This is a genomic window from Lysobacter sp. 05T417 (assembly GCF_056396405.1).
Genome location: NZ_JBFTLK010000001.1, coordinates 1 through 57671, shown reverse-complemented (window position 1 = coordinate 57671; position 57671 = coordinate 1). Strand labels below are relative to the sequence as shown.

Below are 57671 nucleotides of genomic sequence, written 5' to 3'. Positions count from 1 at the left end.
AAGGCCAACGGCATCAAGCTGGGCTTCATGAGTTTCTTCGCCAAGGCCGCCGCCAACGCGCTGCAGAAGTACCCGGTGGTCAATGCCTCGGTCGACGGCAATGACGTGATCTACCACGGCTACGCCGACATCTCGATCGCGGTCTCGACCGAGAAGGGCCTGGTCACGCCGGTGCTGCGCAATGTCGAGCGCATGGGCTTTGCCGACATCGAGAAGGGCATCGCCGATTACGCCAAGAAGGCGCGCGACGGCAAGCTCGGCCTCGATGACCTGCAAGGCGGCACGTTCACGATCACCAACGGTGGCACCTTCGGTTCGCTGATGTCGACGCCAATCGTCAACCCGCCGCAGTCGGCGATCCTGGGCATGCATGCCATCAAGGAACGCGCGATCGTCGAGAACGGCCAGGTCATTGCTGCGCCGATGATGTACATCGCGCTCTCGTACGACCACCGCATCATCGACGGCAAGGAAGCGGTGCTGTTCCTGGTCGACATCAAAAACCAGCTCGAGAATCCGCACCGCATGCTGCTGGGCATGTGATTTGGTGAATGAAAAGCAAAGGATCAAAATCGTGAGCGAACAGCAGACCTTCGACGTTGTCGTCATCGGCGCCGGCCCGGCCGGCTACCACGCCGCCATCCGCGCCGCCCAGCTCGGCCTGAAGACCGCGTGCATCGACGCCGCGCTCGGCAAGGACGGCAAGCCCGCCCTCGGCGGCACCTGCCTGCGCGTGGGCTGCATTCCGTCCAAGGCGCTGCTCGACAGCTCGCGCCAGTTCTACAACCTGCAGCACCTGTTCGGTGAGCACGGCATCACCACCAAGGACGCCAAGATCGACGTCGGCACCATGATCGCCCGCAAGGACAAGATCGTGAAGCAGTTCACCGGCGGCATCGCGATGCTGTTCAAGGCCAACAAGATCACGCCGTTCTATGGTTTTGGCCAGCTGCAGCCGGGCAACGTGGTGAAGGTCAAGCAGCACGACGGTTCCGAGGTCGAGCTCAAGGGCACCAACGTGATCCTGGCTGCCGGTTCGGATTCGATCGAGCTGCCGTTCGCCAAGTTCGACAACGACACCATCGTCGACAACGTCGGCGCGCTCGACTTCACCGCCGTGCCCAAGCGCCTTGGCGTGATCGGCGCCGGCGTGATCGGCCTTGAGCTGGGCAGCGTGTGGAAGCGCCTGGGCGCCGAGGTCACCATCCTCGAAGCCCTGCCCGACTTCCTTGCCGCCGCCGATGCCGAGGTCGCAAAGACCGCCGCCCGCGAGTTCAAGAAGCAGGGCCTGGACATCAAGCTCGGCGCGAAGGTGAGCAAGGCCGAAGTGAAGACCAAGGGCAAGTCGAAGGAAGTCGAAGTCACCTACACCGACGCCGAAGGCGAGAAGACGATCGTAGTCGACAAGCTGCTGGTTTCGGTCGGCCGTCGCGCCGCCAGCAAGGGCCTGCTGGCCGATGGCACCGGCGTCAAGCTCGATGCCCGCGGCATGATCGAAGTCGACGAGCATTGCCACACCGGCGTCAACGGTGTCTGGGCGGTCGGTGACTGCGTGCGCGGGCCGATGCTGGCGCACAAGGGCTTCGAGGAAGGCATCGCCGTGGCCGAGCTGATCGCCGGCCTGCCGGGCCACGTCAACCTCGACACGGTACCGTGGGTGATCTACACCGAGCCGGAGATTGCCTGGGTCGGCAAGACCGAGCAGCAGCTCAAGGCCGAAGGCACGCCGTTCAAGACGGGCAGCTTCCCGTTCGCCGCCATCGGCCGCGCCGTGGCGATGGGCGAGCCGGCCGGCTTCGTCAAGGTGATCGCGCATGCCGAGACGGACCTGGTCCTGGGCCTGCACCTGGTCGGCGTCGGTGTTTCCGAGCTCGTCCACGAAGGCGTGCTGACGATGGAGTTCAAGGGCTCGGCCGACGACCTGGCGCGCATCTGCCACGCCCACCCGACGCTGTCGGAGGCGATCCACGACGCCGCCATGGCGGTCGACAAGCGCTCGATCCACAAGGCGAACTGATCGTCTCGCAGATCTCGTCGCCGATCATCGAGCCGGAAGGCCGCCATCACGCAGGTGCTGGCGGCCTTTTGCGTTCACGACAGGAGCACAACGATGGCTGACGCCAACCCGATCCGTAACGTCTCCGACACCGCCGCCTGGGTGGCGGTCTATCGCGCGATGGAGAGCGACCGCCCGGACGCGATCTTCCGCGACCCGTATGCGCGCCGTCTCGCCGGGGAACGCGGCCAGGCCATCGTCGATGCGATGCCGCAGGGCGCGTCGATGAGCTGGCCGATGGTGGTGCGCACGGCGGTCATGGACGAGATCATCCTGCGCTGCGTGCAGCAGGGCGCGACCACGGTGCTCAACCTGGCTGCGGGACTGGATGCGCGCGCCTACCGCTTGCCGCTGCCCTCGACGCTGCGCTGGTTGCATGTCGACCTCCCCGACATGGTCGACCACTTCCGCCGGCACATGGCCAGCGAAACGCCGAACTGCGCGGTCGAGTTCATCCCTGCCGATCTGCGCGAACGCGCGGTGCGCCATGAAGTCTTCGCCCATGCCGCCGGCCACGGCCCCATGCTGGTGATCACCGAGGGCCTGCTGGTTTACCTGGAGGCCGAGAACGTCGCCGAACTTGCCGCCGACCTGCACGACGTGGCACAGGCACAGTGGTGGTTGACCGACCTGGCCTCGCCGAGATTGCTGAAGTTCCTCGAGAAGCGCTGGTCGCCGAAGCTGCGTGAAGGCAATGCGCCATTCCGGTTTGGCCCGGCCGAGGGCACCGCCTTCTTCGCGCCCTTCGGCTGGGACGAGGTCGAGTTCCGCTCGAGCTGGACCGAATCGCTGCGCCTCAATCGCACCGCGCCGCACGCCTGGCTGTGGAAACTGCTGCGCCTGCTGCAGCCCAGGCGCCTGCGTGAGGAGATGGTGCGCATGTCCGGCATCGTCCTGTTCCGCGCACGATGAACGTCCGCCCCGTCCTGCCTGTCCATCCCGGTCAATGAAATGAAGAATGTCTGCGTCTATTGCGGCTCCAATGCCGGCGCCAAGCCCATCTACACCGAGCGCGCGATCGCCCTGGGCACGGAACTGGCCAAGCGCGGGATCGGCCTGGTCTATGGCGGCGGCAATGTCGGGTTGATGGGCGTGGTTGCCGATTCCGTGCTCGCCGCCGGTGGCGAAGTGACCGGCGTGATCCCCGAGCAACTGGTCAACTGGGAGGTCGCGCACAAGGGCGTGACCCACCTCGAAGTGGTCGGCTCGATGCATGAGCGGAAGGCGCGTATGTTCGACCTGTCGGACGGCTTCATCGCCATGCCCGGCGGTTTCGGCACGCTCGACGAGATGTTCGAGATGCTGACGTGGCGCCAGCTGGGCATTGCCGACAAGCCGTGCACCTTCCTCGACGTGGATGGTTTCTACGAGCCGCTGATCGCGATGATGGACCGCATGGTGTCCGAGCGTTTCCTGCACCCGGACCAGCGCGAGGACCTGTGGCACGGCGACGACATCGGCGCGATGCTGTCGTGGATGGAGGCGTACGAGCCTGCGGCAGCGTCGAAGTGGATGGACGAGAAGCGACGCAAGGCGCTGCGATAACCCCCTCAGGAAACACGACCATGAAGATTCCGACTTCATTCAACGCCTTCCGCATCCATAACGACGACGCTGGTTACCGCAGTGGCATCGAAGCGGTTTCGGTCGACGACCTGGCGCCGGGCGAAGTGGTCATCCGCACCGCCTACTCTTCGGTCAATTTCAAGGACGCCCTCGCCGGCACCGGCCAGGGCAAGATCCTGCGCCGGTTCCCGCTGGTGGGTGGCATCGATGTCGCCGGCCATGTGGTGGCATCGACCGATCCGGCGTTCCGCGAGGGCGACGAAGTCCTCGTCACCGGCTGCGGGCTGAGCGAAACGCGCGACGGTGGTTACAGCCAGTACGCGCGGCTGGAATCGAAGTGGGTGATCGCGCTGCCCAAGGGGCTGAGCCTGCGCGAGAGCATGATCCTGGGCACTGCCGGCTTCACCGCCGCGCTGGCGCTGTTGCGCATGACCGAAAACCGGCAGACGCCCGAGCTCGGTCCGCTCGCTGTCACCGGTGCCAGCGGCGGCGTGGGCTCGCTGGCCCTGGACATCTTCAGTCGCGCCGGCTACCAGGTGCACGCGATCAGCGGCAAGGCCGAACAGAGCGACTACCTCAAGGAGATTGGCGCCAGCGAAGTGCTCGGGCGCGACGCCCTTGCCACGACGCGGCCGATGGAAACGGCGCGCTTCGGCGGTGGTCTCGACAACGTCGGTGGACCGATGCTGACCAGCCTGCTCGCGCAGACCGTGCCGTATGGCAATGTCGCCAGCGCCGGGCTGGCCGCCACGGCCGAACTCGACGCCACCGTGATGCCTTTCATCATTCGCGGCGTGTCGCTGCTGGGCGTCGCCTCGGCCGGCACTGCCCGCGACATCCGCCAGGCCGTCTGGCAGCACCTGGCCAGCGACTGGAAGCCGCGTCATCTCGAGCGCATCTGCACGCGCGAAGTACGGCTGGAACAGTTGCCCGAGGTGTTCGCAACGATGCTGGCGGGCGGTTCGCTTGGGCGCACGCTGGTCGCGGTGGGCTGAGCGCGCCTGCCCTGCCGGCCCGCCGGGACTCTGCCGCAACCGGCACCCGGTTCCCAGTTCCGGTGCCAGCTCCCCGTCCGATTCGGCGACGGCTATTGCGGCCCCATCGCCGACCGCTACAATCGCGTCAGGTTCAGGGGGAACATATGGCGCGCATTCTGATCGTCGACGACTCGCCGTCGCAGCTGATGGGTATCCGTCGCATCGTCGAGAAGCTTGGCCACGAGGCACTGACTGCCGAGGATGGCGCTGCCGGCGTGGAAGCGGCCAAGCGCGAGCTGCCCGACATGGTGCTGATGGACGTCGTCATGCCCAATCTCAACGGTTTCCAGGCGACGCGTTCGATCTGCCGGGATCCGGGCACCAAGCACATCCCGGTCGTGCTGGTCACCACCAAGGACCAGGATACCGACCGCGTGTGGGGCATGCGCCAAGGCGCCAAGGCCTACATCACCAAGCCTTTCAGCGAGAACGACCTGGCCGACATCATCTCGCAGATGATCCCCGCCTGATCCGGACACCGGCGATCCAGGCTGCCTGGATCGCCAAACTGGCCGCCAACCCGGCCACGAGTCCTCAGACGCGGCGCCAGTCGTCGCCGAATGCTTCCCGCATCGTTTCGTAGGCCGCCCGCTGCGCCTCGTTGTGCGCACGCGGTGCGAGCACTTCCAGTTCGACCAGCTGGTCACCCGGCGCGATCCTGCCCGCTGCATCCCCCGGCAATCCGCGTCCGCGCAGGCGCAGCTTGCGGCCGGCCTCGGAGTTGGCGGGGATCTTCAGCTCCACCGGGCCACCCAGTGTCGGCACGCTGACCGAAGCGCCCAGCGCCGCTTCCCATGGCGCCAGCGGCAACACATAGATCACGTTGAGCCCGTCGACTTCCAGTTGCGGGTGCGCGGCGTACTCGATCTCCAGCAACAGATCGCCCTGCACACCCTGCCCGGCCAGGCGGATGACCTGGCCCGGCCGGATGCCCTTGGGGATGCGCACGTCGAGCGTGCGTTCGTTGACGGCGATGCGCACGCTGCCGCCGTCATGGACGGTTTCCAGCGAGACCGCCAGCTTGGCGCGCGTGTCGCCGCTGCCGCGCGCTTGCGGACCGCGCTGGCCGAAACCGCCGCCGCGACCGCGACCGAACATGCTTTCGAAGAAATCGCTGAAGCCGCCGCCGGCGCCGCCGCCGGCGAAGATCTCCTCGAAGTCGACGCCACCGTAACCGCCGCCGCCGAATCCGCCGGGCGGAGGTTGCACCTCATCGCCGGGTCGATAACCGCGCGCGCGCAACTGATCGTACGCGGCGCGCTTCTGCGGGTCGCGCAGCGCCTCGTAGGCTTCGTTGATCGCCTTGAACTTGTCCTCGGCGCCGGCTTCCTTGCTGACGTCGGGGTGGAACTTTCGGGCGAGGCGACGGTAGGCCGTCTTGATCTCGGCCTCGCCGGCGCTGGGCTCGACGCCCAGGGTTTCGTAGTAATCCTTGAACTGCATGGTGTGGCTCCCTCGATGCATGCGCCGCGACTGGCGCGCCCGGAAACGTCCGGCGAACGTGCGTTCCGGCACGCCGCAGACAATGCCAGCCGCGCAGTCGATTTCAAGTGACTTTGACGCGGCATTGCGGGCGCTGCCAGTATGCTGCCCATTCTCACCGGAGTCCTCCATGACCATCCAGATCGGCGATCACATCCCCGAAGTCACCCTGCAGCGCATCCGCGAGGGTGTGGAAACCCTCGACACCAATGCCCTGTTCGACGGACGCAACATCGTCCTGTTCGCGGTGCCGGGCGCGTTCACGCCGACCTGCTCGGAGAAGCACCTGCCCGGCTTCGTGCAGCACTTCGACGAGTTCCGCAGCCAGGGCATCGAAGTGGCCTGCATGTCGGTCAACGATCCGTTCGTGATGCAGGCCTGGGGCGAAAGCCAGCACGTGCCCGAAGGCCTGATGATGCTGGCCGACGGCAACGGCGACTTCGCCCGCGCGCTCGGCCTGGAACTCGACGCCAGCGCCTATGGCATGGGCCGCCGCGCCAAGCGCTTCGCCCTGTATGCCGAGGACGGCGTGGTGAAGCTGCTCAACGTCGAGGCGCCAGGTGAGTTCCGGGTGTCTTCGGCCGAGCACATGCTGGCGCAGCTCAAGCAGGACCTCTGAGCAACACCGCCGCAGTCAGCGCAGCACGCTGAACTGCAACCGCGACCAGGCACCGCTGTCGGCCAGCGCCGTCAGCGTGTGCGGGCCGGTTTCGCCGAAGTCGTGGACGAACGACGCCGCGCCGGCCGACTCGCCGATCAGCCGGCCATCGAGCAACCAGCGGATCCGCGCATCGCTGCCCAGCGCACGCAGGGACAATCGCACCGGATGTTCGCTGCCGGGAGCACGGGCAAGCGTGGCCCGGTCGGCCAGACCATCGATCCGCAATTCCTCGACCGCGTCGCGTCCGTCGGCGGCGCAGTCGGCGGCCAGCGGCGGCAATCGCGCTGCCCGGCGTGTTTCCGCCGGCAACCACGGCGATGCCAGTACCGGCCAGCGCGCCAGCTGGCGCGGTGCGCGCACATGCGCTGCGGAGCACTCGCCCGACAGGCGCAGGCCACTGCGTGCATCGACGTCGAAGCGCTCGATCCCGGCATTCCATAACCGCGCATCGCGCTCGGCCATCGTCGGCGGCTGCGAGCCGTCCAGGGTCCACGCCTGCAGGCGTCGCTGGCACAACTGCGGCGCCTGCGGGTCGGGCGGCAGTCCGAGTGGCCAGCACACTTCGACGCTGGCGACATCGGCCGGCATCGGGCGCGGCGACGAATCGCCGCGCTGACGCGGCAGGCTGTCGATGACCTCGAACAACAACGGCAATGCCGTGACCGCGCCGTATTGGCCGGGCAGTGGCGTGCCGTCCGGGCGGCCAACCCACACCCCGACGGTGTGGCGGCGCGTGCTGCCCAACGCCCAGGCGTCACGGAAGCCGTAACTGGTGCCCGTCTTCCAGGCGACGCGCGGACGGCCACCGGGTTCGAACGTATCGGCGACGCTGCCCGGGCGCGGGTTCGCCTCGAGGATTTCGCGCACGATCCAGGCCGCGCCGGGCGACATCGCACGCCGGTCGATGTGCGCCGCACCTGCGGTGTAACGCACGCGTCCGGCGACGCCGTCGCGGTTGAGCGCGGCGTAGGCGCCCACCAGGTCCTCGAGCCTGGCGCCGGTACCGCCGAGGATCATCGCCAGGTTTGGCGCCCCGCCACGCGGCCACTGCAGGCGAATGCCCGCGTGCGCCAGGCGCGCAGCGAAACGCGATGGACCCACCCGGTCGAGCAGGTCCACGGCCGGAACGTTCAACGACAGGCGCAGCGCCTGCGCCGCGCTGACCGGACCGTTGAACGCCGCGTCGAAATTGCCCGGCCGGTAGCCGCCAAACGATTGCGGCGCATCGACCAGCAGGCTTTCCGAGTGGATCAGGCCGTCATCCAGCGCCAGCCCGTACAGGAACGGCTTGAGCGTCGAACCTGGCGAGCGCCAGGCTTTGACCATGTCGACATGCCCCAGCCGTTCGGTATCGGTGAAGGCGACCGAGCCGACGTAGGCGCGCGCTTCCAGCGTGGCGTTGTCGACCACCAGCAGCGCAGCCGAAGTACGCGGCGGCAGGTCGGAGAAGTAACCAGCGACCCTTTCCTCGAGCGTGCGCTGCAACTCCGCATCCAGCGTCGATACCAGCCTGGGCGAGCGTGGAAATTCGAAGCGCAGACGCTGCGCCAGCAAGGGTGCATGCAGGGGTGGATGCAGCGATCGCGCCACGACCGGTTCGATGCGTGCGTCGGCGACCGCATCGGGCGACCACACCTGCAATGCCTGCATCCGCGTCAGCACCTTGTCGCGGGCGATGCGGGCGCGGCCGGGATCACGGTCCGGGCGCAGCCGCCCGGGTGCCTGCGGCAGCACCGTCAACAGCGCCGCTTCGGCATGCGACAGCCGCGACGCCGGCTTGCCGAGATAGGCCCAGCTGGCGGCTTCGACGCCTTCGACCGTGCCGCCGAAAGGCGCGCGTTGCAGGTAGAGCGCGAGGATCCCGCGTTTTGACAGGTGCACTTCCAGCTGCAGTGCGCGCAGCAGCTGGCGCAACTTCGCCGGCGGCGTGCGGGTGCCCGTGCGCAGTGCAGGATCAAGTATCCGCGCGACCTGCATGGTCAGCGTCGAGCCGCCGGACACCACCCGGCCGCTGCGCAGCCACTGCCCGCCGGCGCGCAGCATCGCCACCGGATTGACGCCGGGGTGCCGCCAGAACCAGCGGTCTTCGTAGTTCAGCAGCGCCTGCAGATACAGCGGCGAGACCTGGTCGATCGTCGTCGGATAGCGCCAGATGCCGCGACGATCGGCGAATGCGCGCAATGGCGTTCCATCGGCGGCCACGACAACCGCGCCCTCGTCGTCGCGGTCGGGCAACGGCAGTGGGAATGCCAGGTCCAGGAGCATGGCCGCGGTGACAAGCGTCAGCGCGGTGAGCATCGCCTTGAGCGCAGGGCGATGCCACCTGCGCTTGAGGGGCGCCGCGTTCGCCGGGATGACGGTGGCGGGTGGCGCTGCGATCACCCGCCTCCGGGTTGCGTCACCGTCACGGTGGCCGGCACGGACTTGCCCACGCCACGCAGATCCGGCCGGTACATGTCTTCCACCAGCGGCGGCGGCACGGTGTAGGTGCCCGGTGTCACCGCGCGCAGCAGGTAGAACAGCCGCGCGGTGTCGCCACTGTCGAGCTTGAGCGCGGCGACGTAGCGGTCATCGCGGAACTCCTCGTGGCGGACCTCGGCCGCATCATCGTGGTCGGCGATCTCGATGCCGTCGATGACCACGCCCGCCCACTGCTTGCCGTCTCCGAGGTTGAAGTTCTCGATCTCCAGTCCGGCCGGCAGCAGGTCGGTCAGCAGTGCATCGGGCATGTCGCGATGGCTGGTGATCGCGACCTGCACGATCAGCGCCTCGCCCTCCTCCAGCTTGCCGCCGCTCCACTCCTTGCCATCGGTGGCGAAGTACCGGCGCGTCACCTTGATCAACGAGTCATCCGGCTCCGGGGCGCGCCGCGGGACGCCGGCCACTTCCAGGCTGGCGTACAGCGGCGGCTCGCCCTTGGCGTTGAAGGACACGCCGCGCAGCAACGTGGCGTAATCGAACACACGACCGACCAGGCGCGCGGCCGGCGCATCGGTGACGACATCGCCGATCTTCCACTGCCCCGAAACCTGCTTGCCCTGCTCCGCCGCGAGCGCCTTGCCCAGACGCACCAGCGCCACCTGCTCCTGCGTGCTGAGCCACATCCAGCCGCTGTTGCGGCGCGCATCGAGCTCCTTGCCCAGCTCCACCGCGCGAGCATCGTAGGCCGGTATGGCCAGGCCGCGCTCATGAAGCAGCGCAATCATCAGTGCATCGTCGCGGATGCGGCTGCCGTAGTCGCCGAGGTATTCGGGACGATCGACGGAGTCGCGTGCGAACCCGTCCGCAATGGCCTTGCCGCCACGTGCCTTGTCGCCCTGCAGGGTCAGTGCCAGGCCAAGGTGCACCAGCGGCAGGCCGGTCAGGCTCTGCTTGCGATCGTTGTCGTAGAGCGCGCGCAGGGTGCCCAGTGGCGCGCGGTTCACGCGCGCGAGCACGAAACCGGCGTAGGCCTGGTAGGCGAACTTGAGGTGATCGCGGGAGTCGTAGCCATAGAACCCCTGCCCCCCCGACAGCAGGTCATCGCTGAGCACCTTCAGCGCCTTCTGCAACACCGCATCGGGCACGGCGAACCCGGCCTCGCGCGCGTCGAGCAGGAACTCGACGACGTAGGGCGTGATCAGGGGATTGACGTAGTCGCCACTGCCCCACATCGAGAAGTGGCCAGAGCCGATCTGCATCGCCGCCAGGCGCCCGAACGCACCTTCCATGCGCGTACGGCGCGCCTTCGCATCCAGCCCCTTCGCCCCGAGCATCTTCGCCGTAGCGTCATCGAGCTCGAGCGCGGCAAAGCCCTTGCTCGTGGTCTGTTCGGCGCAGCCATAGGGATAGTCGAGCGCGCCCTGCAGCGCACTCGCGAACGGAATCGGCGGCAGCGCACTGACCGACAGGCGTGCAGTCACCGATTCACTCATCAGGCCGTCGGCCAGGCCGGTGTCGAACTGCAGCGGGCCGGCCGCATCGAGCACGCGCGTGCGTGCACGCACCACCGAAGGCCACGCCGGCCGCACCGGCACATCGTAGCGGCGGTCGACCGTGTAGCCGTTACCCTGCACCCGCACGCGTACCTGCGCGGTGCTGTAACCCTCTTTCGCCTGCAACGGGAAGGTGTAAGTGGCCTTGGCCTGCGCAGCCAGGCTCGCATTGCGCGCGCCAGCGGTCAGCGCCAGCGGGCCTTCACCGTTGACCTCGACCTTGAACTGGCCATCGCGTCCGGTGAAGTTCTGTATGTCGAGGGTGACGTTGCTGCGGTCGCCGGGTGCGAGCACGCGCGGCAGGCTGGCCTCGGCCAGAACCGGCGCCCGCACGACCGTCTCGCGATCGCGACTGCCGTAGCGGTTGCCCGAGAACGCAAGCGCCGACACGCGCAACGTGCCGTTGAAGTCCGGCACTGCCAGGTTGATGCGCGCATTGCCTCTTGCGTCCAGCTTCACCGGTCCGGCAAACAGGTCCACGGTCTGCACCCGCGCCGTTGGACGCCGCGCCTGCGGCAAGGCCGCCAGCGCCATGTCGCCGCCGAAGCGCAGCTTGGCGATGCCGCCCTCGAAACTCTCGATCACGCGGCCGTAGACATCGTAGGCATCGACGCCGAGGCGACGCTGGGCGAAGAAATGCGCGGCCGCGTCCGGCACCGGGAAACGGGTGATGTTGAGGATGCCGACGTCGACGGCGGATACGGTCACGAATGCATCCTGGCCCGCCAGCTGCGGCACGCTCACCGTCACCGGCAGGTCGTGACCGGGCTGCATCAGCGCCGGCGCCGACAGGCCAACGGCGACCTTGCGCTCGCGCCGGTCCATCGCCACGTGCGCCACGCCGACGGCGCGCGCGGGCGTGACCTTGCTGGGCGCGCTGCCGCCGCGGAACACCAGTGCGGTGACATACACGTCATGGCGCTCCCAGTCGGCGGTCACCGGAATCTCATAGGTGCTGCCGGCCTTGGCGTCGATGTCCTGCACGAAGAGCATGCGGTCGCTCTCGACCATCAGCAGGCCCTTGCCTTCGTGCGGCGGCGTCAGCGTTACCTTGAGTGTGTCGCCGGCGCGATAGGCGGTCTTGTCGAGGGCGAGCTTGACCTTGTCCGGGCGCGCGTCCAGGCCGCGGTTGTCGTCGTCCCAGCTCCACCCGGCGGTGAAGGGGTAGCGGGTGGTGAGTTTCGTCGCGGGATCGAACACATCGACGCGGTAATCGCCCCACTCCACCGGAAAGTCGATCCGCTGCGGCGCCTGGCCGACATCCAGGGTGCGCGTCTGGATGTCTTCGTAGCGCCGGGTGAAGTCGTAATCCCAGCCGCCATCGTCCTGGTAGTTCCAGTGGTAGTCACGATGCTCGCGGACGAGGGTCACGCGCAGGCCCTTGCCGGCGCGCGGCTTGCCGGCACTGTCGACCCGGGTCAGTTCGAAGCCCGCGGTCGCGTTGGCATCGGTGCCTTCCTTGTCGTCGAACAACGGGCGCACGCCGACCAGCGCGCCGGCTGGCCACAGCACGCGTTTGACGCTGCGGTTGACGCTGCGGCCGCCGCTCTCGAAGACACTGCCGGTGACTATCGCGGCGATCGTGCTGACCGGCCTGGCTTCGGCCGGCAGTGCGATGTCCTGCTGCAACTTGCCGCTGGCATCGAGCTTGGTATCGATGACGTCCTTGGCTTCCTTGGGCAGCGACATCGTCGGGTCGCCGAAGAAGTAACCGGGCATCTGTTCCAGCGGATGCTGCTCCACCGCCACCGCCAGCTTGGCGGTGAAGCGGTTTCCGGCAGCAGGGGCGCCGTATAGGTAAGCGCCGTCCACCGCCAGGTGCAGCGGCTCGCCCGGCCTCAACACGGGCTGTGCCTGCAGGTCCAGCTTGAGCCGCTCGGGCAGGAACTCCTCGACCCGCAACGCCATGCCCTGCACCGCTTCCTTGCTGCCCGGATCGGTTCGGAACTCGATGCGCCAGCGGCCAGTCGCCGCATCCACCGGGATCACCTGCGCATGTCGCACGTAGCCCTGCGCGTCCGGTTGCAGGCGCGTCTCGACGAACGTCTTGCCGTCGGGCTGGACGTAGCGCAGGAACAGCGGTTGCAGTGGCTTGCCCCTGGTCGCGACCGGCTGACCGTCCTGGTCGCGCAGCAACGCCGAAACCCGCACCGTTTCGCCGGGGCGATACAGGTCGCGCCCGGACCAGGCGAACACGTCGAACCATGCCTGCTCACGACCGCTCACCGCGAACTCGGACAGGTCGAGCGCCGGCTGGTTGAACGGCAGCATCGACACATCCTTGCCGTGCGTTGCGACCAGCACGTGCGCGGCATCGAGCTTGTAGCCGAGCATGGCATTGCCGTTGCCGTCGGTCTCGCCCTTCAGCACCGTCTCGCCCTTGTCGTCGAGCACCTTCAGCTCGACCGCGCCCACTGCCGATCCGGTGTGCAGCGACGCGGTGTGGACGAAGAGCTTGTCCTGGTAGGCGCGCACGTGCACACCCAGGTCACTGACCGTGAAGAACACGGTTTCAAAACTGTTCTGGAACTGGCCCGTGCGCTTCATAACCGCGAAGTACAGGCCTGGCTGCTGCAGTTCCTTGATGTCCTGCAACGGCAGGTACGTAAGCACGCGCTCGTTGGTCTTGCCACCGAGCACGAACCGGTTCACGTAGACCGGCTCGGCAAGGTGATCCATCGGCGTCTTGTCGCCGTAGTCGTTGGCCAGCTCCCAGCTGCTGCGCCGTCCACCGCGCTGGTACTGGGCGAAGAACCGCGGCAGCTCCTTGTCTTTAACGCGCAGGAACTCGACGTCGACTTCGGCGACATTCACCGACACCACCGGCAGTCCCCGACTCTCGCGCGCCGGCAGCACGCTGCCCTGCGAGGCGAAGCCGACCACGGGGTCGAGCGGCCCGGTGTGGACCTGCTTGCGAAGCTCCTGCCCCAGCCGGTCGCCGGCGGCGGCGGTCAGCCCGCCCTTGATCGTCACCACGTAGTCGCGACTGGCCGCCACGTGCGGGAAGCGCAGCATCTTTGCGTCGTCCGACAGCACCCAGCTGCCCTCGACAACCGCGCCATTCCCATCGGCGACGGCAATCAGTTCGTCGAACGACTGGCTGCCCACCAGCGGCCGGCTGAACTCGAGCGCGATGGCCATCTGCTCGTCGGCCCTCTGGTCCGGGTAGGCGGCGACCAGCGCGAAACCCTGCACCGCCTCGCGCCTGGCGTGCACCGCTTCGCCACTGACCGCGGGCAACTGGCCGTCGGGATCGCGCTTGCAGGCGCAGAGCATCAGCAGCGCTGCCATGCCGATGGCGATCAGGCGCAGGAGCGGCCGGACCCGGGACGTTGCAGACAATGGGGCGTGGACGGTTCCTTCCGCAACGGATACGCGCTTCATGCGACCTCCCCTGATTTTGGCGAAGTATAGGAGCATCGCCATCGGATCGGATCACGCGATCGGCACACGCGATCGGCACACGCGATCGGCCATGGAACATGCCACGCAACGGGCCCCGCAACAGGCCGCATGTGGACGCGCCACCACGGCGATGTGAGCGCTTGTGCGATCATCCGCGCAGCGGGCCCCGACGATCCCAACGCCTTTCCCGGACCACCATGCTGCGCGAAGACCTGCTTCCCCCCGCCAGCGAACCAGGCGCCGCCATGCCCGACCGCATTCCCGGACCGCGACAGCAGATCCTGGTGATCCGCCAGGGCTCGTTCGGCGACCTGGTCCAGGCCGACGGCGCCCTGCGCGACATCCGCGCGCATCACCCGGGCGCGCATATCAGCCTGCTGGTCGCGCCCCAGTTCCACCGGCTGATGCAGCGCTGTCCGCACGTGGACACGCTGATCGACGACCCGCGTGCGCCACTGCTGAACCTGCCTGGCAACCTGGCGTTGCTGCGCAGGCTCCGCGAATCGGGCTTCGCCCGCGTCTACGACCTCCAGGGCAGCCAGCGCACGCGCCTGTACCGGCACCTGATGACGCCCGGGCTGGCATGGCATGGCAAGGACAACCCCGGCTCCAGCGCGGCCCCCGACCGCGCCGCCTACGCGCGCCTGCTCGCCGCTGCGGGCGTGGAGCCGACGCATACCGGTACACCGGACGTGGCCTGGATGGCCGACGACGTTTCGGCGCTGCTCGCCGCCGAGGGCGTCGCTCCGGGTTACATCGCGCTCGTTCCCGGCAGTTCGGCGCGTCACCCGCAAAAGCGCTGGCCGCATTTCGCCGAACTCGCCCGGCGGCTCGTCCAGTCTGGTCGCCAGGTCGTGGTGGCACCGGGGCCGGACGAACTCGACCTCGCACGCACGCTGCCCTGCCAGGTGCTGCTCGGGCCCTCCGGCTTCCTGGACTGGTTCGCCCTTGCCGGGGTGCTGGCCAGGGCGTCGTTCGTGGTCGGAAACGACACCGGCCCGACCCACCTCGCGGCGGCCCTCGGCACCCCAGGCATGGCGCTTTTCGGGCCGCATACCAGCGCCCGCCGCACCGGCATCCGGATGCGTGCGTTCGATGCGATCGAGACGGCGGACCTGGGGCAGTTGTCCGTGGACGAGGTCTTCGCCCGCATTGCCTGAGGTCGCCCGGGCAACGCGGCGCCGCCCGGCTCCACAGCTGCCCGCGTCCACAAACGAAAACGCCGCCTTTCGGCGGCGTCTTCGTAGAAAGCGATCAATCAGCCCGGAATCGGGGCGACGTCGACCGATCCTGCGGCGGTGCCCGGATCGATCACCGCATCGGTGCCGTCTTCGTCCACGTCCAGCGAGGCATCGACGCGCTCGATGGTCTGCAGGCTTTCGTCGGCGGCCAGGCGCATCAGCGTCACGCCCTGGGTGTTGCGGCCCACTTGCGAGATCTCTGCCGCGCGCGTACGCACCAGCGTGCCGCCATCGGAGATCAGCAACACATCGTGGTGATCGGACAGCTGTACCGCGCCCACCAGCGTGCCGTTGCGCTCGGTGGTCTTGAGCGCGATCACACCCTGCGTGCCACGGCCCTTGCGCGGGTACTCCTCCAGCGAAGTGCGCTTGCCGAAGCCGCGTTCGCTGGCGGTGAGGATGTCGCCATCGCCTTCGACCACGATCAGGCTGACCACATGCGCGCCGCTGGTGTCCTGCGCGCCGTCCTCGCCCTCCTCGCCCTCGGCGAGTCGGATGCCGCGCACGCCCGTGGCCGTGCGGCCCATCGAGCGCACCGCGTCTTCGGCGAAGCGCACGGCCTTGCCGTTGCTTGCGAACAGCATGATGTCGCGGGTGCCATCGGTCAGCGACACATCGACCAGGGCGTCGCCGTCGTCGAGGTTGATCGCGATCTTGCCGCGCTGCAGGCGGAAGGCGAACTCGGTCAGCGGCGTCTTCTTGACGGTGCCGTTGCGGGTGGCGAAGAACACGAACTGGTCTTCGACGTACTCGCGCACCGGCAGCACGGCCTGCACCTGCTCGCCGGCTTCCAGCGGGATCCAGTTGATGATCGGACGGCCGCGCGCGTTCGGGCCGGCATCGGGCAACTGGTGCACCGGCAGCCAGAACACGCGACCGGCGCTGGTGAAGGTCAGCAGCGTGTCGTGCGTGTTGACCAGCCACAGGTGGTCGATGAAATCCTCGTCCTTGGTCGCCGCCGCGTTACGGCCCTTGCCGCCACGCTTCTGCGCGCGGTAGGTGCTGACCGGCTGGCGCTTGGCGTAGCCCGAATGCGACAGCGTGACGACCACATCTTCCGGCGCGATCAGGTCGAGGATGTCGAGATCTTCCTCACTGGCACGGATCTCGCTGCGACGCTTGTCGCCGAACTCTTCCTTGACGTTGCGCAGCTCGGTGCGGATCACTTCCAGCAGCACGTTCGGATGCTCGAGGATCTCGATCAGGCCACGGATGGTTTCCAGCAGCAGCTTGTATTCCTCGGTGAGCTTGTCCTGCTCCAGCCCGGTCAGGCGGTGCAGGCGCATCTCGAGGATCTGCTGGGCCTGGGTCTCGGTCAGCTGGTAGAAACCATCGACCAGGCCGACACCGACCGGCAGGTCTTCCGGACGCGAGGCGTCGGAACCGGCCGCCGACAGCAGCGCACCGACCAGGCCGGCTTCCCACTTGCGGGCGAGCATGCGGTCGCGCGCTTCGTTGGGGTTGGCCGAGGTCTTGATCAGCTCGATCATCTCGTCGATGTTGGCCAGCGCAACGGTCAGGCCTTCGAGGATGTGTGCGCGCTGGCGGGCCTTGCGCAGCTCGAAGATGGTGCGGCGGGTCACCACCTCGCGGCGGTGGCGCACGAACACTTCCAGCAGGTCCTTCAGGTTCAGCAGCTTGGGGCGGCCATCGACAATGGCGACCATGTTGATGCCGAACACCGACTCCATCTGCGTCTGCTGATAGAGGTTGTTGAGGACGACCTCGGCCGATTCGCCGCGCTTGACCTCGATGTAGATGCGCATGCCGTCCTTGTCGGACTCATCGCGCAGCTCGCTGATGCCTTCGAGCTTCTTTTCCTTGACCAGCTCGGCGATCTTCTCGATCAGCCGCGCCTTGTTGACCTGGTACGGGATCTCGGAGACCACGATCGCTTCGCGGCCGTTGTCGGCCACCTCGATCTCGGCGCGCGCGCGCATGCGCACGCGGCCGCGGCCGGTGCGGTAGGCATTCACGATGCCGGCCGTGCCGTTGATGATGCCCGCGGTCGGGAAGTCCGGGCCCGGGATGTACTGGATCAGGCCATCGACATCGATCGTCGGGTCATCGATCAGCGCGATGGTCGCGTCGATCACTTCCGACAGGTTGTGCGGCGGGATATTGGTCGCCATGCCGACGGCGATGCCGGCCGAGCCGTTGACCAGCAGGTTCGGCACACGGGTCGGCATGACCGTGGGCTCGAGTTCCTTCTCGTCGTAGTTGGGCTGGAAGTCGACGGTTTCCTTGTCGATGTCCGCCATCAGCTCATGGGCGATGCGCGACATGCGCGCTTCGGTGTATCGCATCGCCGCGGCGTTGTCGCCGTCGATCGAGCCGAAGTTACCCTGGCCGTCGACCAGCATGTAGCGCAGCGAGAACGGCTGGGCCATGCGCACCAGCGTGTCGTAGACCGCGGTGTCGCCGTGCGGGTGGTACTTACCGATGACGTCACCGACGATACGCGCCGATTTGTAATACGGCTTGTTGCTGTGGGCACCGAGCTCGTTCATCGCGTAGAGCACGCGGCGGTGGACCGGCTTGAGTCCGTCGCGCGCGTCCGGGAGCGCGCGCCCCACGATGACGCTCATGGCGTAATCGAGGTAGCTGCGACGCATCTCGTCTTCGAGATTTACCGGGATGATTTCCTTGGCGAGTTCGGCCATCAGGTTTCCGTTCGTTGGTTGTCCGCAGCGACGACTGCGGTCGGGCATCACGTTTGAACACCGCCGCTGCAACTGCCCGGCGGGCCTGCGTCGCGGACCCCGTCAGGGGCCCTCTGACAGCCCGTCGTCGACGGCTTCAAATGGACACGAAATCATAGCACGGAACGGGGTCCGTCTGCTGCCCGATTCCCACGCAGAAACAAGCAGTTGCGGGGGTTTTTAAAGTGGATTTATCGGCAACGGCGGGCCTTGGGAACGCGGCGTCCACCACGCCGCTCCATCAATTCATTGCCCGCCCTTCGTACGGAAGCCGTCATTCCCGCGAAGGCGGGAACCCAGGGACGTCGCTCCTGACTTCATCCCGGCGGGCGCCGGGATGACCCGGCTCAGCCGAAGGCGGCCTTCATCGCCGCTGCATCCGGGCGCTCGATCACCCCGCGCTCGGTCACGATGGCGTCGATCAGCTCGTGCGGGGTGACGTCGAAGACCGGGTTCCAGGCGCCCACGTCCTCGGCCGCGGTGCGTACGCCACCGACGCCGAACAGCTCGCCGGGGTCGCGCTCCTCGATGTGGATCGCGTCGCCGGACGGAGTTTCCATGTCGACCGTCGAGGACGGCGCGACAACCATGAACTTCAGGCCGTGATGGCGCGCTGCAATGGCCAGCTGGTAGGTGCCGATCTTGTTGGCGGTGTCGCCATTGGCACAGATCCGGTCGGCGCCGACCACGACCCACTGCACGTCACCGGTCTTCATCAGGTGCGAGGCCGCCGAGTCGGCGATCAGGGTCGGCGCGATGCCATCCTGCTGCAGCTCCCACACGGTCAGGCGCGCGCCCTGCAGCCAGGGCCGGGTTTCGCCGGCGAAAACCTTGTCGATCCGGCCTTCGGCGACGCCGGCGCGGATCACGCCCAGCGCGGTGCCGAAGCCCGCGGTGGCGAGCGAGCCGGTGTTGCAATGAGTCAGCACGCCGCTGCCAGGTTCGATCAGGGCCGCACCCAGTGCGCCCATGCGGCGGTTTGCAGCCAGGTCCTCGTCGGCGATGGCCTGCGCTTCGCGTTCGATCACTTCGCGCCAGTCGGCGCCTGCCGCAGCCAGCGTGCGACGCATCCGCGCCAGCGCCCAGGCCAGGTTGACCGCGGTCGGGCGGGCTGCGTTGAGTTGCTGCATGGCCGGCTCGAGCCTGGTCGCCGCTTCGGCGCCGTCGCCTGCATCGATCTCACGCGCGGCCAGCACCACGCCCCAGGCCGCGGCGATGCCGATGGCCGGCGCGCCGCGCACGGTGAGCGCGTGGATGGCTTCTGCGACCGCAGCGCTGTCGCGGCACGCCACGTACTCGACCACGAAGGGCAGCTTGCGCTGATCGAGCAGTTCCAGGGCCTGCCCGGTCCAGCGGATCGGGCGGATGCGGTCGTAACGGTCGAAATCGATGGTGGTGTTCATGCCGTGCAGTTTAGCGAACTGCACGCCGCGACTTGGCGACATCCGGGCGCCGGCTGTCCCCGCCGCGTGTGGCGACGGGGACTTGGGAGCACCCGCGTGGCGTCAAAGGACGCTGAAGCTGCCGCGGCAGCCGTCGCTGACCCACACGCCATTGCGGTCCCAGCCCCAGCTCTGGCCTTCGATGCACGGCGCCTTGGACGATTGCTTGACCAGTCGCGCATCGCGACGGATGGTCACGTTGCAGCGGCGCTGGCGGCGATCATCGGAACCGCAGTACAGCTGCTGCGCCTGCCCCCAGCCGCCGGGATAGTTGCCGCCGCCCTGGCCGCCACCCTGGCCGCCACCGTTGCCACCGCCGTGACCGCCGCCGTAGCCACTGGCGAACTCGGCGCGACAGCCGTCATCGACCCAGACGAAGCCGCGGCCGACGCCCCAGCTGCGGCCTTCGACGCACGAGGCCTTGGAGTACTGGCGCACCAGGTAGGCGCTGCGGCCGTCGATCTGGCACTGGTGGTAACGGTTGTCGTTGGAGTCGCAGCGCACATTGCGGCCAACGTTGCCACCGCCATTCCCGCCGCCGTTCCCGCCGCCGTTGCCACCATTCCAGCCGCCCTGGCCGGCGCGCGTCAGTGCGAATTCGGCACGGCAACCGCCGTTGACCCACACGCCACGCCCGTCATAGCCCCAGGTACGCCCTTCGATGCAGGCGTTTTTTGAGAACTGCCGGAACAGCTGCGCGCCGTAACGGGTATCGGCCGCACACTGGCGATAGTGGTTGTCGTTGGATTCGCAGCGAACGGTCTGCACGTTGGTGTATTGCGCCATGGCCGGCGTGGCCACCGTTGAAGCCGCAAGCACAGCCAGAATCCCGAGGCCCCTGGACAAATATCGGGTCATGACCGCTCCGTCGTTTGAGATGGGCCCTACTCTAACGAGGCCGGCTTAACGATTGCCTCACCCCGCGGCCGGCGATGGCAGCCATTCAGCCGCCGCTGATGTCGTCCTTGCGGCGGACTTCGAATTCGGCCCGGCAGCCGTCCTCGACCCAGATCCCGTTCTTGTCCACGCCCCAGCTGCGCCCCTCGACACAGGCCGCGCGCGACAACTGGCGGAACACCTTCACCGCCCCACCCTCGGTATCGGCCGGGCAGTGCCGCGGCAGCTTGTCGTTCGAATCGCAGCGGACGATCTTGCCGGGCGTGGTCTGGGTCGCCACCGCCGCCATCATCCGGAACTCGGCGCGGCAACCACCCGACACCCAGACGCCGCGGTTGTCGGCGCCCCAGTTGTCGCCCTTGATGCACGGGTTCTTCGACAACTGCCGCACCAGCTCGGCGCCGGCGCTGGTGTCGGCATCGCAATGCTGCCAGCGGTTGCCGCGCGATTCGCAACGGACCGTGCGGCTACCGTAGGCGCTGCCGACGCTGCCGCCGTAGCCGAGGACGAACTCGGCGCGGCATCCGTCCCGGACCCAGATGCCCGTGTCGTTGAGGCCCCAGGTGCTTCCCTCGGTGCAATCGGACTTGGACAGGCTGCGCAGCATGCGCACGCCGCCGCGGACGTCCACCGGACAAAGGTGCGCCTGCCCGCCCTTGGACTCGCAACGCACGACACGGTCGCCGTAGAAACGACCGCCCGTGTCCTGTGCCCTAGTCTCAGGCGCGGCCATCAGTAGCAGTGCGTAGAAACAAGTCGAAAACGCCCAGCCGCGCATCGTGCACCCCTGAGTTCACGCAGCCACTCTAAACCGTCCCGGTGAAAACAAACATCCGGGTTTTCCTTAAATTTTCGTATCGGGCGATGGTCAGGCGCGGGCGAAGTCGAAGGCCATCACATCGGCAATGCGATCGCTGCCGAGCATGGCCATCAGCAGGCGGTCAACGCCCAATGCCACGCCGGCGCAATGCGGGAACCCCGCCGCCAGGGCCTCCAGCAGGTTTTCGTCGCGTGGTGGCAATGCGTCGCCGCGCACGCCGCGCAGCGCCAGATCGCGGTCGAAGCGTTGCCTCTGCTCGGCCGCGTCGCCCAGCTCGTGATAGCCGTTGGCCAGTTCCAGCGGCCCCAGGTAGAGCTCGAAGCGCTCGGCCACCGGTACGCCGTCGCGAGTCCCCAATCGAGCCAGTGCGCATTGCGAGGCCGGATAGTCGTGCACCGCCAGCAACTGGTCGCGCGCGAATGCCGGTTGCAGGCGATGGGTCATCAACAGGTCGAGCCAATCGTCGCGCGTCAGACCGGCGGGATCGATCACCACACCAAGCGCGGCCTGCAACTGCTCGACCTCGGCTGTTTGCGGGTCGATGCCCAGTTGCTGGCGATACAGATCGTGATAACCCACGCGCGTGAGTGTTGCGCTGCGACCGACCAGGGCCAATGCCGCCTGCACCAGTTGCGCGGTCTCATCGATCAGGCGCTGGTGGTCCCAGCCCAGGCGATACCACTCAAGCATGGTGAACTCGGGGTTGTGGCGCCCGCCGGCTTCGCCGTCGCGGAACACGCGGCCCAGTTCGTAGCAATCGCCAAAGCCCGCCGCCAGCAACCGCTTGAGCGAGTATTCCGGCGAAGTGCGCAACCAGCGCGTACGCGGTGCGCCGTCGGTGCGTCCACTGAACTGCAGCCGGAACGACGCGATGTTCGGATCGGTGTTGCCCGCCACCGACATCACCGGTGTCTCGACTTCGACGACGTCGCGCTCGGCGAAGAAGTGGCGAATGAGCGCATTGATGCGCGCCCGCAGCCGCAGCGTCTCGAAACTGGCCGAAGGTCGCCAGCTCGCGGCAGGCGTCGGCGTGCTCACTGCCCGTGCCCGGCAAGGAACGCCATCAGCTTGTCCTCGTCCCAGATTTCCACGCCCAGTTCCTGCGCCTTGTCGAGCTTGGAGCCGGCCGCTTCGCCGGCGACGACGAAGCTGGTCTTCTTCGAGACACTGCCCGACACCTTGGCGCCGAGTGCTTCCAGTTTCGCCTTGGCTTCGTCGCGACTGAGCCCGGACAGCGTGCCGGTCAGCACCGCCGTCTGGCCGTCGAGCGGTCCCTGCGCGACTTCCGCGGCGACCGGCGTCACCGCATCCAGGCGCGCCAGGGCATCGCCGCTGGCGACCAGTTGCCCGGCATGGGTTTCGTCTTCAAGCCAGTCCGACAATGCCTGCGCGGTGTCGGCAGGCAGGCCGGCGCTGATGAAGTTGTGCGCGGGCGCATCGAGCAGCGCCTGCACGCTGGGGAACGCACTGGCCAGCTGTTCGGCGCGCACGCGGGTGACCTTGGGGATTTCCAGATCGACCAGCAGCGTGGCCAGGTTCAGGCCGTCGCGAAGCTTCGCCGTCGGCGGATGGGTATCGGTGATGGTGACGCCGCGCGCGAGCAGTTCGTCGATGACCTGCTGGTTGCCGGCCTGGTCGAGGAAATGGCCGATCGAACGGGCGACTTCGCCGCCGACATCCGGCACGCGCTTGAACAGCGGCCACGGCAGGTGGCGAATCAGTTCGAGGTCGCCGAACCAGTTCGCCAACGCCTTGGCCGTGCTCTCGCCGACGTGCTGGATGCCCAGTCCGTAGAGGAAGCGTTCCAGCGTGGTGTTGCGGCTGCGGTCGATGGCTTCGAGCAGGTTCTCGGCCCAGCGCGTGGCGACCTTGCCGGCCTTGACCGTGTCCGGCGTGGTGTCGTCGCGCTCGTCCCCCAAAGGGACTTCTTTCAGGGCGTCCGCGCGTCGCTTCATCTCCAGCAGGTCATCGAGCGTGAGCTTGTAGAGGTCGGCGACCGACTGCACGTAGCCCAGGTCGGACAGGCTCTCGATGAAACGCTCGCCGAGGCCTTCGATGTCCATCGCACGGCGCGAGGCGAAGTGGCCGATGGCCTCCTTGCGCTGTGCCGCGCAGGTCAGCTCGCCCGAGCAGCGCCATACCGCCTCGCCTTCCTCGCGCACCAGCTCCGACCCGCACACCGGGCAATGGCTGGGCATCGACCAGGGCCGGGTCCCGGCGGGCCGCTTCTCGACAACGACGCGGACGACCTCCGGAATGACATCGCCGGCGCGGCGGATGATCACCGTGTCGCCGTTGCGAACGTCCAGTCGCGCGACCTGGTCGGCGTTGTGCAACGTCGCCCGGGTGACGGTGACGCCACCCACCTGCACCGGCTGCATCAGCACCCACGGCGTGACCGCGCCGGTGCGGCCGACATTGACCTCGATCGATTCGACCACGGTCATCTGTTCCTGCGCCGGGAACTTGTGCGCGATCGCCCAGCGCGGCGCGCGCGAGACGAAACCCATCTCGGCCTGGCCTTCGTAGTCGTCGAGCTTGTAGACGACACCGTCGATGTCGAACGGCAGACGATCGCGCCTGGCGCCAATCGACTGGTAGTAGTCGAGCAGGCCCTGCAGGCCTTCCACCACGTTGCTTTCGCCACTGACCGGGAATCCCCAGTCGCGCAGGCGCGCCAGGGTCTGCGAATGGGTCTCGGGCAGTTCGCCGCCCTCCACCAGGCCGACGCCATAGGCATAGAACGACAACGGCCGCTGCGCGGTCATGCGCGGATCGAGCTGGCGCAACGAGCCGGCCGCGCCATTGCGCGGATTGGCCAGGACCTTGCCGCCCTCGGCCAGCGCACGCTCGTTGTAGGCCTTGAAGGCGGCCAGCGGCATGTAGACCTCGCCGCGCACTTCCAGCACGCGCGGCCAACCCTTGCCGCGCAGCTGCAGCGGGATCGCCTTGATCGTGCGCAGGTTGGCGGTGACGTCCTCGCCGGTGGCGCCGTCGCCGCGGGTGGCGCCCTGGACGAAACGCCCGTTCTCGTAGCGCAGGCTGATCGCCAGGCCATCGAGCTTGGGTTCGACGGAGAACGCCAGCGCGTCGCGGCCGAGACGCTCCTGGATCTTGCGCACGAACACGGCCACTTCGTCATCGCTGAAAGCATTGCCCAGCGACAGCATCGGGATGGCGTGGCGGACCTGATCGAAACTGCCGGAGGGCACGGCGCCGACGCGCTGGGTCGGCGAATCGGGCGTGATCAGTTCCGGGTGCGCGGCTTCGAGTTCGTCGAGTTCGCGCAGCATGCGGTCGTAATCGACGTCCGGGATCGCGGGGTCGTCGAGGACGTGGTAGCGGTAGTTGGCGTCGTTGAGTTCGGCGCGCAGCTGGGCGATGCGGGTGGCGATGTCGGTCTTCGGCATGGTCAATGGCTCGCAGGCAGTCCTTCGACTTCGGCCCGAACGGCGCACTCCGTCAAAACAACCGTTCGTCCTGAGCGTAGCGCAGCGAAGTCGAAGGAAGCGTAGCGCAGCGAAGTCGAAGGAAGCGTAGCGCAGCGAAGTCGAAGGAAGCGTAGCGCAGCGAAGTCGAAGGAAGCGTGGGACTACCAGCGCGCCGGCTTGGTCAGCGGCGGCGCTTCGCGCTGGCGGTCGTAGGCACGCAATTCGTCGCGGATGTGGGCGATGCGCTGGCGGCCCAGTGCATTGCGTTGCTCGTCCAGAACCACGCCGTCCAGCAGTTCGGCCATGCGCTGCGCGGTCGGCAGCATGGTTTCCCATGCGTCCAGGGCATTGACCGGCGCTGGAAGGGTCAGGAAGAACGCGATCGCCGGGGTCTCCAGCGTCTGGATCTGCGCCATGTCGAAGCTGCCGGGCTTCATGATGTTGGCGACGCTGAACACCGGGCCGCGCTCGGGATGGTTCTCGACCAGGCGGTGGAACACGCCCATGTGGCCGTAGGCAAGGCCGGCCTTCTCGGCGGCAACGACGATGTCGGAGCCCTGCAGCTTCTGCCCTGCCCGCGCGGCCAGGTACAGGGTGACGATCTTGTCGAACTCCTCGGTGGCGCGACGGCCCAGCTCGCTGCTCGCGGCACCTTCGAGGGTGCGGTCGAACAGTTCCAGCTCCGCCTGGGCGGTGGTCTCGCCCGATGCCGGGCCTTCGCCGCCGAGCTCACGCTCCAGCTGCTCGCCCAGGGTCGGCTCGCGCCGGCTGCTGTCGGGCGCCGCCTCACGCGATACGCGCTTGCCCTGCCCCGGTTTGCGCGGGCGACCGAAGAACACGATCGCGGCGATCAGGATCAGGCCTGCGATCAGGATTCCGATCCGCAGCATGGTCACGTCTGACATCGAAGGGGTTCCTTACGGCAGGCGGGGGATGGGGGAAGTCCGAACGGCTCAGGCCACTCCGGCCAGGCGCGAAGCCTCTGCCAGGTCGACCGAGACCAGTCGGCTGACGCCGGGCTCGCGCATGGTGACGCCGGAAAGCTGTTGCGCGGCTTCCATCGTCGCCTTGTTGTGGGTCACGAACAGGAACTGTACCTGTTCGCTCATCTCCATGACCATCGCGGCGAGGCGGCCGACGTTGGCTTCGTCGAGTGGCGCGTCGACCTCGTCGAGCAGGCAGAACGGCGCCGGGTTGAGGCGGAAGATCGCAAACACCAGCGCCACTGCGGTCATCGCCTTCTCGCCGCCGGACAGCAGCGAGATGTTCGACACGCGTTTGCCCGGCGGGCGCGCCATGATCGACACGCCGGTGTCGAGCAGGTCTTCGCCGGTCAGTTCCAGGTAGGCATGGCCACCGCCGAACAGGCGCGGGTACAGCTCCTGCACGCCGCTGTTGACGCGGTCGAAGGTGTCCTTGAAGCGGCCGCGGGTCTCGCGGTCGATCTTCTTGATGGCGTCCTCGAGCGTTTCCAGCGCGGTGGTGAGGTCGGTGTCCTGGGCGTCCAGGTATTCCTTGCGCTGGGCGGCCTCGGCGTGTTCGGCGATCGCGGCCAGATTGACCGGCTCGAGCCGGCGCAGCTTGCCGTCGAGCTCGTTGACGCTGCGCTCCCAAACCTGCGCATCCATGTCGTCGGTGAGGGTGTTGACCACGTCCTCGAGCACGAAACCGGCTTCGACAATCGCCGCTGACAGCTGTTCGGCCTTGAGCACGAGTGCCTGCTGCTCGAGGCGGCGCTGGCCGATGGCCTCGCGCTGCTGGATCGCCTGCTCGTCGCGCTGGTGGCGGACCTGTTCGAAGCGGCGCAGGTCGTGATCGATGCCGTCCACGGTCGTTCGTGCGGCGGTCAGCGCCTGTTCGGTGATCACCCGCTGCTCGAGCGCGACCTGCCGCTGCTCTTCCAGCGTGTTGACCGGCTCGTCGCCGTCGGCCAGCTGCGCCGACAGTTCGCCCAGGCGCGAATCGAGCTGGCCGCGCTGGCCGCCCATGCGGTCCAGGGCCTGCGCCAGTGCGGTGATCTGGGTGCGCTGGGACTCCAGCGTCAAGGCCAGCGCGTGCGCGGTGTCGCGCGATTCGCGGGCGATGTTGCGGGCCTGGTCGCGGGCTTCGCCAAGGGCGCGGCGTTCGGACTCCAACGCCTGGCGCGCGTCCTCCAGCTCGCCCATGCGCATGACCGCTTCTTCCTGCAGCGTGCGCGAATCGCGTGACTGTTCGCGCGCGCTTTCCAGGGTTTCGGCGAGCTGCGCCAGTTCGGTGTCGATCTTCTCGATGCGGCCGCGCGCCGAATCCAGGCGACCCTGCTGGCTCTGCAGCTGGCCGGCAAGTTCGGAGACGCTGCGGTGCGCCATGTACAGCGTGCGCTGCGCGTCCTCGCGCTGCTGCTCGGCGGCGAGCAGGCGGTCGCGCAGTTGCATCAGCAGCGATTCGAGTTCGCGCTCGCGTGCCTGCAGGGTGTCGATCTGCGTGCGCAGCGACTGGATCTCGCGCTCGCGCAGCAGTGCGCCCTGCTTGGCCGCGCCCGAGCGCAGGATCCGCACCCAGCCGGCGCCGAGGCGCTCGCCGTTGCGGGTAATGATCGACTCGCCCTCGCCCAGCATCGGCAGCATCGAGCGCGCCTGGCTGAGGTCTTCGGCGGCGTGAAGCTTGGCGAGGATGCGACGGATCGCGATCGGTCCGCGAACCTTGGAGGCCAGCGAGGTCGGCGCGAAATCGACGGCGTCATTCTGCGGATCGACCAGGACCAGGCGGCCCTCGCCGAGTTCGCCGAGCGCATCGACCAGGACTTCCGGCGATTCGACCAGCACGCCTTCGATCATCTGGCCAAGCGCACCTTCGACGGCGTTCTCCCAGCCCGCTTCGACCTGCAGCGCCTCGCCCACGCGCGTGGCCGAATCCAGGCCGCGCGACTTGAGCCAGCTCAGCGCCGCGCCCTGCTCCTGGCCGAGCGCCGCGTGTTGCAGCGTCTCCAGCGACGACAGGCGGCCGCGTGCGGCCTGCACCTGCTTGCGCGCCTCGGCCAGCTCGGACTGGGTGCCACGCTGCTGGTCCTGCAATTCGCCGAGTGCGCCCTTGCGCGTCTCCAGCTCCTCGCTGAGGCTGTCGATCGAGAACTTCTGCGTCTCGTGCTGCTCCTGCAGCGCGGCGAACGATTCCGACAGCGCGCCCAGGTCGAGCCCGGCGCGTTCGTTGTTGAGGGCTTCGCGGCGACGGTCGGCGTCGAGCACCTGGCGATCGAGGTGCTCGATGCGGGTGCGTTCGACGTCGGCTGCGCGCGCAGCTTCGGACTGGGCACGGCTATGCTCGTCCCAGCGCTGCTGCCATTGGGTCAAACCGGTTTCGGCGTCGCGCAGGGCTTCCTGGCGCATGCCGTCTTCGTCGCGCAACTGCTCCAGGCGCGGCTCGGATTCGGCCACGGCGGCGCGCAGCACGTCCAGGCGCGACTGATCGCTGCCGATGTGCTGGCCCAGCTCCGCCAACGCCGACAGTGCCTCGTCGCGCGCCTTCTGCAGGCGCGTGGACATCTCGCGCTGGTGCTGGATCTGCTGTTCGATGCGGGCCAGCGTGCCGCCGACTTCGTAGCTGGCGGCCTGGGCCTTGTTCAGTGCCTCGGCGGATTCCTCGCGGCGGACACGGCCGACCTCGATCTCGCGCTCGGCTTCGCGCTGCTCGGCGATGAGCTGCTGCAGTCGGGTTTCCTGCTGGCCCAGCTTCTCGCGCTGGCCCTGCAGTTTCTGGTCGAGGGCGCGGTGTTCGAGCGCCTTCCACTCGGCGTCCTTGACCCGGCGCTCGGCCTGGATGGCCTGGTACTGCTCGGCCTGGCGAGCCTGGCGCTTGAGGTGCTCGAGCTGCTTGCCCACTTCCTCGCGCAGATCGCTGAGGCGATCGAGGTTCTCGCGCGTATGGCGGATGCGGGTCTCGGTTTCCTTGCGGCGCTCCTTGTACTTGGAGATGCCGGCGGCCTCTTCCAGGTAGACGCGCAACTCTTCGGGCTTGGCCTCGATGATGTTGCTGATCATGCCCTGCTCGATGATCGAGTAGCTGCGCGGGCCCAGGCCGGTGCCGAGGAACAGGTCGGTGATGTCGCGGCGGCGGCACTTGGCGCCGTTGAGGTAGTACTGGCTGGAACCGTCGCGGTTGACCGTACGCTTGACCGAGATCTCGTTGAACGCCGCGTACTCACCGGTGATGGTGTGGTCGGAGTTGTCGAAGATCAGCTCGACCATCGCCTGCGACACCGGCTTGCGCGCCGAGGAGCCAGCAAAGATCACGTCGGTCAGCGAATCGCCGCGCAGGCGGCTGGCCGAGCTTTCGCCCATCACCCAGCGCACGGCATCGATGATGTTGGACTTGCCGCAGCCGTTGGGACCGACGATGCCGGTCATGTTGTTCGGCAGGTGCAGCGTGGTCGGATCGACGAAGGATTTGAAACCGGAGAGCTTGATCGTGGACAGACGCATGCGGCTGGGTTGCCTCTTGGCGGCGTGGCGGGACGCGGCCGTGATTACCGACTGGGAGTTACTATCTTGATTACAGTTCGCCTCCCAAGTCATTGATTCTCATAGGAGGCGCCACGGCTCGTAAGCCGGGTCTTCACGGGCAGTATAGCGGCCCTCAGGCTCGCAGGCTGACCCCGGTATCCGGGTCGAAATAGTGCATCTGCCCGGCCACGTACCCCAGGTGCACGGTGTCGCCATGCCGGGGCAGGTCGCGCGGCGGCACCCGCAGGATCAGGTCGCTGCCAGCGCAGTCCAGGTCGAGGAAGGCCTCGTTGCCGACCGGCTCGACCGCCTCGACCGTTGCGGTCAGGTGCCCGGGACCGGGCTCGCCCAGGTGCATGTCCTCCGGACGCAGCCCGACCATCAGTCGCTTGCCCAGGTAAGCGCGCACGCGCCCGGCCAGTTCCACTTCGGGCTGCAGCGGCAGTTCGACGCCGTCGCCCAACCGCAGCTTCAGGCCGTCGCTTTCCACGACCTCGCCCTGGAGCAGGTTCATCTTCGGGCTGCCCAGGAACGTCGCCACGAACAGGTTGGCCGGCCGGTTGTACAGGCCCATCGGCGTATCGATCTGCTGGATGCGGCCCTTGTCGAGCACGACGATGCGCTGGCCCAGCGTCATCGCCTCGATCTGGTCATGGGTGACGTAGACCATGGTTGTACCCAATTGCCGGTGCAGCCGCGCGATCTCCACGCGCGTGGATGCGCGCAGCTTGGCGTCGAGGTTGGAGAGCGGTTCGTCGAGCAGGAACACCTGCGGTTGCCGCACCAGTGCCCGGCCAAGGGCGACACGCTGGCGCTGGCCGCCAGAAAGCGCCGCCGGCTTGCGATCGAGCAGCGATTCCAGCTCCAGCATCGCCGCCGCCTCGCGCACGCGGCGGCCGATCTCATCCTTGCCCGCACCGCGCAACATCAGGCCGAAACCGAGGTTCTCGGCCACGCTCATGTGCGGATACAACGCGTAGCTCTGGAACACCATCGCGATGTCGCGGTCCTTCGGCGCGACGTCGTTGACCAGACGCTCGCCAATGCGCAGCTCACCGCTGCTGATCTGCTCCAGTCCGGCGATCATCCGCAACAGCGTCGACTTGCCGCAGCCGGAAGGCCCGACCAGCACCAGCAGTTCGCCGTCGGCAATCTCGAAGCTGGCATCGTCGACACCGACAAACCCGTTCGGGTAGACCTTGCGCAGACGATCCAGCGTGACCTTCGCCATGAATTCTCCTGAGCCGTCCCCGTGGCACGAGGATCGTTTCACCTTCGACGGTCTTTTTGCCAGTTGATGGAATGCGACCGGTGGTTCCCAATGGGCACCGCCGTCGGCTATCCTGCCATGTAAGCGTTTTCACGCCTATCCACCGTCAATATCCCCCGAGGCCGAGCCCATGAGCCGAGCACCTGGCGCCGACCAGTTCGTATTCCCCGAAGGCTTCCTGTGGGGCGCCGCCACGGCCGCCCACCAGATCGAAGGCTCGCCGCTGGCCGACGGCGCCGGCCCGAGCATCTGGACCCGCTTCGCCCACACCCCGGGGATGATGCTCAACGGCGACACCGGCGATGTCGCGTGCGACCACTACAACCGCTGGCGCGACGACGTGAAGCTGATGCGCAAGCTCGGGCTGCAGGCGTACCGCTTCAGCGTGTCGTGGTCGCGGATCCTGCCCGACGGCACCGGCCGGGTGAACCAGAAGGGCCTGGATTTCTATTCGAACCTGGTCGACGAGTTGCTCGCCAACGATATCGAGCCACTGCTGACCCTTTTCCATTGGGACCTGCCCGCCGCGCTCGATGACCGTGGCGGCTGGCTCAACCGCGAGATCGCCGACTGGTTCGCCGAGTACGCCTCGGTGATGTACCGCGCGCTCGACGGCCGGGTAAAGAAGTGGGTGACGCACAACGAGCCGTGGGTGGTCACCGATGGCGGCTACCTGCACGGCGCGCTGGCTCCGGGACATCGCAGCAAGTTCGAAGCGCCGATCGCCTCGCACAACCTGATGCGCGCGCACGGCGCGGCGGTCAAGGCGTACCGCGAGATCGGCAAGCACGAGATCGGCCTGGTGGTGAACATCGAGCCCAAGTACGCGGCCAGCGATTCGGCCGCGGACCAGGCGGCGGTGCGTCGCGCCCACGCCTACATGAACGAGCAGTACCTGCATCCCGCCCTGCTCGGCCACTACCCGCCCGAGCTCAAGGAGATCTTCGGCGAGGCCTGGCCGGACTGGCCCGCGGAAGACTTCGAGCTGATCAGGCAGCCGCTCGATTTCGTCGGCATCAACTACTACACCCGCAGCGTCACCCGGGACGCGCCCAGCTACCCGCTCAACACCGGCGTGGTCCGGCAGCCGCTGGGCACCTACACCGAGACCGGCTGGGAAGTCTTCCCGCAGGGCCTGACCGACCTGCTGCTGTGGTTCAAGCAGACCTACGGCGACATCCCGGTCTACATCACCGAGAACGGCGCGGCATTCTTCGACCCGCCCACCGCCGACGTCGATCCGGTGTCCGGCGAGCGCCGCGTACGCGACCCGTTGCGCATGGACTACCTGCGCAAGCACATCAGCGCCATCCATGACGCCATCCAGGCCGGCGTCGACATCCGCGGCTACATGCTGTGGTCGTTGATGGACAACCTGGAATGGTCACTGGGCTACTCCAAGCGCTTTGGCATGATCCACGTCAACTACGGCACGCAGGAGCGCACGCCCAAGGACAGCGCGCTGTGGTACTCGAAGGTGATCGCCACGCATGGGCGCAAGCTGGCCGAGCCATTGCCGTACTGACCACCGCATGCCCCGGCGGTTCAATACGGGTTGGAACGGTGGAGCGGCGCCGTCGCGCTGATTTCGTTTTCACCTGTCACGAGGCGAGCGCAGCCGTGGTAACCGCGAGACAACGTCCGTGGACTGCTTTACCCTGCCGGCAGCCCGGGCGCGCGCTGCGTCCGTCTGTCTGCGATCCGATCGTGCGGTGGTGATCCTTGAGTGTTTCCCAATCCCCGACAACCCCGGCAGCCGATGCCCTGCTCGCCGATATCGGCGGCACCAATGCCCGTTTCGCCCTGGCCCGCCAGGACAAGCGGACGCCGCTGTTGTTGGAGAGCGTGCTGGAGTTCGCGGTCGCCGATTTTCCGTCGCTGTCCGATGCCGCCCGCCACTACCTCGACAGCACCGGCGCGAATCCGCGCACGGGCGTGTTCGCCGTGGCCGGCCGCGTCGATGGCGATGAGGCCCGCATCACCAACCATCCGTGGGTGATCTCGGCGGCGCGCACGCGCGACGCACTCGGCCTGGAGTCGGTGGAACTGGTCAACGATTTCGCCGCCCAGGCGATGGGCGCTTCCCTGCTCCAGGTGGAGGACGTCGTTGCACTGGGCGCTGCCGGCTGGAGCGGACACGACGAGGCCGACCGCACGTTCGCCGTGATCGGCGCAGGCACCGGACTCGGCGTGGGTGGCCTGCTGCGGCGCGACGGCCGCTACTACCCGCTGCAGACCGAGGGCGGCCACGTCAGCTTCGCGCCCAGCACGCCGGAGGAGATCGAAATCCTGCAGCACCTGTCGGGTGAGTTCGGCCGGGTGTCGAACGAGCGCCTGGTCAGCGGCATGGGGCTGGTGAACCTGCACCGGGCGCTCAGCGCCATCGCCGGCGAGGATCCGGGCCCGCTAAAGCCGGCCGACATCACCGCGCGTGCCCGCGAGGGCGATCCGCGCAGCCTGCGCACGATCGACATCTTCTGCGCCGTGTTCGGCGCCGCCGCCGGCGACCTGGTGCTGACACTGGGCGCGTGGGACGGCGTGTTCCTGACCGGCGGCCTGGTCCCCAAGCTGCTGCCGTCGATTGCCCACTCCGGCTTCCGCCAACGCTTCGAGCACAAGGGCCGTTTCTCGGCGGTGATGGCGCGCATTCCGACGCTGGCGGTGATCCACCCGCAGCCCGGCCTGCTTGGCGCAGCGGCACTGGCGCAGCACACGCGCTCTTGAAGTCGGCCGTGCCAGTATCGGTGGATGGCCACCGATCGCTCGCACCAGACCACCGAAGCGAACCTGCCGCAGCCGCCGCATGACCTTCACGTCCACGCCAACGAGGACGTCTGGACGTGGGCGGCCGCGGTTTCCATTGCGGCCGACCTGCGCCGGGAACTGACCTCGCACCCACGCGCCCGGCTGCTGCTGTCGGGCGGCGCCACGCCGGTGGCGGTCTATCGCGCACTGTCCAAGGCGCCACTGGACTGGGACCGGGTCAATGTCGGCCTGGTCGACGAACGCTGGCTGCACCCGCAGGACCTCGACAGCAATGCCCATGTCGTGCGCACGCACCTGCTGCAGCACCAGGCCGCGGCCGCGCATTTCGAACCGATGACCCGTCCGGGCCGCACCATCGAGGAAGCCGTTGCCGGCGCCAATGCCTATGCCCGTTTCCAGGCCTGCGTGGCGGTGCTCGGAATGGGCGAAGACGGCCATGTCGCATCGCTCTTCCCGGGCATGGCCGACGCCGAACGGATATTGGCCAGCCGCCACGACTACGCCGCGGTCGATGCCAGCGGTTGTGCCGGCGCGCGCCGCTGGACGCGCCGCATCAGCCTGACGCCGCGGGGCCTGGCGCGCGTTCCCACGCGGGTGCTGTTGATCAAGGGCGCGCGCAAGCGCGATGTGTTCACCCAGGCGCTGGCCGATGGCAACCGCAACCGCTGGCCGGTGCTGACCGCGCTGGACAGCATCCACGGCATCGGCCTGCAGGTGCACTGGTGCGCGTGATCGCGCGCGAAGCTCAGCGCCTGCGCTCTTCGATCAGCGTCAAGGGAATGGCCTGCGCCTGCATTTCCCGATAGGCCGCCCGTTCGGATCTGCAGTACGCGCTGCCCATCGCGAACTTGCGGCAGACCCCGGGGCGCTGATCGTAGATGCTGCAGCACATGCGACTGTGGTCGACGGCGACGCACCAGCCCTCTTCGTCGCGCGCCATCACCTCGGGGCCGTCGGCAAGGCGTTCAACCATGTGCCTGGGCACGTCGTCCTCGGGCATCAGCACCACCGTCAGGCGGCAGCACACTGCGTCGCAATGACTGCACGAGACTTCCGAGCGCTTCTCGCCCATCAGGCACGCCCCGCCGCGCACGGCGGAGATGGCGGCCGCGCGACCACTGCAGGCAGGCAGAAATGCTGCCGGCCCACGACGACCGTGAGATTGGCGAAGCTCAAGCGCAAAGGAGGAACTCTCAGGAAGGCGCCGACCGGTGCGTGGCGGGCGATGTCGCATGGCGGGAGCGCAGCGGGCGACTGGAGAGCGGTCGAGCGGGACGCGAGGGGGCAACGAATTGCAGCGCCATGGTACGCCCCTTCACGACCCCGCGCTTGAACGGACGCGCTTGAAAGGGAGGGGTCGATTCACGCGCAGACTTCGGCCAACAGCGCATACTGGGGCATACCCATATCGAGGCGGACCCCATGAAGCATCAGGTCGCGATCTTCCGCTTCACCCTCGGCAACGGGCAGAGCATCAGCCCGACGGCACTGCAGTCAATGTGGGTCAGGGCGTGCCAGTCGCCGGACGTGAGCGTGGGCCGCAAGGCTGGCGGTTATCCCGACAGCAACCGTCCGATCTATTCGCTGTACGCACAGCCCGGGCTCGAGGACCTGTCGCAGGTCGAGCGGCGGCTGCGCCATCTGTTCGACGAATCGGGACTGCGTGCATCGCTGGTGTCGATGCACGTGTAAGCCAGCCGCCAGGCCGGCCGCAGGTTCTCAGACCTGGGGCACCGCCCTGGCGCGCCCGGCTTCGAAACGCGGCGGCGCGCCAAACAGGCGCTTGTACTCGCGACTGAACTGCGAGGGGCTTTCGTAGCCCACCTGCCGCGCCGCGCTCATTGCCTCCATGCCGCCGGCCATCATCAGCCGGCGCGCTTCGTGCAGGCGCAGCTGCTTCTGGAACTGCAACGGCGACATCGTCGTGACCGCCTTGAACTGATGGTGGAACGACGACGTGCTCATGTGCACGCTGCTGGCCAGCTCGTCGATGCTCAACGGCTGCAGGTAGTGCTGCCGCAGCGTCGAGACCGCGCGGGCAATGCGACTGGAACGGCCATCGGTGGCCGCGATCGCCCGCAGGCGATGGCCCAGGTCGCCCGTGAGAACGCGGTAGAGGATTTCGCGTTTCGCCATCGGCGCCAGCACCGGCAGGTCCTGCGGTGTGTCGAGCAGGCTCATCAGGCGCAGCACCGCATCCATCAGCGGCGTGTTGACGCGGGCGGCATACAGGCCCGGATCGACGCCTGCATGCGCCGCGGCGTTGTCGGCCGTGTCGGCGATCAGCGCGGCGACTTCTTCCGGATCGATGTCCAGGCGCAGGCACAGGTACGGATGCTCCGGGGTGGCCTCCACCACCTGCCCGAACACCGGCAGGGTCACCGACACCACCAGGTAGTTGAGCGGGTTGTAGTGGTAGGTCTGCCCGTCCAGCGTCGCGATCTTGCTGCCCTGGGCGACGATGCACAGGCGCGGCTCATAGACCGCCGGGGTGCAGGCCGTGGGGGCGCTGATCCGGACCAGGCTCAGCGGCGCGATCGCGGTGGCGTGGATGCCGTCGCCAGGCGTCGATCGGGCAATCCGGGCCGCCAGCTCGGTGAGCCTGGCGCAACCGGCGTGGTGGGGGACGCTTGTCATGGAAGCGATGAGATTCATGGTTTTCCCGTGTCCCAGCCTGACCGGGGGATTATCGGGGCATTGCGGGCGCATAATGTGCCGATCTGGTCGAATTGCAGGATCAGGCAACTTTCGAGCAGCAATGTACTACCGCTGGCGGGGCTTGAGCGCCTAACTTAATCGGAGGGTAAGCCTGCCCCCACCCCTGACCGGACGCGCGCGATGTGGATTGTCCAATACGCCCTGAGCCGCCGATACACGATCGGCGTGCTCGCAATCCTGATCCTGCTGTTCGGCACGCTGGCGGCGCGGCGGATGCCGACCGACATCCTGCCCGAGGTCGGCATTCCCTCGGTCAACCTGGTCTGGACCTATAACGGCCTGCCGGCGGCGGACATGGCCGCCAAGCTGACCTCGTTCTCCGAGGTCGCGATCATGAACACCGTGGACGACCTCAAGGAGGTCCGTTCGGAATCGCTGACCGGCGCCAGCATCGTGCGCATCGACTTCCAGCCCACGGTGAGCCTGGACCGTGCGCTGGGGCAGATCACCGCGGTATCGCAGACCATCCTGCGGCGCATGCCGCCCGGCACTTCGCCGCCGCTGGTGATCCGCAACAATGTCTCCAGCACGCCGGTGCTGATGCTGGTGCTGTCGTCGGACTCGCTGACCGAAGCCCAGCTCTACGACTACGCGCGCCTGCAACTGCGCTCGCAGATCCAGACCATTCCCGGCATCCGCATGTCGCTGCCCTACGGCGGCGCGGCGCGGCAGATCATGGTCGATCTCAACCCGGCGGCATTGCAGACCTACGGCCTGACGCCGTCGGACGTGACCACCGCGCTGGAACGCGGCAGCCCCACCCTGCCCTCCGGTTCGATCCGCGAGAACGCGCGCGAGATGCAGATCTCGCTCGACACCAGCCCGGCCAGCGCGGCCGAGTTCCTCGAGATCCCGGTGGCATCGCGCAACGGCACGGTCATCTACATCCGCGACGTCGCCTCGGTCCGCGATGGCGGCGCGCTGCAGACCAACGTCGCGCGCATGGACGGCTCCAGCGCGGTCGCGGTGGCGCTGATCAAGCTCGGCGGCGCCTCGGCGGTGGAGATCGTGCACGCGGTGCGCGAGCGCCTGCCCGAGATCGAAGCCTCCGCGCCGACCGGCACGCGCATCCGTCCGATCTTCGACCAGTCGGTGTTCGTCGACCACGCGATCGATTCGATCCGCCACGAAGTGCTGCTGGTAGGCCTGCTGGTCGCGCTGGTGGTGCTGGTGTTCATCGGCTCCTGGCGCTCGAGCCTGATCGTGCTGTCGGCGATCCCGCTGGCGCTGCTGGCATCGGTGGCGTTGCTCAACCTGCTCGGCTACACCTTCAACGTGATGACGCTGGGCGGACTGGCGCTGGCGATCGGCATCCTGGTCGACAACGCCGTGGTCGACGTGGAGAACACCAACCGCAACATCGCCATGGGCAAGGACGTGCGTACCGCGATCCTCGACAGCGCCCGCGAAGTGGTGTTCCCGGAGATGGTATCGACCATCTCCATCTGCATCGTGCTCACCCCCATCCTGCTGATGAGCGGCCTGTCGGCCTGGGTGTTCACGCCGCTGGCGCTGGCAGTGATCTTCGCGATGGTGGCGTCCTTCCTGCTGTCGCGCACGCTGATCCCGGTGCTGTGCTACCTGATGCTGCCGGCCGACATCCGCAGCCGCAAGAACCCGCAATGGAAGGCCGAGCGCGCCCTCCTCAAGGTCAACCACAAGGTCGAACACACGCTCGATTCGCTGCGTGATCGCCACCACGCGCTGCTGGTCAGGCTGGGCCACCACGGCGGCGTGCTGGCGTTGTCGGCACTGGTGGTCATCGCCATCGGTGCGGTGTCGGCGGTGTCGCTGGGGCGCGAGTATTTCCCGCAGGTCGATGCCGGGCAGCTGCGCCTGCAGGTACGCCTGCCCACGGGCACCCGCCTGGAAGAAACCGCCGCGCGCCTGACCGAGATCCAGCGCGAGATCCGCAAGATCATCCCGGCCTCCGAGCTGGAGACGGTCTACGAACAGATCGGCATGCCCGACGCGGTCAACCTGTCGCTGGTCGACAGCGCCGTAGTGGGTTCGTTCGAAGCCGAAGTGATGCTGCAGCTGCGCACGCCGCATGCGTCCAGCCACGACTATCTGGTGCAGATCCGCCGCCGCATCGCCGAGCGCTTCCCCGACGCGAAAGTGTTCGAGCGGCCACCCGATGCAACCAGCCGCACGCTGGCCGGTTCGGCCGCGGCCGCATTCGAAGTGCGCGTGATCGGCCGCGACAGCACCGGCAACCTCGCCCTCGCCCGCGAGATCGAACAGCGCCTCAAGCAGGTTCCAGGGGCAGTGGACGTCGCCTTGCGCCAGGTGCTCGACCTGCCCGAGTACCAGGTGCGCATCGATCGCACCCGCGCCGCCCAGCTCGGTCTCGACGCCCAGCAGGCCAGCCGTGCCGTGCTGGCGGTGCTGGGTTCCTCGGGCACGGTCACCCCGGTCTACTGGACCGACACCGTCAACGCGATTGCCTACACCGTGCAGGTGCAGGCTCCGCCGGTGAACATGACCAGCATCGACGAACTGCTCAACGCCCCCGTGCGCATTGGCAGCGATGGCCAGGCGGTGCTGTTGCGCAACATCGCCACGGTCACCCCGCGCAGCGTTCCGGCGAGCCTGGCGCGCACAACGCTGGCACCGACCATCAGCGTGCTGGCCAATGTCGAAGGCACTGACCTTGGCTCCGTGCAGGATCGCCTCACTGCGATCACCAACGATCTGCAGGGCAAGCTCAAGCCCGGCAACCGCATCGAGATCGCCGGCCAGGCCGGTGAAATGAAGAGCGCCTACAGCGAGCTCGCTGCCGGATTGATGATGTCGGCGGCTCTCGTATTCCTGGTGCTGGTGGTGAATTTCCAGTCGTGGATCCAGCCGCTGGTGGCGATGTCGGGCCTGCCGCTGGCGATCGCCGGCGCGGCCTTCGGCCTGTTCGTCACCGGCACGCCGCTGAGCGTGCCGGCATTGATGGGCGTGATGATGGTGATCGGCGTATCCACCGCCAACAGCGTGCTGGTCACCAGCTTCGCCCGCGGCCTGGTCGCCGCCGGCCATGATCCGGAACTGGCCGCCTATGAATCTGCGGCCGTGCGCCTGCGGCCGGTGCTGATGACCGCCAGCGCGATGATCCTGGGCATCATCCCGATGGCCATCGGCCTGGGCGAAGGCGGCGAACAGAACGCACCGCTCGGCCGCGCGGTGATCGGCGGCCTGCTGTTCGGCACCCCGGCCACGCTGATCCTGGTGCCTTCCATTCTCGCGGTGCTGGGCCGGCGCATGCCGGCAGCGGCCCGCCATGCCGCCCTCCCCGACTCGCCCAGCGACACCAACAGCATCGACGGGGACGCCCCCGGTGCCGAAGCAGGAGCCACTCCATGATCCGTCTCAATCCCGTCGTGCGCAGCGCGATGGCCATGGCCGTCCTGACGGTGCTGACCGCCTGCGGAAACGGCTCGGCCGAGCCGACGCCGGCGACCCCCGTTCCGGAAGTGCTGACCGTGCGCGCCAGGGCCGCCGACGCCGCCTACGACCTGAGCCTGCCCGCGCGCGCCATGGCCGGCGAATCGGCGCAGATCTACGCCCGCGCCACCGGCTTCATCAGTGAGCGCCGCGCCGAGCTTGGCGACAAGGTCGAAGCCGGCCAGGTTCTCGCCGTGATCTCCGCCCCGGAAGCCGACCAGGCCGTGCGCGAAGCGCAGGCCGACCTGGCACGCGCCCGCGCCGACGAAGTGCTGGCCAAGGTCAACTTCGACCGCGCCAATGTGCTGATCGGCTCCGGCGCCATCTCCAAGGAGCTCTACAGCGACCGCAAGGCCAACCACGACGTCGCCGTCGCCGCCGTTTCCGCGGCCGAGGCGCGCCTGATTTCCTCGCGCGAGCGCCAGGGCTTCCAGACCGTCCGCGCGCCGTTTGCCGGCGTGGTCGTCGCGCGCAACATCGAACGCGGCGACCGCGTGGTCGGAGATTCGACCACGGCCACACCGCTGTTCGAAGTCAGCGCGCTGGATCCGTTGCGCGTCGTGGTCGACGTGCCGCAGAACGTGGCGCTGCAGATCCAGCCTGGCGTGGAAGCCGACGTCGGGTTCCCGGAGTTGCCCGGGCAGACGTTCAAGGCGCAGGTGATGCGCAGTGCGCAGTCGTTGTCGCGCGAGTCGGGTGTGATGCGCACCGAGTTGCGCCTGCCCAATCCGGACAGCCGCATCCCCGCCGGCATGGTCGGCAGCGTCCGCATGCACCTGGCGCGACCGGCGCCGGCCACCGTGCTGCCGTTGTCGGCGATCATCCAGCGCGCCACCGGCGCGCAGGTGGCGACCCTGCGCGATTCCACGCTGAACTACCGCGACGTGACCCTGGGCCGCAACCTGGGCAACGAGATCGAGGTGTTGTCGGGCATCAATGCCGATGATGTCGTGGTGCTGGCGCCCAATGCCCTGCTGACGCCGGGCACGCGGGTGAAAGCGCGCGAGATGGCGACGGAAAAGGCGACGGAAAAGAAGTAACCGCCAGCGACGGTACTTCGCGTCAGAACGTGACCTTCACCGAGTCCGCGCTGCGCTTTGCCTCGCCGTGGAAGACCGCCTCGATGTTGTTGCCGTCGGGATCGAGCACGAACGCGGCGTAGTAGCCCGGATGGTACTCGCGCTCGCCGGGCTTGCCGTTGTCCTTGCCGCCGCTGGCCAGGGCCGCCTTGTGGAACGCATCGACCGTCTCGCGGTCCTTCGCCTGGAACGCAAGGTGATGACGGCCCGTCAGCTTGCCCTGCGCCGCTTCGCTGTCCACGGTGGAGACGAACAGTTCGTCCGCCCAGAAATAGTCGTCGGCGGTCCCACCCATTGGCACGTCCAGCACGTCGAATACCGCGGTGTAGAACGCCTGGCTCGCGGGCAGATCACGCACCACCAGCTGGATGTGGTCGATCAGGCGACCGCGATGAAGTTCCATCGTTTCCATGTGCTCTCCTTGGGCACCCATGCAGGCGACCTAGATAGCGCAGCCACCGGCCAGACGTCGTCACGCGGCGTTGATGCCCGCCTCAGCGCGGCTGCGCGAGCCTGATATCGACCGTGGCGCCGGCGCGGTCGATGCGCAGCTCGCCGTCCTTCCACGTCGCCGGTCGTCCGTCGATGCGCGTGGCGCCAGGCGGCTGCGGGTACGGCCAGGTCAGCACGACACCGCCTGACGGCGGCGTCAGCCCTGGCGCGAGCTTGAAGACCACGCGTTCGCCGGACTGCCGGAGCGAGTAACCGAGCATTCCCACCGGCGTGCGCAGGTTTGCCACGCTGACACCCTCGCCCTGCAGCCAGTTGGGCGGTATGCCGGCGGCCACCACCAGTGCATCGTCGTCGCGGCTGTAGGCGAACATGTCCAGCGCCGAACGGACATAGTCCGAGGCGACCCAGGCGTGCGGCAGATCGCCAAGGAAGAAGGGTTTCCGCGGCGTGCGCGAGACCACTTCGGCCCACTGGTTCCAGGCGCGCGGTTGCTGGTCGGCAAAGAAGAAGTCCAGCGCCTCGTGCGCGCGCTCGCGCCATCCCAGGCGCACGAAGCTGCCGATCGTGCGCAGCTCGTAGGGTGTGTAGTCCTTCCATTCGCGGGTGCCGTCGCGGCGCGCGGCGAACTCGCGCCAGTAGCGCTCGAACGTGTTGTGCAGCTGGTCCTGCGGCAGGTTGGCCTGTTCGCCACCCGGAGCGAGCGCGATGGTAGTCGAGGTGGCGTCGAAGTCGCCCAGCTCGGCCGCGCCGGGCAGGAAGTCAATGCCGTGCTGCGAGGTTGCCGAGCGCAGCGATGCGTACAGGTCGCCGCGGAACTCGTCGCGCGCAGCGGCGAAGCGCGCGGCCTCCTCGTCGTGGCCGAGCCACTGCGCGATCTCCACCGCGTCCTTGTAGCCGCGCAGCGCCCAGAAGTTGTCCCAGTACGAGTGCATCGGCTTGGCCGAGTAGCCCTCGTGGCTGATCGAGGCCGGCATCATCCCGTAGAACGCCGGGTTGCGATCGCGATTGGCCTGCGTGCGCTCGCTCAGCCGCAGCTGGTCCATGTAGCGCACCGCGCCCTGCACATGTGGCCACATCGCTTCGAGCATGTCGCGATCGCGGGTGTAGCGGTAGACCTCGGCGACGGTGAAGATCAGTTCGCCATGGCTGTCGTTCTCCGGCACCGGATCGCTGCCGCGGTCGTCGACACAGCACGGCACCTTGCCGTTGTCGAACTGGTACGGCGCATACCAGCGCAGGAACTCCGTGGCCACGTCCTCGCGGCCCATGCGCAGCAGGCCTTCACCGATCATCGCGCCGTCGCGGATCCAGGCCCGCGAGTACGAGCGCGTGCCTGGCTGCAGCCGCGGTCCGATCCGGCTGATCAGCATGTGCGCCAGCGCGGTACGCAGCGTGTCGACGACGCGCCGGCCCTGCTGCGGTACACGCAGCTGCACGCGGTCGAGCTTGCCGCGCCACTGCACGGCGGCGCGCTGCTGCATGGCCTGGGCGTCGGCGGCGGTCAGCGCCGGCGGCAGGTCTCCGGTGAGCGGCGCGATCCAGTCGAGCTGGAAGGATGCGCCTGGTGCGAGCCGTACGGCGTGGTTCATCGCGCCACTGGCCAGGCCGCTCGGGTCTTCGACCGAGACCGGCGGCGAAACGCTTGTCTCCGCATCTTCTGCATCGAACGCCGTGGCGTATGCGCTGCTCGCCGGGCGCGACAACCGCAACCGCGCACGTCCGTCGACGGTCACCCGGTCCGCGTCGAGCGCCAAGGCATGGATCTGGCTGACGCCGCCCACGGTGTTGAGGAATTGCGTTGGCGGATTGACCTGCAGCGGCCGCATCCGCAATGCCAGCACATAGTCCTGCGTCTTGTTCGACGTGTTGACCAGCCGATAGCGCCCGACCAGCTGCGACTGCGGCTGCGCGCCCTGGGCGAAGGCGGTGATGTCGAGGCTGAAATCGGTGTGCCGCCAATGCACGGTCGGAATCGGCAGGTAGCCGTCCTGCAGCGACTGCGACGTTTCGACGCCCGCCCAATCGACGACGCCACCAGCGGTGGTTACCTGCGGCTCGACGCTGAAGCCGCCCTTGCCGATCTCGATCGCACCGTCTTCTCCGATCAGCCCCTGCTCCAGGCCGCCGTCGATGCCGAGGATGGTCCAGTAAGGCTGCTCGCCGCTGAAGCCGCGCGGCCAGGCGCCCCGGGGCGCCTGCGCGGCTACCGAGCGCACGAAGTCATTCGGGGCGGCTGCAAACGCGAGCGGCTGCACGGCGAACTCCGCCAGTGCGACCGTGGCCGTGGCCGCCTTCAGCGGCGTCAGTTGCAGATGGCGCGCCTCGGACTCGGGCAATGCCAGATAGTCGCTGCCGCCGTCGGCGCCGGTGACGTCGCGGGCCAGCCGCCAATGGCGGCCGTCATCGGACAGTTCGACGCGGTAGTCCGTGGCCGCCTGCCCGGGCAGCCAGCGCAGCACGACGCCGCCGAACTCGCGCATGCGCTGCAGGTCGAGCCGGAATTGCGGCGGGCGCGCCGGGTCGAGCGCCGCACGCCACGCCGTGTCCAGTCTGCCGTCGACGGCTCCGGCAGCCAGCGCGTCGTCGTTCGTGGCGCTGGCCCGCCCGAGCAAAGGCGTATCGTCCTGTGGCGGCAAGGTCCGCAGCGTCAGCTGGTCGAAACAGACCGAGCCCCTGCCACCTGCGCTGTTGTAGATCGTGAACTCGATGCGCCGGCTGTGACGCAGCGTCGGGTCCGGCGCAGGCCCCCAGGCGCGGGTGATATGCCGGCGCTTGTACTGCACCGGCGTCCACGTCGAAGGAAACGCGTAACGCGTGCGATTGACCCACCACACGTTGTCGCCGCTGTCGTCGACCAGCTTGAACTGCAGATCGTTGGCGGGTGAATCGCCGCGCAGCTGGAACGCGAACGCGTAGTTGTCCGGGTAGTCCAGCGGCAGTTCGCGGGTGATGCCCGCATAGCCGGACACGCCGTTGAAGTCGTAGTCCAGGCACAGCGCCTTGCCGGCCGTGCCTTCGACGCTGCGCAGCTTGCCGCTGACCTGGTCGCTGGTCACCACGGTCCAGGCGTCAGCCGATTGGAAACCGTCGAGCAGGCGGGGTGCATCCGTTGCCGATACCGCAGTCGGCAGGGCCGCCAGGACGGCGACGGCAACCGCGACCACCCACGCCCTCATCCCTTCACGCTCCCGACCAGCAGGCCCTGCAGGTAGTAGCGCTGCAACGCCAGGAACAGCACCAGCACCGGCAGCACCGTCACCACCGAGCCGGCCATCATCATCTCGTTGTCCTGCACGTGCTCGCGCGACAGCGTTGCCAGCGCGACCGGCAGCGTCTGCAGGTCCTTGTCGCTGAGCACGATCAGCGGCCACATGAAGTCGTTCCACGACGCCAGGAACACGAAGATCGCCAGCGTCACCAGGATCGGCTTGAGCACCGGCAGCACGATCTGGAAGAAGATCCGCACCTCGCCTGCCCCGTCGATCCGCGCCGCCTCCAGCAGCTCATCGGGGATCGACCGCGCGTACTGGCGCACCAGGAAGATGCCGAACACGGTAGCCATGCCCGGCACGATCGCACCGGCGTAGCTGTTGACCAGACCCAGCTGCTTGAGCATCAGGAACAGCGGCATCATCGTCACCTGCGCCGGGATCACCAGCGCCGCCAGCAGCACCCGGAAGATCCGCTCGCGGCCGGCAAAGCGCAGCTTGGCGAATGCGTAACCGGCCATGGTATTGAGCAGCACGCCGATCAGCGTGGCCAGCGTGGCGATCAGGAAACTGTTGAGCAGGTAGCGGCCCATGCCGGCGTGCGCGAACAGTTCGTGGTAGTTGTGCAGCGTCGCGCTGGCCGGCAGCAGCGGCGGCGGAAACTGGCTGGCCTCGCCCGGCTGCATGAACGACACCGACAGCATCCACAGCAGCGGCGCCAAGGCAATCACGCCCAGGGCGATCAGCAGGCCGTTGATGATGGCTTTGGCCAGGCGCGGGGTCATGGGCGTGGCCTGCTCACTCGGCACCCTTGCGTCGTGCGAACCAGAACATCGCGCTCGTCACCGCCGTCATCAGCGCGAACAGCATGAACGCCACCGCCGACGCATTGCCCAGGTTCCACCACTTGAAGCCCTCGTCGTACATCAGGTACAGCACGCTGACCGTGCTTTGCAGCGGCCCGCCCTGGGTCATGACGTAGGGCTCGGCGAACAGCTGGAAGTACCCGGACAGGGTCAGGATCGACACCAGCAGCAGCACCGGGCCGAGCATTGGCAGGGTTACGTGGCGGAACTGCCGCGCCGTCGACGCACCGTCGATGCGCGCCGCCTCGTACAGGTCCTCGGGAATCGACTGCAGGCCGGCGAGGAAGATGATCATGTTGTAGCCGAAGTTCTTCCACACGGCGAACAGGATGATCGTCGGCATCGCCCACTTCGGGTCGCCGAGCCAGTCGACCGCATCGATGCCGACCCACGACAGCACCCAGTTCACCAGCCCGTAGCCGGTATGGAACAGGTAGCGCCAGATGACCGCCATTGCCACCACCGTCGTCACCACCGGTGCGAAGTACGCGGTGCGGAACAACGGCTTGAACCGGGCCATGCGCGAATGCAGCAGCAAAGCGGCCGCCAGCGACACCGCGATCGACAGCGGCACGCCGACCACGACGAAGTACAGCGTGTTGCCCAGGGCCTTCCAGAACAGCGGGTTCTGCAGCAGCCCCAGATAGTTGCCCAGGCCGACAAAGCGCAGGTTGGCGATGTCTGACAGGGAGTAGATGTCGAAGTCGGTCAGGCTGAGAACGAACGCCGCCAGCACCGGCAGGCCGAAGAACACGCCGATCACCACCAGTGCCGGCCCGGCAAAGACCCAGCCCGCAGTGCCGGCGCGCATCATGGTGCGGCTCCGACGGTGTGGTGATCGAGCATCCAGCGGCGCTTCTCCAGGATGGCATCAGCGCGACGATCGAGCTCGGCAGCCGCCTCGTCCACGCTGACACGGCCATTGGCCAGCTGCTCGCCGACCAGTTTGATCTCGTTGGCGATGCGCTCCCATTCCGGCACCTTCGGCGCCGGTCGAGCACGTTCGAGCTGATCGCGGAAGGCGCGCGCATACACGTCGTTGGCCAGCGACGCCGCATTCCAGGCGCTGCGCCGTGGCGGCAGGTTGCCGGTCAGGGCGTGGAAACGCACCTGCACGTCCGGCTCCGACAGATAGGCAATCAGTTTCCACGAAGCATCCGGATGCTTCGACTTGCGGAACACCACGAAGCTGGCGCCGCCGGCGACCGAGGCGCCCGGCCCGTTCTCGCCTGGCAACGGCATCGTCATCCAGGTCGACTGCAACTGCGGCGGCAAGCGGTTACGGAACTCGGCGATGTTCCAGGGGCCATTGACGTAGAAGCTGAAGTAGCCGCGACCGAACTCGTTCCAGACGTTGGCGATCTGCGTATTGCTGGCCACCGGCGCCCAATGGTTGGTGAAGACTTCACGGTAGAAAGTCAGCGCCCGCTTGAACCCGGGGCTGCGGAAATTGCCATAGCGGCCATCGTCGCGCAGCAGCGGCTCGGGCGACTGGATGCCCAGGTTCAGCAGCGGCTCGGCCTCGTTGAGCGGGAAAAGCGCCGCGTAGCGGTTCGGGCCGACCTCGCGCTTGATCGCGGCCATCGCCAGTTTCCATTCCGCCCAGGTGCGCGGCGGCCGGGCGATGCCGGCCTTGGCGAGCAGGTCGCGGCGGTAGAACGGCAGGCGCGTCTCGACGTACCAGGGCACGGCGTAGACGGTGGCGCCGATCACGCCGGTGTCCCAAGCGCCCTGGAAATAGTCCGTCACCTGCAGCGTCGGCGTCGCGGCCAGGCGGGCGTCCAGCGGCGCCAGTGCATCGAGCAGCGAGAACTCCGACACCCAGGTGTTGCCGATCGCACCGACATCGGGCAGCGCATCGCCGGCGAACGCCGTCAGCAGTTTCTCGTGCGCGGAAATGATAGGAAGCTGCTGCAGTTCGACGCGGATGCCGGGGTTGCGCCGCTCGAACTCCGGAATCAGCTGCGCGACCACTTCGCCTTCGTAACCCATCGCCCAGAAGCGCACCACTTCGCGCCGGTCATTGTCGCGCTTGCACGACGACAGCAACGCGACGCCGGCGATAGCCGCCAGCGCGGCGATCGTTCGCAGCGTTGCGCGCATTCCCGGTCGCCCGAACGCGGTCACGGCATGCTCACTGCTGCTTGGCCGGCTTGGGCGCTGCTTCCGGCTTGGCCGCCGGCTGCGCGTCGTTCGCCTGCGCCGCGCGCGATTCGGCCTCGCCCAGCGCACGCGCCGTCGCCGCATCCGTTCCGGCCTTGGTCGGCGGCAGCGGCTGCGTGCTGACGGTGTCGCCCTGCGGCTCCAGCCATCCGCCCTTGAAGCCGGCCTTTTCCAGCCCGGCGCGGATGTAGGGGTTGCGTTTCATGACGTTCCAGACGAACTCGTTGCGGTAGTTGGCGATCATCGCAAGGATCGGGCCCTGGTCGATGCCAATGTAGTCGCTGGCCACCCAACCCTTGTCCGGCACCAGCCGCCCGGTCTTGAGCGGGATGTCGTAGCCGAAGCTGGGATTGAACGAGTCGAGGAAGCCATAGCTCGAATAGAGATAGTCGCCGTAGCGCTCGTGCAGCGCCACCGTGGTCGGGATCACGATTTCCGGGGCGAACGGCAGCGAACCGATCACCGCCGTCGGCGCCAGCGTGCCGTCGTCGAAGGTGTCGCGCAGGCCGGCGCCGCGCGCGGAGTAATGGCGGAACTGGCGCTGCTCGCCGCGATACTCCTGCAGGGTCTGCTGCGGGCCGTCGCTGGCGGTCAGGCCCCAGGTCTCGTGGCCGTAGTCCTCCCACTTCATCGGATTGGCGATGGCGTAGGCGCGCTGGGCGTAGGCGGCGCGGCGGCTGTTCTCGAAGTAGTCGATGCCGCGCTCGCGCGTGTAATCGTCCTGGATGCCGCGGAAATCGATCCAGACGTGGCTGTACTGGTGGCCGAACATCGGCCCGAACGCGAGGAACTCCTCGCCCTGGTAGACGCCCCAGACGTCGTTGTAGGTGCGCGTCCACACCGTCCAGGCATCGGCATCGACGGGATGGGTCGGCGACGCCAGCGCCAGCACGTACAGCATCATCGCTTCGTTGTAGCCGGTCCAGTCGTGCTTGATGAAGCCGCTCTCGGGGAACCAGCCCATCGAGATCAGCGGCTTGTTCTGCTGCAGCCAGGTCCAGTCGACGCGGCGGTAGAGCTGGTCGGCCAGCTCGCGGATCTGCTTCTCGCGCGCGTCGTCGCGGTCGTAGTAACTCTGCGCGAACAGAACGCCCATCATCAGCAGCGCGGTGTCGACGCTGGAGAGCTCCACCCAGCTCTGGTAGCGGTGGCCGGTGTCCATGTCGAGAAAGTGGTAGTAGAAGCCCTGGTAGGCGCCCTTGCCGGTGTCCTGCGGGCCCGACTGCATGTCGTGGAAGAACTTCAGCGTGGTCAGCGTGCGATCCACCGCCTGGTTGCGATTGATCCAGCCGTTCTCCACGCCAATGGGATAGGCCGTCAGCGCGAAGCCGACCGAAGCGATGCTGGCGAACGGCCGCGACGGGTAGCGGTCCGGGGTGAGGCCGTTCTTCTCGTTGGTGGTATCCCAGAAGAACTGGAACGTGCGCTTCTCGATGTCCCCGAACAGCGGCGGCAGCTCAAGCTTGGTCGGCTTGAGCGGCTCCACTTCCACCGGCGGCGCCGAGGCCACCGGGTAGGTCTGGGAGGCTGGCGTAGTGTCCTTCCCGCACCCTGCGAGGAAAACCAGCAGGGCCAGTGCCAGTACCGGCTTCCATTTGTGTTGCATCACGTTGCCAATGGTCGAAAAAAGGTGAATCCGATCCCGCGGGGGCCGACGGACGCCGGCGCCGGCCGCGGGGACTACCAGGACAGTCCTACCAGGACAGGCCGAACGACAGTTTGAACGAGCGCGTGGGCAGCGTGATCTCGTCGGTATGGTCGCCATACACGGGGTTGATGGTTCCGTCGACGCCCTTGAAATTCTGGAACGCCGACCAGTTCTGCGCGTTGGTGATGTTGAAGATGTCACCCCTGACCATGTACTTCAAGCCGGCCCCGGTATCGAACTCCTTCTGCACCGCGATGTCCCACTGGTAGAAGTTGGCATCGGCGAAGTACACCGAATCGACACGGCCGAAGGAACAGTTGTCCATGGTCGGGTCCGGAGTCGGCGTGGTGCAATCGAGCGTGTCCTTGGCCACCGAGCTGCTGTAGGTGATCTTGGTGGAGAACGTGAATCCCCAGCGCTGGTAGATGCCGGTACCGACGAAACGGTGCTTGGGCACGCCAACCGACGCGACCCACGGGTGGTCACGCAGGCTCTCGTAGTCGAAGACGTAATGCTCGTCGGTGTTGGCAGCGTTGGCGCGGTTCTCCTCGCCATCGGAATAGGTGTAGGCCAGCGTGACGCCCCACGGCGACTCGTGGGTGAGGGGCTTCTCGGCCCATAGCAGCAACTGGTTGAGGTCCGTCTCCACGCCATTGTCGGCCTTGATCAGCGTGCCGAATCCCGGGATCGGCTCGCCGAAGGGCGCTCCGCCGAAGGTCCGGCCGGCACCGTAGAACGTGCCGTCGTCGTAGCGGTTGCCCAGGGTGAAGATGATGCCGTCGTGGCTCTCGATGTGGACGATGGTCGCCGAGGTATTCCAGTCGACGTTGCCGAAGGTCAGCGTGTTGCGCATGCCGAGGCTGAACTGATCGGAATACGGGACCTTGAGGTCGTTGTTGATCATGTTCACCTCCGCGCCCCGGTCGGGGTCGGCGGCAACCAGGGCGTACAACTCCTGCTGGTTGAGGAAGCGGGGATCCCAGTTGAAGCAGTTGACGTTGTCGACCGTACAAGTGTTGCCCGGGGTATTGAACAGCAGCGTGTAGGACGGGAACGTGCTCTTGGACTGCTCCAGCGCGAGGTAGTCGAACAGGTTGCGATCGTAAGCGCGCCCGGCGCCGCCGAAGATCACGTGGCGCTGGTCGGCAAACAGGTCATAGGAGAAGCCAACGCGGGGCTGCCAGGCATCCTTGAACGCATCGCGGTTGTTGCCGGTGCTGATGTAGTCCTCGATGTCGTAGCCCACGCCCGGTTGATGGATGTTGCTCCAGCCACGCAGCGCCGTGACCAGCTCCGGTGGCGTCACGTAATCCTCGTAGCTTGGCGTCTTCTCGTAGTCGTAGCGCAGGCCGAGGTTGATGATCAGCTTGTCGTTGATCTCCCAGTCGTCCTGGAAATAGATGCCGTACTGCTTGTTGCTTGAAGTGATGTCGCGGTCGCCGACGCCCGGCAACGGCGCGCCGAAGCGCACCTGGTAGGGCTGGAAGGTTGCCAGCGACGAGTTGCCCAGGAAGAAGACGTTGGCCGGATAGTTGATCGAGTACTGCGCGTTGATCGGCTGCTGCTCGAACGAATTGATGTCGACCGACTTGTACTTGAAGCCCGCCTTGAAGGTGTGCCCGTCCAGGCCGGTATAGGTCAGGTCATCCTGGAAGCCCCAGCCGTCCTGGCCCTTGTCCTGGAAATCCTGGCCACCGCCGACGTTGAGCACGGTGCCGCGCTGCGAGTTCTGGATGATGTAGCCCGGGGCCAGCACGATCGCGCGCGGATTGAACTCCTCCTCCTCATGCGTGATGTGCATGTCGTTGAGCCAGTCGGCATTGCTCCACTGGTAACGCAGGTCGATGCGGGTGCTGTCGTTGTTGTTGGTCTTGCCGTAGCTGTTGGTGTTGAGGCCACCCAGGTCGGTGATCTCCGACTCCTTGCGGTCCTTTGCGCTGAGCTCGACCAGGTTGTTGTCGTTGACCTGCCAGGTCAGTTTTCCGAACCACAGGTCCTCGTTGAACGGCTCGGACGTCGGACCGGTCAGCGCCAGCAGTTCCGGCGTCAGGGTGAATCCGGGGTCGAGCGAGCCGGGCGCGATGGTGTCGGGTGTCTCGAACTCCTTGCCTTCGTAGGTCACGAAGAAGAACAGGCGGTCGCGGATGATCGGACCTCCGAAGGCCGCGCCGTACTGGTCCTCACCCGACGGGCTCTTGCCGGTGCCGGCGCGCTCCTCGGCCGGCGTCTGTTCGCGCCATTCGGGGATATTGGCCCGGTCCCAGAAGAAGTTGCCGTGGAAGTCGTTGGTGCCCGACTTGGTCACCGCAGTCACCGCGGCACTGCTGATCTGGTCGTACTCGGCCTTGTAGTTGGACGTGATGACCTTGTACTCGCCGATTGCCAGCTGCGGGAACGGGTTGCCCTTGCTCTGGTCCTGGCCGCCGATGCCGCCCTTGAGCACGTAGTTCTTCTGGCCGACGCCGTCGATGAACACGTTGATGCCATTGGAACTTTGCGCGCCGCTGCGCAGCTGGGTCGTGCCGTTGCCGCGGCGGTCGAAGATCATGCCCGGCACGATGTCGGCGAAGGCAAGGAAGTTGCGCGAGGCCTGCGGCAACGATTCGATCTGCACCTGCGATACGTAGGTCGCGACTTCGGGTGTCTTGGTCTCGACCATGGCCGATGCCGTCACGGTGACGGTGTCGACGGTCGTTGCAGGCCCACCCGGGGCCGTCTCCGCGACGCCGCCGGTGGCGAGGTTCAGCGTGGCGACCTGCCCCACCTGCACCACGATCGTGCGCGACACCGTCTGCCCGTTGGCGACCGCATCGATGCGGTACGTGCCGGGCGGCAGGCCGCCGATGTTGTAGCTGCCGTTGCTGGCCTGGACCTTGCGCGTCAGACCGGTGGCGGTGTTGGTGGCGGTGACTTCGGCCTGGCCAGCAGGCGCGGAATCCACCGTGACCTGACCGCGGACGGTGGCGGCGGTGCTCTGCGCCAGCGCTGCAGGCGCCGACACGGCCAGGCAACTGGCGAGCGCACAGGCCAGCAGCCGCGGCATCGGTACACGGCGAACGTTCGCTTCAAGCTTCATATGCTTTCCCTCTCAAGAAGCATGGAATCGTTGCTTTGCGTGAATTCGTTGCAGGCCGTGAGTCAGATGTTGGCCAGGCTCGACTCCCGCACGATCAGTTCCGTAGGCAGCGCCACCGGCGTCGAATCGGCAACCGTCTCGCCGGCCACGCGCGCCATCAGTTCACGTGCGGCGCGCGCGCCCAGTTCAGCGATGTTGACCCGCATCGTGGTCAGGGTCGGGTGCACGTAGCGTGCAAGCGGAATGTCGTCGAAGCCGGCCAGGGCGATGTCCTGCGGCACGCGAACGCCGGCCTGGGCGAACGCGAACAGGCAGCCCAACGCCATCATGTCGTTGGCGGCGAAGACCGCATCGGGGCGTTGCGCGGCGGCCAGCAGTTCGCGACCGGCACGGTGCCCGGACGCCTCGTCGAATCCGCCCTGCAACACCCACGGCTGCGCATCGGGCAGCAGTCGCGCCAGCGCATCACGGTAGCCGCGCAATCGCTCGTGCGCGTCGAAGTTGTCCTGCGGGCCGGCGATGAAGGCGATGCGTCGATGGCCGCGGTCGGCCAGGTGGCGAACCATCGCCAACGCGCCGCCGTGGTTGTCGACGCCGATCACCGCCGTTCCGTCGAGGCCGGCCTGGCTGTTGATCAGCACCGCCGGCAGCGACGGTTCCAGGTGTTCACTCAGGATCGTCGGCGCGGCGACATAGGGCGACATCACCAGCAGGCCGTCGACCCGGCCGCGCATGGCGCGCAGGGCCGCGCCCTGCTCGTCCGGATTGCCGTGGTAGCTCGAGACCAGCAGGTGCAGTCGCGCCGCGCGCGCCACCTGGTCGATGCCGCGCATCAGCTCCGAGAAGAATTCGCCGTGCAGGTCCGGCAGCACCACGCCCAGCGTCTGGGTGCGGCGGCTGCTGAGGCTGCGGGCGGCGGCATGCGGCGTGTAGCGCAGCTCGTTGGCCGCGGCCAGCACCCGGTTGCGAACCTCCTCGGCGACGTTGCCGTGGCCGTTGAGCGCCCGGGACACGGTGGCCACCGATACCTGGGCCACGCGTGCGACATCCTTGATGGTTACGCTCGCCAAGATTCATGGCTCCGCGATTGATGCGGGGCCGACTGTAAACGTTTACAAGCGCAAGTGTAAAGCGATTGTTATGCAACCTGTGACATTGCCTAAGAAGACCGTCCCAGAAGGCTTTGCGTGCTCGATAAAATGCTGCGCCGCGGCATCCACGAACGCATGCCAGGACGGGTCAGGCCGCCTGTTCCGGCGTCCTGGCGCGGATTGCCAGGGCGTGGATGTCGGTCTCCATCAGGCCGCCCATTGCCGCGTACACCGCCCGGTGGCGGGCGATCGGGCTCAACCCGGCGAAGGCCTGGCTGACGATGTCGACACTGAAATGGCCGCGGCCGTCGGCTGCCCCGACGTGGCCGGCATGACGATGGCTGTCGTCGGCGACCTCCAGCGACAGGGGCGACAGCGCCGCCTCCAGGGCGGCGCGGATGGCCGCGACCCGCTGCTCGCGGGGCAGCGCGGCGATGGTCACGGCAGCACCTTGCGGAACGGTCGCACCTCGACCCGCTGATAGACGCCGGCGGCGACATAGGGGTCGGCATCGGCCCAGGCGCGGGCGGCCACCAGCGATTCGAACTCGGCGATGACGACGCTGCCGCTGAATCCGGCCGGACCCGGGTCCTCGGCGTCGATGGCCGGGCATGGCCCGGCCAGCAGCAGCCGGCCCTGGTCACGCAGCGCGGTCAGCCGCGCCAGATGCACCGGCCGGGCCTGCAGGCGCTGGGCGAGCACTTCGGAACCGTCATATCCTTCAATCACGTACCACATGGGTCGGCCGTCCTGATCTGGGCTGCATGAATTGTAGCCACTGCCGGCCTCCGGGCCGCTGGACACGGCCAAAGCGAGGCCGTACCCTAGCTTCCACAGCCCAAGGCCGGATGCAGCGGCCGTCGCGACTGGCTCCCCACACCGTCGCCACGCTCGCACCCACAGTGGTGCGCCGCTGCCCCCAACGGCCTGCGCCCGTACCCTAAACGTCTTTCGCCGCCACGCCCCCGCTTGGTGCGCAGGTCGTAGCCGTTCGGGCTCAGCACCGACTTCAAGCAGTCCGTTGCACCCATTGGTGGCCTCATCAGGCCGCCAGCACCGAAGCGATAGCAGTGCCCACGGCCCGGAGGGGCCGGTTCCGAATGACCGAAGAACGCGCAGCCGACGCGAGCGACCCGCAGATCGTGGTCGCCCAGTCCCAGGCTCCCACGCACCCGCAGCAGCAGGAAATGCCGCTGGCGGTGGTGCATGGCCAGCCGGTGCTGCAGATCCCGCAGGACCTGTACATCCCGCCGGACGCCCTGGAGATCATCCTGGACGCGTTCGAAGGACCGCTCGACCTGCTGCTGTACCTGATCCGCCGGCAGAACCTGGACATCCTCGACATACCCGTGGCGGACATCACCCGCCAGTACGTCGCCTACATCCAGGCCATGCACGAGATGCGCTTCGAGCTGGCCGCCGATTACCTGGTCATGGCCGCGATGCTGGCCGAGATCAAGTCGCGCATGCTGCTGCCGCGCGCGGTCGCCGAGGAAGGCGAGGAAGACGACCCGCGCGCCGACCTGGTGCGCAGGCTGCAGGAGTACGAACGCTTCAAGAAGGCCGCCGAAGACATCGACTCCCTGCCCCGTCAGGATCGCGACACGGCGCCGGTGCAGGCCTTCGTGCCCGACCGCGCCTCGGTCCGCCTGCCGCCGCCGGTGGAGCTCAAGGAGATGCTGCTGGCGCTGCACGACGTGTTCAAGCGCGCCGAACTGTTCACCCAGCACGCGATCAGGCGCGATGCACTCAGTGTCCGCCAGCGCATGGGCGAACTGCTGGAACGACTCAAGGACGGCAGCTTCTACCGCTTCGAGTCGCTGTTCACCGCCGAGGAAGGAAAGCTCGGCGTGGTGGTGACCTTCCTGGGCCTGCTGACGCTGGCCAAGGAGCAACTGGTCGAGATCGTGCAGGACGCGCCGTTCGCACCGATCTACGTCAAGTCGCTGGCGCTGCTGAAGGACGGGGAAGAGATCGAGTTGAGCAGCGAATTCGACGAACCGGCTGCGAACGACGATTGACGTCCGGGTTTGAGGTTTTGATCGTCATCCCCGCGAAGGCGGGGACCCAGCGCCTTCGAGCGGTGGCAAGCAAAGACACTGGGTTCCCGCCTTCGCGGGAATGACGGGTAACAAGGGCCCCACAGAGCAATTACTCCGCATGGATCAACAGCTAGTCATCCGAATCGTGGAAGCCGCCCTGCTGGCCTCCAACCAGCCGGTCACGCTGGCCCAGTTGCAGGCGCTGTTCCCCGAGGACCAGCCGGCGCCGGCCGACAGCGTCGAACAGGCGCTCGAAGCGCTGCGCGCGGGCGACGAGAACCGCGGCGTGGAACTGGTCGAGGTCGCCTCCGGCTTCCGCTTCCAGGTCAAGGCCGACGTCCACCCCTGGGTGGCCCGCTTGTGGACCGAACGCCAGACCCGCTACACCCGCGCCACCCTCGAGACCCTGGCGCTGATCGCCTACCGCCAGCCGATCACGCGCGGCGAGATCGAGCAGGTCCGCGGCGTGGCGGTCAACAGCAACATCATCAAGGCTCTGGAAGAGCGCGAGTGGATCCGCGTGGTTGGCCACCGCGACGTGCCCGGCAAGCCGGCACTGTTCGGTACCACGCGTGGCTTCCTCGACTATTTCGGCCTCAAGCGACTGGACGAGTTGCCGCCGCTGTCGGAACTCAAGGACATCGGCGAGCTGGAACCGCAGCTGCAGTTCGATGGCGCGCCGCCGGCGATCGCGGCCGGCGGGATTGCCGATCATGTCGACGACCACGTCGGCGATGACATCGGCGCGGACGAGGCCTCCAACTCCGACCTCGACATGGACGCAGCACACGGCGACGACGATCTGGCTGAAGAGCCCGGTGAGGCCGCCATCGAAACAACCGAAGTCGGCAGTGAAGTCGCCGACCTCGAAGATTCCAACGAACAAGACACCGCCCCCATGGGCACCCCCGATGCCGCGCCGGGAATGCGCGCGGCGGACGTGAACGATCCCGAGCAAGACATACACGCCGTCGAGACGACGACCGTTCCGGAAGACACAGACGAGGCCGAGATGGCCGAGTCGGAGCAATACAGACATGACTGAAGAAAAGAGCCGCAAGCTCACCCTCAAGCGCATCACCGACACCACCGGCGAAGCGCCGCGGCTGGAAGAGCGCCTGCACAAGGTCCTGGCCCAGGCCGGCCTGGGCTCGCGCCGGGCGCTGGAACAGCGCATCGCCGACGGCCTGGTGAAGGTCAACGGTGAGACCGCGCAGGTCGGGATGAGCGTCAAGAGCGGCGACAAGATCGAGCTCGACGGACGCCAGTTCGTCGCCAGCGCGCTGACCGATCCCTCGCGCGTGCTGATGTACAACAAGCCCGAAGGCGAAGTCACCACGCGTGAAGACCCCGAAGGTCGTCCGACCATTTTCGAGGCCCTGCCCGCCCTCAAGGGCGCGCGCTGGATCGCGATCGGCCGCCTCGACATCAACACCACCGGCCTGCTTCTGCTGAGCACCGACGGTGAACTCGCCAACGCGCTGATGCACCCGTCGTTCGAAGTCGAACGCGAGTACGTCTGCCGCGTGCGCGCGCCGGAAGGCCAGGACGTGGTTCCCGACAACATCGTCGACCGCCTCGCCCGTGGCGTCGCACTGGAAGACGGTCCGGCCAAGTTCGACGAGATCGAACGCATCGGCGGCACCGATTCGCACGACTGGTTCCGCGTCGTGGTCAAGGAAGGCCGCAACCGCGAAGTGCGCCGCCTGTGGGAATCGCAGGGTTGCCAGGTCAGCCGCCTCAAGCGCGTGCGCTACGGCGACGTCGCGCTGCCGCGCGAGCTGCTGCGTGGCCAGTCGCGTGAACTCGCGTCGGATGCGGTCGAAGCGCTGCGCGGCAAGCTCGGCCTCGAGGACGGCGCGCCGTCGTCGCTGACGCTGCAGCCGGTCATCGGCCAGCGCAAGGCGACCAAGGCCACCATCGACCTCACCGGTCGCGCCCGTTCCAATGGCTATGTCGGCGGCCACAACACCGCCGATGAAGGCCGCGAGCTGCGTCGCTTCGACCACGTCCGCGAGGATCGCGGCGGTCGTGGCCGCGGCGGTCCGCGCAAGCACGGCGGCCTGACGGTCAGCGGCGAAGCCGCAGCGAACCAGTCGCAGAAGCCGTTCAAGCAGCGCAAGGAAAAGGGTCCCAAGCCGTTGCCCGATGGCAATCCGGCCGCGTTCCGCACCTGGTACGTGCCGGACGGTGTCAGCACCGGTCCGAGTGGACATCGCAATCCCGACGGTCGCGGCAAGGGTCCCGGCCAGGGTCGCCCGCAGGGCGGTCGCCCCGGCGGCGGCGGTGGCCGTCCAGGTGGCGGTGGCCGTCCGGGTGGCGGTGCAGGCGGCTACGGCGGCGAGCGTTCCGGTGGCTTCGGCGGCGAAGGCCGCGGCGGCTTCGGCGAGCGCGGCCCGCGTCGCGAAGGCGGCGGTGGCGGCGGCCAGGGTCAAGGCCAGGGTCAGCGCAGCTCGCGTCCGTACGGGCATCCGGGCAACGCCCCGAGCTTCCCGTCCGACCACGCCAATCCGGGCAGCTTCAATCCGTACGGCGACAAGCCGCGCGCCCCGCGTCCGGCTGGCGGTCGCCCCGGTGGCGGTGGTCGCCCGGGTGGCGGTGGTCCGGGTGGTCCCGGCGGTCGTCCCGGCGGCGGCGCACGTCCCGGCGGCGCAGGCCGTCCGGCC

40 protein-coding genes and 1 pseudogene (1 of these 41 running past the window's edge) are annotated in these 57671 nt (G+C 67.6%); 17 read left to right on the top strand and 24 right to left on the bottom strand.

Annotated features, from left to right (window positions below):
• The 6 genes from sucB to pilH all read left to right on the top strand — a co-directional run.
• A protein-coding gene (sucB, locus tag AC1DER_RS00205; RefSeq protein WP_477245091.1) for a dihydrolipoyllysine-residue succinyltransferase crosses the window boundary here: on the top strand, positions 1-543 show its 3' portion. The gene continues 684 nt to the left of window position 1, outside the view; 543 of the gene's 1227 nt are visible here — the last part of the coding sequence; the start codon falls outside the window, past its left edge; its stop codon occupies positions 541-543.
• 31 nt (positions 544-574) lie between these two features.
• Complete coding sequence (gene lpdA / locus AC1DER_RS00200) at positions 575-2017, top strand: dihydrolipoyl dehydrogenase (protein WP_477245089.1); 1443 nt, start codon at positions 575-577, stop codon at positions 2015-2017.
• Positions 2018-2110: 93 nt separating this feature from the next.
• A complete protein-coding gene (locus AC1DER_RS00195) occupies positions 2111-2968 on the top strand; it encodes a class I SAM-dependent methyltransferase (protein WP_441814644.1) in 858 nt (285 codons plus the stop codon).
• Positions 2969-3007: 39 nt separating this feature from the next.
• Entirely contained in the window at positions 3008-3601 is a 594-nt protein-coding gene (locus AC1DER_RS00190) for an LOG family protein (protein WP_441814645.1), read from the top strand.
• A gap of 20 nt (positions 3602-3621) precedes the next feature.
• The gene (locus tag AC1DER_RS00185) at positions 3622-4617 is read left to right on the top strand and encodes a YhdH/YhfP family quinone oxidoreductase (protein WP_477245086.1); all 996 of its coding nucleotides are present in this window, start codon (positions 3622-3624) and stop codon (positions 4615-4617) included.
• 146 nt (positions 4618-4763) lie between these two features.
• Positions 4764-5129 carry a twitching motility response regulator PilH gene (gene pilH, locus AC1DER_RS00180; protein ID WP_441814647.1) on the top strand — a complete coding sequence of 122 codons (366 nt, stop codon included), beginning with the start codon at positions 4764-4766 and terminating at the stop codon, positions 5127-5129.
• Between the two features lie 64 nt (positions 5130-5193).
• Here the strand turns inward: pilH and AC1DER_RS00175 are convergent, their stop codons facing one another.
• A complete protein-coding gene (locus tag AC1DER_RS00175; protein WP_441814648.1) occupies positions 5194-6102 on the bottom strand; it encodes a DnaJ C-terminal domain-containing protein in 909 nt (302 codons plus the stop codon).
• 169 nt (positions 6103-6271) lie between these two features.
• Here AC1DER_RS00175 and AC1DER_RS00170 point away from each other — a divergent pair, with 169 nt between their 5' ends.
• Positions 6272-6760 carry a peroxiredoxin gene (locus AC1DER_RS00170; protein WP_441814649.1) on the top strand — a complete coding sequence of 163 codons (489 nt, stop codon included), beginning with the start codon at positions 6272-6274 and terminating at the stop codon, positions 6758-6760.
• A 15-nt stretch (positions 6761-6775) separates the two neighbouring features.
• Here the strand turns inward: AC1DER_RS00170 and pbpC are convergent, their stop codons facing one another.
• Together pbpC and AC1DER_RS00160 are read right to left on the bottom strand one after the other, a co-directional pair.
• Positions 6776-9100 carry a penicillin-binding protein 1C gene (gene pbpC / locus AC1DER_RS00165; protein WP_477245154.1) on the bottom strand — a complete coding sequence of 775 codons (2325 nt, stop codon included), beginning with the start codon at positions 9098-9100 and terminating at the stop codon, positions 6776-6778.
• Between the two features lie 80 nt (positions 9101-9180).
• Positions 9181-14067, bottom strand: coding sequence for an alpha-2-macroglobulin family protein (locus AC1DER_RS00160; protein WP_477245152.1), 4887 nt, complete (start codon positions 14065-14067; stop codon positions 9181-9183).
• Positions 14068-14378: 311 nt separating this feature from the next.
• On the opposite strand from AC1DER_RS00160, the gene AC1DER_RS00155 reads away from it, so the two are divergent.
• Positions 14379-15341: a glycosyltransferase family 9 protein gene (locus AC1DER_RS00155; RefSeq protein WP_477245083.1), complete on the top strand. Its 963-nt coding sequence runs from the start codon at positions 14379-14381 to the stop codon at positions 15339-15341.
• Between the two features lie 98 nt (positions 15342-15439).
• On the opposite strand, the gene gyrA is transcribed toward AC1DER_RS00155, so the two are convergent.
• From gyrA to AC1DER_RS00110, 9 genes are all read right to left on the bottom strand, one after another.
• A complete protein-coding gene (gene gyrA, locus AC1DER_RS00150; protein WP_477245081.1) occupies positions 15440-18085 on the bottom strand; it encodes a DNA gyrase subunit A in 2646 nt (881 codons plus the stop codon).
• Positions 18086-18471: 386 nt separating this feature from the next.
• Positions 18472-19527 (bottom strand): S-methyl-5-thioribose-1-phosphate isomerase, encoded by a 1056-nt coding sequence (gene mtnA, locus AC1DER_RS00145; RefSeq protein WP_477245079.1) that lies wholly within the window; start codon positions 19525-19527, stop codon positions 18472-18474.
• 102 nt (positions 19528-19629) lie between these two features.
• Positions 19630-20352, bottom strand: coding sequence for a DUF3011 domain-containing protein (locus tag AC1DER_RS00140; protein ID WP_477245077.1), 723 nt, complete (start codon positions 20350-20352; stop codon positions 19630-19632).
• A gap of 157 nt (positions 20353-20509) precedes the next feature.
• Entirely contained in the window at positions 20510-21196 is a 687-nt protein-coding gene (locus tag AC1DER_RS00135) for a DUF3011 domain-containing protein (protein WP_477245075.1), read from the bottom strand.
• Positions 21197-21331: 135 nt separating this feature from the next.
• On the bottom strand, positions 21332-22321 hold the full coding sequence (gene epmA, locus AC1DER_RS00130; protein WP_477245073.1) for an EF-P lysine aminoacylase EpmA: 990 nt from the start codon (positions 22319-22321) through the stop codon (positions 21332-21334).
• Positions 22318-24693 carry an NAD-dependent DNA ligase LigA gene (ligA, locus tag AC1DER_RS00125; RefSeq protein WP_477357522.1) on the bottom strand — a complete coding sequence of 792 codons (2376 nt, stop codon included), beginning with the start codon at positions 24691-24693 and terminating at the stop codon, positions 22318-22320. The genes epmA and ligA overlap by 4 nt, the downstream gene beginning before the upstream one ends.
• A gap of 182 nt (positions 24694-24875) precedes the next feature.
• A complete protein-coding gene (gene zipA / locus AC1DER_RS00120) occupies positions 24876-25619 on the bottom strand; it encodes a cell division protein ZipA (protein ID WP_477245069.1) in 744 nt (247 codons plus the stop codon).
• 48 nt (positions 25620-25667) lie between these two features.
• Positions 25668-29171, bottom strand: coding sequence for a chromosome segregation protein SMC (smc, locus tag AC1DER_RS00115; protein WP_477245067.1), 3504 nt, complete (start codon positions 29169-29171; stop codon positions 25668-25670).
• Positions 29172-29325: 154 nt separating this feature from the next.
• Complete coding sequence (locus AC1DER_RS00110; RefSeq protein ID WP_477245065.1) at positions 29326-30423, bottom strand: ABC transporter ATP-binding protein; 1098 nt, start codon at positions 30421-30423, stop codon at positions 29326-29328.
• Positions 30424-30592: 169 nt separating this feature from the next.
• Between AC1DER_RS00110 and AC1DER_RS00105 the strand changes: the two genes are divergently transcribed.
• The 3 genes from AC1DER_RS00105 (at position 30593) to pgl (ending at position 33960) form a co-directional block, all read left to right on the top strand.
• Positions 30593-31987, top strand: a complete 1395-nt coding sequence (locus AC1DER_RS00105; RefSeq protein ID WP_477245063.1) for a GH1 family beta-glucosidase — start codon at positions 30593-30595, stop codon at positions 31985-31987.
• A gap of 197 nt (positions 31988-32184) precedes the next feature.
• A complete protein-coding gene (glk, locus tag AC1DER_RS00100; protein WP_477245061.1) occupies positions 32185-33186 on the top strand; it encodes a glucokinase in 1002 nt (333 codons plus the stop codon).
• A 24-nt stretch (positions 33187-33210) separates the two neighbouring features.
• Positions 33211-33960, top strand: coding sequence for a 6-phosphogluconolactonase (pgl, locus tag AC1DER_RS00095; RefSeq protein ID WP_477245059.1), 750 nt, complete (start codon positions 33211-33213; stop codon positions 33958-33960).
• A 13-nt stretch (positions 33961-33973) separates the two neighbouring features.
• Here the strand turns inward: pgl and AC1DER_RS00090 are convergent, their stop codons facing one another.
• Positions 33974-34300 (bottom strand): YkgJ family cysteine cluster protein, encoded by a 327-nt coding sequence (locus AC1DER_RS00090; protein WP_441814662.1) that lies wholly within the window; start codon positions 34298-34300, stop codon positions 33974-33976.
• 350 nt (positions 34301-34650) lie between these two features.
• Here AC1DER_RS00090 and AC1DER_RS00085 point away from each other — a divergent pair, with 350 nt between their 5' ends.
• On the top strand, positions 34651-34920 hold the full coding sequence (locus AC1DER_RS00085) for a hypothetical protein (protein ID WP_441814663.1): 270 nt from the start codon (positions 34651-34653) through the stop codon (positions 34918-34920).
• Between the two features lie 27 nt (positions 34921-34947).
• On the opposite strand, the gene AC1DER_RS00080 is transcribed toward AC1DER_RS00085, so the two are convergent.
• Positions 34948-35865, bottom strand: coding sequence for an AraC family transcriptional regulator (locus AC1DER_RS00080; RefSeq protein WP_477245056.1), 918 nt, complete (start codon positions 35863-35865; stop codon positions 34948-34950).
• 201 nt (positions 35866-36066) lie between these two features.
• Here AC1DER_RS00080 and AC1DER_RS00075 point away from each other — a divergent pair, with 201 nt between their 5' ends.
• Together AC1DER_RS00075 and AC1DER_RS00070 are read left to right on the top strand one after the other, a co-directional pair.
• Positions 36067-39297, top strand: coding sequence for an efflux RND transporter permease subunit (locus tag AC1DER_RS00075; RefSeq protein ID WP_477245054.1), 3231 nt, complete (start codon positions 36067-36069; stop codon positions 39295-39297).
• A complete protein-coding gene (locus AC1DER_RS00070) occupies positions 39294-40418 on the top strand; it encodes an efflux RND transporter periplasmic adaptor subunit (RefSeq protein WP_477245052.1) in 1125 nt (374 codons plus the stop codon). Before AC1DER_RS00075 ends, AC1DER_RS00070 begins: the two co-directional genes overlap by 4 nt.
• A gap of 22 nt (positions 40419-40440) precedes the next feature.
• Here AC1DER_RS00070 and AC1DER_RS00065 read toward each other — a convergent pair whose 3' ends face one another.
• The 10 genes from AC1DER_RS00065 to AC1DER_RS00020 form a co-directional block, all read right to left on the bottom strand.
• Positions 40441-40869, bottom strand: coding sequence for a VOC family protein (locus AC1DER_RS00065; protein ID WP_477245050.1), 429 nt, complete (start codon positions 40867-40869; stop codon positions 40441-40443).
• Positions 40870-40951: 82 nt separating this feature from the next.
• Entirely contained in the window at positions 40952-44050 is a 3099-nt protein-coding gene (locus tag AC1DER_RS00060) for a discoidin domain-containing protein (RefSeq protein WP_477245150.1), read from the bottom strand.
• Positions 44051-44082: 32 nt separating this feature from the next.
• A complete protein-coding gene (locus AC1DER_RS00055) occupies positions 44083-44904 on the bottom strand; it encodes a carbohydrate ABC transporter permease (protein WP_477245048.1) in 822 nt (273 codons plus the stop codon).
• A gap of 13 nt (positions 44905-44917) precedes the next feature.
• A complete protein-coding gene (locus AC1DER_RS00050) occupies positions 44918-45799 on the bottom strand; it encodes a carbohydrate ABC transporter permease (RefSeq protein ID WP_441814669.1) in 882 nt (293 codons plus the stop codon).
• Positions 45796-47088, bottom strand: coding sequence for a sugar ABC transporter substrate-binding protein (locus AC1DER_RS00045; protein WP_477245046.1), 1293 nt, complete (start codon positions 47086-47088; stop codon positions 45796-45798). Before AC1DER_RS00045 ends, AC1DER_RS00050 begins: the two co-directional genes overlap by 4 nt.
• 31 nt (positions 47089-47119) lie before the next feature.
• Entirely contained in the window at positions 47120-48754 is a 1635-nt protein-coding gene (locus tag AC1DER_RS00040; RefSeq protein WP_477245148.1) for a glucoamylase family protein, read from the bottom strand.
• An 88-nt stretch (positions 48755-48842) separates the two neighbouring features.
• Positions 48843-51872, bottom strand: coding sequence for a TonB-dependent receptor (locus AC1DER_RS00035; protein WP_477245044.1), 3030 nt, complete (start codon positions 51870-51872; stop codon positions 48843-48845).
• A gap of 62 nt (positions 51873-51934) precedes the next feature.
• Positions 51935-52942: a LacI family DNA-binding transcriptional regulator gene (locus tag AC1DER_RS00030; protein ID WP_441814673.1), complete on the bottom strand. Its 1008-nt coding sequence runs from the start codon at positions 52940-52942 to the stop codon at positions 51935-51937.
• A gap of 169 nt (positions 52943-53111) precedes the next feature.
• Entirely contained in the window at positions 53112-53399 is a 288-nt protein-coding gene (locus tag AC1DER_RS00025) for a BolA family protein (RefSeq protein ID WP_477245146.1), read from the bottom strand.
• A gap of 2 nt (positions 53400-53401) precedes the next feature.
• Positions 53402-53701, bottom strand: coding sequence for a YciI family protein (locus AC1DER_RS00020; RefSeq protein ID WP_477245041.1), 300 nt, complete (start codon positions 53699-53701; stop codon positions 53402-53404).
• A gap of 362 nt (positions 53702-54063) precedes the next feature.
• Between AC1DER_RS00020 and AC1DER_RS00015 the strand changes: the two genes are divergently transcribed.
• The 3 genes and pseudogenes from AC1DER_RS00015 to AC1DER_RS00005 form a co-directional block, all read left to right on the top strand.
• The gene (locus tag AC1DER_RS00015) at positions 54064-54984 is read left to right on the top strand and encodes a segregation and condensation protein A (protein WP_441814675.1); all 921 of its coding nucleotides are present in this window, start codon (positions 54064-54066) and stop codon (positions 54982-54984) included.
• Positions 54985-55123: 139 nt separating this feature from the next.
• A pseudogene (scpB, locus tag AC1DER_RS00010) lies at positions 55124-56047 on the top strand (SMC-Scp complex subunit ScpB); the annotation flags it as partial.
• A partial coding sequence (locus AC1DER_RS00005) for a pseudouridine synthase (protein ID WP_477357519.1) occupies positions 56043-57671 on the top strand: 1629 nt, incomplete at its 3' end. The pseudogene scpB and the gene AC1DER_RS00005, both read left to right, overlap by 5 nt.

Coding starts and splice junctions, on each gene's coding strand:
- AC1DER_RS00195 (WP_441814644.1), top strand. CDS start 2,111: ATGGCTGACGCCAACCCGATCCGTAACGTCTCCGACACCGCCGCCTGG.
- AC1DER_RS00190 (WP_441814645.1), top strand. CDS start 3,008: ATGAAGAATGTCTGCGTCTATTGCGGCTCCAATGCCGGCGCCAAGCCC.
- AC1DER_RS00185 (WP_477245086.1), top strand. CDS start 3,622: ATGAAGATTCCGACTTCATTCAACGCCTTCCGCATCCATAACGACGAC.
- pilH (WP_441814647.1), top strand. CDS start 4,764: ATGGCGCGCATTCTGATCGTCGACGACTCGCCGTCGCAGCTGATGGGT.
- AC1DER_RS00175 (WP_441814648.1), bottom strand. CDS start 6,102: ATGCAGTTCAAGGATTACTACGAAACCCTGGGCGTCGAGCCCAGCGCC.
- AC1DER_RS00170 (WP_441814649.1), top strand. CDS start 6,272: ATGACCATCCAGATCGGCGATCACATCCCCGAAGTCACCCTGCAGCGC.
- pbpC (WP_477245154.1), bottom strand. CDS start 9,100: ATGCTCACCGCGCTGACGCTTGTCACCGCGGCCATGCTCCTGGACCTG.
- AC1DER_RS00160 (WP_477245152.1), bottom strand. CDS start 14,067: ATGGCAGCGCTGCTGATGCTCTGCGCCTGCAAGCGCGATCCCGACGGC.
- AC1DER_RS00155 (WP_477245083.1), top strand. CDS start 14,379: ATGCTGCGCGAAGACCTGCTTCCCCCCGCCAGCGAACCAGGCGCCGCC.
- gyrA (WP_477245081.1), bottom strand. CDS start 18,085: ATGGCCGAACTCGCCAAGGAAATCATCCCGGTAAATCTCGAAGACGAG.
- mtnA (WP_477245079.1), bottom strand. CDS start 19,527: ATGAACACCACCATCGATTTCGACCGTTACGACCGCATCCGCCCGATC.
- AC1DER_RS00140 (WP_477245077.1), bottom strand. CDS start 20,352: ATGGCGCAATACACCAACGTGCAGACCGTTCGCTGCGAATCCAACGAC.
- AC1DER_RS00135 (WP_477245075.1), bottom strand. CDS start 21,196: ATGGCCGCGCCTGAGACTAGGGCACAGGACACGGGCGGTCGTTTCTAC.
- ligA (WP_477357522.1), bottom strand. CDS start 24,693: ATGCCGAAGACCGACATCGCCACCCGCATCGCCCAGCTGCGCGCCGAA.
- zipA (WP_477245069.1), bottom strand. CDS start 25,619: ATGTCAGACGTGACCATGCTGCGGATCGGAATCCTGATCGCAGGCCTG.
- smc (WP_477245067.1), bottom strand. CDS start 29,171: ATGCGTCTGTCCACGATCAAGCTCTCCGGTTTCAAATCCTTCGTCGAT.
- AC1DER_RS00110 (WP_477245065.1), bottom strand. CDS start 30,423: ATGGCGAAGGTCACGCTGGATCGTCTGCGCAAGGTCTACCCGAACGGG.
- AC1DER_RS00105 (WP_477245063.1), top strand. CDS start 30,593: ATGAGCCGAGCACCTGGCGCCGACCAGTTCGTATTCCCCGAAGGCTTC.
- pgl (WP_477245059.1), top strand. CDS start 33,211: ATGGCCACCGATCGCTCGCACCAGACCACCGAAGCGAACCTGCCGCAG.
- AC1DER_RS00090 (WP_441814662.1), bottom strand. CDS start 34,300: ATGGGCGAGAAGCGCTCGGAAGTCTCGTGCAGTCATTGCGACGCAGTG.
- AC1DER_RS00085 (WP_441814663.1), top strand. CDS start 34,651: ATGAAGCATCAGGTCGCGATCTTCCGCTTCACCCTCGGCAACGGGCAG.
- AC1DER_RS00080 (WP_477245056.1), bottom strand. CDS start 35,865: ATGACAAGCGTCCCCCACCACGCCGGTTGCGCCAGGCTCACCGAGCTG.
- AC1DER_RS00075 (WP_477245054.1), top strand. CDS start 36,067: ATGTGGATTGTCCAATACGCCCTGAGCCGCCGATACACGATCGGCGTG.
- AC1DER_RS00070 (WP_477245052.1), top strand. CDS start 39,294: ATGATCCGTCTCAATCCCGTCGTGCGCAGCGCGATGGCCATGGCCGTC.
- AC1DER_RS00065 (WP_477245050.1), bottom strand. CDS start 40,869: ATGGAAACGATGGAACTTCATCGCGGTCGCCTGATCGACCACATCCAG.
- AC1DER_RS00055 (WP_477245048.1), bottom strand. CDS start 44,904: ATGACCCCGCGCCTGGCCAAAGCCATCATCAACGGCCTGCTGATCGCC.
- AC1DER_RS00050 (WP_441814669.1), bottom strand. CDS start 45,799: ATGATGCGCGCCGGCACTGCGGGCTGGGTCTTTGCCGGGCCGGCACTG.
- AC1DER_RS00045 (WP_477245046.1), bottom strand. CDS start 47,088: ATGCGCGCAACGCTGCGAACGATCGCCGCGCTGGCGGCTATCGCCGGC.
- AC1DER_RS00040 (WP_477245148.1), bottom strand. CDS start 48,754: ATGCAACACAAATGGAAGCCGGTACTGGCACTGGCCCTGCTGGTTTTC.
- AC1DER_RS00035 (WP_477245044.1), bottom strand. CDS start 51,872: ATGAAGCTTGAAGCGAACGTTCGCCGTGTACCGATGCCGCGGCTGCTG.
- AC1DER_RS00020 (WP_477245041.1), bottom strand. CDS start 53,701: ATGTGGTACGTGATTGAAGGATATGACGGTTCCGAAGTGCTCGCCCAG.
- AC1DER_RS00015 (WP_441814675.1), top strand. CDS start 54,064: ATGACCGAAGAACGCGCAGCCGACGCGAGCGACCCGCAGATCGTGGTC.